Genomic DNA, 56,778 nt, shown 5'->3' with positions numbered 1-56,778 from the left:
GCACGGCGGGCCCCACGAAGCTGCCCGAAGAGGGCAGGGCGGCCTAGAAGCGCGCCTGCAGCAGCGTGTTGAAGCCCAGCGCGTGCGGCTTCTCGAAGTTCGGCTGCGCGATGCCCGTCACGTCGTCCTCGAACGTGGTCCGGTTGGTGTCGTACGTGTAGTAGACCTCACCCACGGCCGCGACCGTCTCCGACAGGTCCCACCGGAAGGTGGCCTTCGCGGACCAGATGAGCTCCGCATCGCAGGCGCTGGTGCCACCGCAGGTGCTGGGCAGGATGCTCAGCTGGTTGGCGTCACGCACCACGACCGTGCGCGTCCCGGTGAGGCTGGGGGGCGGGTTGCTGCCGCCCACGAGCGGAACCGGGCTGCGGAAGGACGCCGGCTGCTGCGCGCCGATGATGAAGCCCGGCGTCAGGTGCAGCTTCTCGATGTTGTAGTCCACGCCCAGCGCGCCGAAGACTTCAGGCTTCAGGACCGTGCCCGTGGGGAAGTCCTGGAACGGGGGGAAGCCCGGCACGTCGAACTGGATGAAGGACAGGCTGCGCACCAGCGCCAGCGCGTTGAAGCGGAACCGGTTCAGCTTCGCGCGGCCCTGGAAGGCGAGCGCCACGGCCCCCTGGGGCTTGGTGGCGCCGAACTTGTCCGGGTCCTGCAGGGTCTGCGTGAGGTAGCTGCCCTCCAGCGAGAGGGAGTAGGACAGGCCACCCGGGTACGTCTCCGGCGCGAAGAAGCGCTGGTAGATTTCCGGGTCGTTCTTGTAGAGCCGGAAGTCCACGCTCGTGCCCACCGGCACGCCCACGTGGTAGACGATCTGCCCGGACACGCCGGCCGAGTTGACGCCCGCCTCGATGGACTGGTTCGCCAGACCCGGGACGATGCCCTTCTGGAAGTAGCCGCCGCCGGCCTCCACGCGCAGCGTCTCCAGGACGTCCCAGCCCGCGCCGGCCATCACGCCGTAGAGCGTCTCCTGCTCCAGGATGAGGTCGTTGAGCACCAGCGCCGTCTTGCCGCCCACGTACGCGTACCAGCGGTCGCGCGTCACCTGGAACTTGGCGCCTGGCACACCCGCCGCGGACGCGCGGTTGGTGAAGATGGAGCTGCCGCCCCAGGAGATGCGGTACGCGTAGCCCAGACGGAAGCGGTCCGCGGACACCGGGAAGCCGGTGAGCGAGATGCCTTCCTTCTCACCCCAGCCCGGCGGCTGGTAGTTCAGGCGCACGTAGCTGGAGTTGTCGAGGATGTCGACACCACCAGACGGGCGCTCCAGCACCAGCAGCGTGAGGGCCGCCTCCGTCGTGAGGCCCTCGAAGAACGCCGGCATGCGCTTGTAGAGCACGACGTTCGACAGCGACTCGAAGCCGGAGAACCGGGTGTTGAAGTTGTCGTAGAACTGCGTGTTCTGGTTGCCCGCGCCAAAGCGCGCGTTCGGGCTGTTGGGAGTGGTCTCTCCCGCGCCCGCCAGCACGTTGTCGTCCGCGAAGACGAACGACAAACGGGTGTCCACGAAGTCCCCGGCCCAAGCGGGCGCGGAAAGGGTTGTCAGGCCCGCCAGGGCCAGCGTCTGCAACGTTTTCAAATTCCCTCCAGGAAGCGGTCCGGGGGAGACCGCTCCTCCCAGCGCCCCGGCTTACCGCCGGGGCGCGCAATGCGACTGCTCAAATCAAAGGTGAATGGCGACTACGGGCACGGCTTGATGGGCTTCGGGCACTCCATCCCGGGCCCGGGGTAGCAGCACAGGTCGTCCTGGTCTCTCGGCAGGACGTTCCAGCGCGGACGCGCCGGGCCCACGTGCTTCAGGTGACCCACGACGTCGAAGGTGGCCGCGCGCAGTTGCTTGCACTGGAGCGCCTTCGCCGCGTCGGCATCGTTCTCGTTGCAGTCCGGGTTGAGGTCCGGCACCGCGTCCTTGATCTGCAGGCTGATGCGCGAGCGCGTGTCCGGAGCGACCTTGCACGCGGCGTTGGCCGTGGCGGCGGCGTCGCGCACCAGCGCGACCGTCACCTCGGAGCCCTTCAGCGTGTACTCGAAGCGGGTGTTGGCCGCGATGAGCGTGTCCGTCTGGTCCGCCGTCACGCTCACCGCGCCGAAGCGCGCGTGCACCGGCTGGGTGCAGATGATGTTCATCCGGTAGCCCAGGGGCAGCGCCTTGTCCGGCCGCACGGGCGTGGTGCCCACGTTGACGTTCATGATGCGGTTGGGGACGGACTCGTCCATGCCCATGGACGCGGGACCGGTGGCGTTCATCTCCACCACGAACTGACCGAAGCTCGTGTACGTCGTCTTCTCCGCGCAGATGGTGCCGGCGTACTCGCCAATGCCCAACGCGCAGTCGATGACGCACTGGCGCTCCGGGAGGTCCGGATCATCCGGCGGCTCCTCGAAGCAGTTCTGCCAGGTGCGCGACGAGGTGCTGCCCACCGGGCAGAACATGGGCATGTCGTTGTTGCCGTTGGCGTCGCAGTTGCGGAACACCTTGGGGAACTTCACCCGGCGCAGCTTCACCAGCGAAGACTCCAGGCTCTCCATCTTGTAGTTCTTGTAGCTGTAGCCGCACAGGATGTCGTCCAGGTACGGCGAGCCGCTGTAGCCGCACAGCCGGCCGTTGATCTCCACGGGCGGCACCTGGTCCAGGTACTTGTTCCACTGGTCCTGCGGCAGCAGGCGCACGTTCTCCCGCAGCGTCCAGGCGGGGAAGCTCATCTGCGTGGTGTTGGTGAACTCCGCCACCGTGCCGGACAGCGTCCAGAGCAGGTCGCCGGAGTCCAGCCCTTCCGGGAAGGAGTAGTTGTAGATGTAGATGCTGTTGAAGCGGCCCGGGTTGAAGCCATCCGGCTCCGCGGTCTGGACGTTCGCGCCCGTGACGCTCTTCTCCAGCACGCGGCAGGCCGTCATGTCCGTGACGTAGAATCCGCTGGAGTCCGTGCCCGTCACCAGCAGCATCATCTGCTTGCCGTTGTTGGGGTCGGACGGGTCGCAGTTCTGCGTCAGCGGCTCGCCGGACTCCGGATTGCGGCCCACGCGCATGAACTGCTTGATGAAGACGCTCGTCTCCGAGCCGTTCTCGGGCAGGTTGATGGTGGCGAGGGAGGGCTCCTCGAACCGGATGCCCTGGGACAGGCCGGTCGCGAGGGTGCGCGTGGCCGGCTCCTGGGGCAGCTGGGACAGGTCGCCCACGACGCCGCCGTCCGCGTAGACCAGCTCCAGGTCCTGGTCCTGCACCCAGACGTGCGTCTCACCGTACAGGTGGGCCACGCGCACGGTGCCGGTGCCCTTGCCGTTGGTGAGCTGCGTCCAGCGCTGGCCATACTCACCGGTGAGGTCGCCCGGGATGACCCGGAAGGACACCGGCCCGTTGAAGGTCGTCATCTCCCCGCCGGTGCCGTCCAGCGCGGTGATGGACAGACCGATATCCACGTTCGACCGGGGCAGGGTGTAGGGGCAGTCCGTCGTGCCACGCACCTCAGGAGGCACCGCGGCCTGGTCGTTGCCATACTTCCCGGCGCAGGCGTTCACCACCGGCAGCAGCGTCGCGGCGGAGCCCCCGGTGGTGATGCTCGTCACCTCCACGCGGAAGGACGTGAGTCCGGTGGGCTCCTCGGACTCCTTCGTGTAGCAGCCGGCCGCCAGGGCCAGCGTGGACAGCAGGAAGAGTCGCTTCATTACTTCACCCTCCGCCCGATGCGGCCATCCTCGATGGCGCTCGCGATGGGCATGGCTGTGGGCTTCTCACAGAATGAACGCAGCTGGCTCGTCACGTTGCCGCAGGTGGGGTTGTTCCCCGTCAGCAGGTCCCGGCAGGTGCAGCGGCCGGTGTAGGGGCCTTGCGGCAGCGCGCACTGCTCCAGGGCCGCCTGCTTCGTCGTGTCCGCCAGGCCGCACCGGGCCATGGCCGCCGGCTGCTCCTGCGCGTTGTCGGTCACCTTGAGCAGGTCCCGGCACGAGCAGCTGCCCACGGTCTTGTCGAGCCCTTCCTCGAAGGCCTTGGACACCTTGCAGGAGTTCAGCGTCTTCTCATCCACCGTCCACTTGCCGCCGACCAGCGAGCCGCAGCGCGTGCCGTTGCTGGACGTCTCCCGCCCGTTGAGCAGGTCGTCGCAGTTGCAGAAGCCCTGCATGTAGCCGATGAGCGAGTCGCGCAGGCTGATGCCCGTCTCGATGCGCGTGGTGTTGCGCTTGAGCACCGTGAAGCCGGAGCCGCCCTTGGCGATGTAGTCGTTCACCGCGACCTTGTACGTGCCGTTGGTGTCCAGCGGCCTGCCGTTGATCTCGATGTTGATGCCCGGGTGCGCCCAGCAGCGCGAACCCGCGGTGTCCTCCAGGCACTGCCAGGGCGCGTGGCCCTCGCGGTTCTCCTGGGGGCAGGCGGTGGCCACCGTGGCCGGGGTGCACGCGACGCGCAGGTCGTTGAGCTGCACCTGGGCGCAGTCCATGGTGAAGCGGGCGCCGGAGACCTGCGCCTGGCTCACGCACCCACGCTCCGCGGAGCGCTCGGTGACGAAGTCGAACATCTCCTGCATCTCCGCGCCGGACAGGTACATGATGTTGATGGTGTTCTCGAAGGGGAACACGTTGAACATCGCCTCCTGCGTCACCACGCCCGCGTAGAGGTTGTCGCGGATGCCCAGGGAGTTGGTGAGCGCCATCTCCGCCTCCACGCGGTTGCGCTTGCGCATGGAGTCCGCGGCGATGTTGCCCAGCGGCGAGTCACCGCCGTTGGAGTTGTTGCGCCGCTGCACGTCCAGGGGGGCGTAGGAGAAGATGGAGGTGAGCTGCAGCTTCACGTCCATGCCCAGCAGGTACGGGATGAGCAGGTCCGTCACCTGCGCGTCCTCCTGACGGCCGCACTCGGCGATGGCCTCGCGCACGCCCGGCGCGTTGATGAACTCGCCCGGGTCCCAGAAGATGTTGTCGTCGAAGCGGTACTTGCGCATCGCCTCGTTGCACCAGAGCGCGTCCACCGGGAACGCGTGGTAGTCCTGGCTGACGACCTCGGCGCCCTCGCCCTCGCCCAGCTGGTTGGGCATCTTCACGACCAGCTCCAGGCGGCCCACGTACTTGGCGAACGCGCCCGAGTGCGACAGCACGACCTTGCGGCCGGCGGGGTCCGTCACCAGCTGCGGCGGGTTGAGCACCACGTGCAGGTGGCCGCCCAGGATGACGTCCATGCCGGTGACGCCCGCGATGTGCACGCGCACCACCGACTTGTCGTTGCCTTCCGGCCCGAACCACTCCAGCACCTTCCACGCGTCGTGCGCGCGGTTGATGAAGGGCTTGGCGCGGCCGTACTCATAATAGCCCTCGTAGCCCTGGATGAGATCCTGGTCCTCGGTGAGGCCCAGGTGGCTGACGATGACAATCAGGTCCGTCACCGGGCGCAGCAGCTCCACGTAGGCGCGCGCGGCTTCGTTCTGCTCCAGCGGCGTCACCTGGAGGCTGTTGCCGCCCTCCACGATGGAGTTGAGCGAGGAGATGTTCGCCATGCCGATGACGCCCACCCGCAGGCCCTTCACCGTCCGGATGCTGTAGGGGGCGGTCACCATGGAGGCGCCGTTGGTGCCGGTCGTCTTCGGGTCGTCCCAGTAGTAGTTGGCGGCCAGCAGCGGGAAGTTGGCGAAGTTGCGCGCCTTCTGGACGAAGTTGAGGGCGCCCGCGTCGAACTCGTGGTTGCCCACCACGGCGGCGTCCAGACGGGTCTCGGAGAGGAAGCGGAACTCCGCCTCGCCCGTGTTCACGTTGAAGATGGGCGCGCCCTGGAAGCAGTCTCCAGAGTCCAGGTGCAGGACGCGGTCGCCCTTCGCGCGCTCGCGCTTGAGGATGGACCCGATGCGCGTGGCACCGCCAAAGGGACCGGCCTCCGGGATGAGCTCCAGGTCCTGGTCCGTCTTCAGCGGCGTGAAGTCGTACGGGACGAGCCGCGAGTGGATGTCAGAGGTATGGAGGAGGGTAAGCCGCACCTCCTGACCTTCAAGGTGGTAATCCTGGCCTTCCAGCACAGGCATGCACGAGGCGAGGGCCAGGGCGCAGGCGCAGAAGAGGCCGAGCAGTGCGCGACACATTCGTGGCGGATCCGTGATTCGTAGAGAGTGACGACTTGAGGACGGCGCAACCTACGGGATCAAGGGTGCACGGGCAAGCAACGCCACCGTGGCACCTCCACCTACCAGGACACCAGGAGAGCAGGCAGACATGCGTCCCAGCAGTTCCAATGTAACTGACATCGAGATCATCGAGGATTTCTCCGCCACGGCGCGTTGTGACGAAGGTTTCCTCCGAGTGCGTCGGCTGCGCTGCCGCAACCGGCGCGCGGATGGCTCGTCGTCTCCGGTGTACCGGGTGGATGTGGTGGACCGGCCCCGGTTGGACGCGGTGTCGGTGCTCATCTACCGCCGTGCGTCGGATGGAAACGTGGAAGTCCTGACGCGGATGAACCTGCGCCCCGCGGCGTACTTCCGCCGCGAGCAGACCGCGTCCATGACCGTGCCTGACACGGTGAGCCATCTGCGCGTGGAGGAAATCGTCGCGGGGCTGCTGGAGCCCGCTGACAAAGGTGAGGAGGGGCTTCGCCGCCGCGCGGCGGAAGAAGTGAAGGAGGAGGCGGGCTACACGGTGCGGCCGGAGGACATCCAGCTGTTGGGCGGCGCGTTCTTCCTCGCGCCGGGCATCCTGTCGGAGAAGGTCTTCCCGGCCGCGGTGGACGTCACCGGCGTGGCGCAGGGTGAGGTGGAGGGAGACGGCTCGCCTCTAGAGGAGGGCATCCACCTGCAGTGGCGGCCGTTGAGCGCGGTGCTGGACGCGTGCCGCCGGGGTGACATCGCGGACGCGAAGACGGAGGTGTCCCTCACGCGGCTGCTCGCCCGGCTTTCCTGACGCCGCTTGCTGTTTCCGGGGTGAGGACGGACGGGGTAGGGTGCTGCCCCGTTCCGTTTCCTCCTGCAGGCGAGGTTCGTCGCATGTCGTCGCTGCCCCCGTGGCTGGCCCAGCTGCTCCCCATCGTCATCCTGCTCGGGGCCATTGGCCTGGTGCTCTCACGGCTGCCGAAGGTGGAGCTGGGGCACACCGATGCGTTCCGCCGCCGCCGCTTCTTCAACTGGTTCCCGCTGGGCCTGACGTACGCGTTCCTCTACATGGGGCGCTACAACGTCAACGTGGCCACCAGCGCCATGGGCGCGCAGACGTCCAACGCGGACTTCGCCACCATCTTCTTCTGGGGGACGCTGACCTACGGCGCGGCCTTCCTCCTCAATGGCCCGCTGACGGACAAGCTGGGCGGCCGCTTCACCATCCTGCTGTCCGCGGGTGGCAGCGCGGTGGCGAACATCGCCATGGGCGGTCTGGTGTACGCGGTGCTGAAGAACGGCTGGGCCCCTCCGGGCGGCGTGGTGGCGTGGCTCGCGTTCCTCTACAGCGTGAACATGTACTTCCAGAGCTTCGGCGCGGTCTCCATCGTCAAGGTGAACGCGTCGTGGTTCCACGTGCGCGAGCGCGGCCAGCTGGGCGGCGTGTTCGGCATCCTCATCTCGCTGGGCCTGTACTTCGCGTTCGACTGGTGCCGCTTCATCGCGGACGCGGCGCCGGTGTGGTGGGTGTTCTTCGTGCCCGCGGCGCTGCTCCTGGGCTTCCTGGTGGTGGACTTCTTCGTCATCCGCGACACGCCGTCGCAGACGGGCCACCCGGACTTCGACACGGCGGACGCGTCCAGCGGGGAGACGGGCCCGGCGCTCACCGTGCCGCAGATGTTCGGCAAGCTGCTGCGCAACCGCGTCATCCTCATCATCCTGGGCGTGGAGTTCTGCAGCGGCTTCCTGCGCAACGCGGTGATGCAGTGGTTCCCCAAGTACGCCAAGGCCATTGGGGAGTCCGGCGGCTTCGTGGCCTCCAACTGGGGCATGCTGTCGTGCGTCGCCGGCATCCTGGGCGGCATGTTCGCGGGCGTCATCAGCGACCGCATCTTCGACTCGCGCCGGGGCCCCGTGTCCGCGGTGCTCTACGGGGGCCTGCTCCTGGGCGCTGTCGGCGCGGTGTTCCTCCTGGGGACGCCGGGCGCCGGCTGGTCCGTGGTGTTCATGTCCCTGTGCGTCATCGGCGTGCACGGCATGCTGTCCGGCACGGCCACCATGGACTTCGGCGGCAAGAAGAACGCGGGCATCGTCGTGGGCATCATCGACGGCGCGGTGTACGCGGGCACGGCCATCCACGCGCTCGTCTACGGGGCCATCCTGCCCACTGGCGACGCCATGAAGGACCCCGCCAACTGGAAGCCCTGGCCCCTGGCCATGCTGCCGCTGGCGGTCGTGGGCCTGGTGCTGGCGACGCGGGTGTGGAACGCGAAGCCCCAGCCCAAGGCGGCGCCCCTTCCGGTGGGCGACGTCGTCCCGGGCGCCGTGCCGGGCGCGTCTTCTTCTCGTACGGGCACCAACGGTTGAGGCTCCAGCAGAAGGGCGTCCGGTGTGCCACCCCGGACGCTCTACTGCCCCGAAGTGAGGGTGACTCCCGTGTGACAGGCCTGTGACATAGACTGGCGTCCGTGTCCCAGGCACCTGAAGCGCTCCACAGCCGATTCGACGTCCACGACCGCAAGCAGTTCGAGATCAAGCTCGAGTACCAGCCCACGAGCGCGGACGAAACGCGCTACCTGGTGGAGGCCTACCTCTTCCTGCCGTCGAGTCTGAACATCGACGCGGAGACGTACCCTCGCGCGGACTTCTACGCGGACATCCACAACTACGTGCGCTTCAAGACGCCGGTGATGGGGCTGGGGGAGCTCCTGTCCTCGGAGGGCTCGCCGCTGGTGAAGCTGGAGGCGTGGCAGCGCATTGGCCTGGCTCCGGAGGCGGACGTCGTCTACCAGGCGAAGCTCTTCTCGTGCGTGCTGCGCGGCGCGCTGCGCAGGTTCGCCACCACGGTGGAGACGCGCTGTGAGGCCAAGACGGGCGAGGCGGGAAGGGTGGACCTGGAGGCGGTGGTGCGGCAGGCGGGCGAGTCGGTGCCCGTGGTGCTGGAGCGCTTCCGAGCGTGGCTGCGCGCCACCGGTGAGGCGAAGCTCCAGGAGAAGACGCGCGCGTCGCTGCGGCTGGTGGACGAGTACGTGAGCCTGCTGGTGGAGCAGTTCTTCCGCCGCGCGGTGGCGGACATGGACGCGCTGCCGCGCACGGGGCCGTGGCTGCCCTTGCGCAAGGGGTTGATGGAGGCGGTGCTGCGCGAGGAGTCGTATCGCAAGGAGCACCGGCTGCGCTCCGTGTTGAGCCCCACCGGGGACAACGAGGAGTACATGCAGCGGCTGGGCTTCCTGAAGAAGTTCTGCATGAACGTGCTCTTCCTGTCCTCGCGCCGCCGTCAGCGGCGGCAGGGCTGGGAGGAGGTGCTCTTCGCCATCGCGGCGGGCGTGGCCATGGCCTTCGCCACGTCGGTGGCGCTCTGGGCGCAGGTCCGCTTCACGCAGGTGAGCCTCAACTTCTTCCTGGTGGCCGTGGTCGGCTACATGATGAAGGACCGCATCAAGGAAGGGCTGCGGCGCATGTTCAGCCGCGTGGCCGCCACGCACCTGTACGACCGCACCACGGACCTGGTGGACCCCGTCACGGCGCGCGCCATTGGCATCTGCGAGGAGCGCGTGGACTACGGCGCGGCGGTGAAGGTGCCGAAGGCGGTGTCGTCGCTCCGGCTGCAGGACGACTTCCTCACCGTGTCCCAGGGCGAGCTGTCGGAAGCCGTGATCCGCTACCAGAAGCGCATCGTGCTGGACGCGCGCCTGCTGCCCCGCTCCGAGCGCGGCCTCACGGGCGTCACGGACATCCTCCGGCTGAACGTGGGGCGCTTCCTGCGCGACATGGACGAGCCGGAGTTCGCGCTGGAGTACGTGGACCTGGAGGACTTCTCCGTGGGCCACATCCGCGGCGCGAAGCGCTACCCGGTGGACCTGGTCTTCCGCTTCACGGTGATGGAGGACGGCGTGCGTCATGAATCCGCGCAGCTGGTCCGCCTGGTGTTGGATCGCAACGGCATCCAGCGCATGCAGAACTTCGCCCGGGCGCCAGAGGCTCCGGTGGAGGCCTCGGAGCCCGCGGGGTCGCTGCCCATCCGGCCGGCCGCGTTGCGGCAGGGCGCGTGATTTGATGGCCAGCCTCGCGCCGGGGGCATGTATCTTCCGGCGTCCATGGCATTTGAAGATCTCAAGCAGCGCGTGCGGCCGGACTGGCGCGACACGCTCCGAAGCATCCTGGAGAAGGCCCGCTCGCTCGGCCCCCAGGCGGTCCTGGCGTTCGACCTGGACTCCACCCTCTTCGACAACCGGCCCCGCCAGGCGCGCATCCTTCGCGAGTACGGTGACGCGCGGTCGCTGAGCCTGCTCTCCGTGTGCGAGCCTCGCCACTGGGACACCGGCTGGGACATGCGCGCCGCCATGCGCGCGTGCGGCATGGAGGACGCGGAGGTGGAGCAGCGTTATGCGGACGCGCGCGCCTTCTGGCAGGAGCGCTTCTTCACCAGCGCCTACTGCGTCTCCGACGAGGCGATTGACGGCGCGGCCGCCTTCACGCAGGCGGTGGCCGTCACGGGCGCGCAGGTCGTCTACCTGACGGGCCGCCATGAAGCGATGCGTGAAGGCACCGTGTCATGCCTCGCGCGTTGCGGAATGGTGACGCCGCCCGGCGCGGATGGGCGCGTGCATCTGGTCATGAAGCCCACGCTCGCGGAGAACGACGACGCCTTCAAGCGCGAGGCGCACGCGCGCCTGGGCCGCATGGGCACCGTGGTGGCGGCGTTCGACAATGAACCCACGCACGCCAATGACTACCGTCACCGCTTCCCGGAGGCGACGGTCATCCACCTGGCCACGGACCACTCGGGACGGGCCGTGGAATTGAAGGATGGCATCGTGTCGGTGCCACATTTCTCCATGGAGGACGTGACGCACCGCGCCTGAAAGAAAGGCACGGTGGACGACGGTTTCTGAAAGGCTTTGGAAGTCCCTTGGCCGCGCGCTAAGAGGCGCACGGCGTTCGCCGCCCTTCCCCCTCGGGTCTTCAAGGGGCGGCCCAGACGGAGGCATGCCGCGGTGGCCAGCGCGTACTCGAAGAACCTGTTGTTGACGATGTACCGGAAGATGTACCTCCTGCGCCGCTTCGAGGAGCGAGCCGGCCAGCAGTACACGCTGGGGAAGATCGCCGGCTTCTGCCACCTCTACATCGGCCAGGAGGCCGTGGCGGTGGGCTGCAACGAGGCCATCCGCCCGGACGACTACATGCTGTCCGCCTACCGCGACCACGGCCAGCCGCTGGCGCGTGGCAGCGACGCCGGGATGGTCATGGCGGAGCTGTTCGGCCGGGGCTCTGGCTACAGCAAGGGCAAGGGCGGCTCGATGCACATCTTCGACATCGAGCACCACTTCTACGGCGGCTACGGCATCGTCGGCGGGCAGATTCCGCTCGCGGCGGGCATGGCCTTCGCGGCGCGCTACCGCAACGAGGACCGCGTCACGGTGTGCTTCTTCGGCGACGCGGCCGCGAACCAGGGCGCGTTCCACGAAACCTTCAACATGGCGCAGAAGTGGAAGCTGCCGGTCATCTACATCTGCGAGAACAACCGCTACGGCATGGGCACGGCCATCGCGCGCACGTCCGCGGTGCCGGAGATCCACAAGCGCGCCTCCGCGTACGGCATGCGCGGTGAAGCGGTGGACGGCATGGACGTCCTCAAGATGTACGAGGCGGTGAAGGACGCCGCCGAGTACTGCCGCGCGGGCAAGGGCCCCGTGCTGATGGAGGCGAACACCTACCGCTTCCGCGGCCACTCGATGGCGGACCCAGCGAACTACCGCACCAAGCAGGAGGTGGAGGAAGAGCGCAAGGGCGACCCCATCCCGAAGCTGCGCGAGTTCGCGATGAAGCAGGGCTTCAACCTCACCGACGCGGACTTCGAGGCCATCGAGGAAGAGGAGAAGCGCGCGGTGGACGCGGCGGTGAAGTTCGCCGACGAGTCGCCCGAGCCCAGCGTGGAAGAGCTGTGGCGCGACACCATCGTGGATGAGGGCGAGCAGGACGTGCGCCCGCGCGAGCGCGTGCTGGGCGTGAAGGTCACCAACTGGCCGAAGTACCCGACGGGCCAGGAGCTGAAGGTGACGTGGGACCTGGAGCCCCGCGCAGAGGCCGAGCAGGCGGACAAGAAGGCGGGCCTGATCCGCTAGCGCCCACGTTCCCTCAAGCCACTACCCTTTCGAGATTCGAGTTCGGAGCCGACGATGCCCGAGTTGATGTATCGCGAAGCGTTGAACCAGGCGCTCGCCGAAGAGATGGAGCGCGACGCCAATGTGTTCCTCATTGGCGAGGAAGTGGGCCGCTACAACGGCGCTTTCAAGGTGTCCCAGGGCCTGCTGGACAAGTTCGGGAGCGCGCGCATCATCGACGCGCCCATCAGCGAGCTGGGCTTCACGGGTCTCTCCGTGGGCGCGGCGGCGGTGGGTCTGCGCCCGGTGGTGGAGATGATGACCTGGAACTTCGCCATCCTGGCGATGGACCAGATCGTCAACAACGCGGCCAAGCTGCGTCACATGAGCGGCGGCCAGCTGCGCTGCCCCATCGTGTTCCGCGGCCCGGGCGGCGCGGGCGGCCGGCTCTCCAGCCAGCACAGCCAGTCGCTGGAGGCCAACTACGCGCACTTCCCCGGCCTGAAGGTGATTGCCCCGGCGACCCCGGCGGACGCCAAGGGCATGCTCAAGAGCGCCATCCGGGACGAGAACCCGGTGGTCATGTTCGAGGGCGAGCGCCTCTACGCCATCAAGGGCGAGGTGCCGGAAGGTGAGCACATCGTCCCCCTGGGCAAGGCGGACGTGAAGCGTGAGGGCACGGACGTCACGCTGATCACCTGGAGCCGGATGTACTACTTCTGCATGGAGGCCGCGGAGGCCCTGGCGAAGGAAGGCATCAGCGTGGAGGTGCTCGACCTGCGCACCCTGCGGCCCCTGGACGAGGAGGCCATCCTCGCGAGCGTGCGCAAGACGAACCGCGTGGTCATCTGCGAGGAGGGCTGGGCGCTGGCCGGTATTGGCGCGTCCGTGGTGGACCTCATCCAGTCCCAGGCGTTCGACGACCTGGACGCGCCCGTCGTGCGCGTCACCGGGTTGGATGTGAACATGTCCTATGCGGCGAACCTGGAGAACGCGACCCAGCCGGACGCGCCCAAGATCATCGCTGCCATCAAGAAGGTCCTGTACCGCGAGGGAGCCTGAACGCGTATGGCGACGCCCATCCAGATGCCCAGCCTTTCCCCGACGATGAAGGAGGGGAAGATCGTCAAATGGCTGAAGAAGGTGGGAGACAAGATCTCCTCCGGAGACGCCATCGCCGAGGTTGAGACGGACAAGTCCAACCTCGAGGTGGAAGCCTTCGACGACGGCTACCTCATCCAAATCGCCGTGCCCGAGGGCGAGGTCGCCGCGGTGGGTTCGCCCATCGGCTTCCTCGGCGCCAAGGGTGAGAAGGCCACCAGTGGCGCGCCTTCAGCTCCGGCGCCCCAGAAGACGGAGGCCCCCAAGGCCGCCGCCCCCGCAGCCCCGAAGCCTCCCGAGCAGGCACCGGCTCCCGCCGCCAGCGGCGCGGGCGAGGGGATTGCCATCCTGATGCCCTCCCTCTCTCCGACAATGACGGAGGGGAAGATCGTCAAGTGGCTGAAGAAGGAGGGGGACAAGGTCTCCTCCGGGGACGCCATCGCCGAGGTGGAGACGGACAAGTCCAACCTCGAGGTGGAGGCGTACGACGACGGCACGCTCGCGCGCATCACCGTGCGCGATGGCGACATGGCCAAGGTCGGCGCGCCCATCGCGTTCCTCACGCCCAAGGGCGCCAAGGCCGGGGCCTCCGCTCCGGCGGCCGCGCCCCAGGCTCCGAAGGCCCCCGCCGCCGCGGCTCCGTCCGCGCCCGCCGGAGGACAGGTCGTTCCGCTGCGCCGCGAGCCCCAGGCTCAGGCAGCCGGTGGTGGCGCTGGCGGCCGGCTGCGCGCCAGCCCCCTGGCGAAGCGCATGGCCCAGGATCGCGGGCTGGACATCAGCCAGGTGCGCGGCACGGGCCCGCTGGGCCGCGTGGTGAAGCGCGACGTGGAGCAGGCGCTGGGCCAGGGCCTGGCGAAGGCTCCGGCGCCGGCGGCGAAGAAGGCCGGAGCGCAGCCGGAGGTTCGCGCCTTCGGTACGCGTCCGGAGCCGCAGGCGGTGCCCATGTCCTCCATGCGCAAGGTCATTGGCCAGCGCATGTCGGAAGTGAAGCCCGGTGTGCCGCACTTCTACCTCACGGTGGAGGTGGAGATGGACGCCGCGGTGAAGATCCGCGAAGAGGCCAAGGCACTGGACCTCAAGGTGTCCGTCAACGACATCATCGTGAAGGCGTCGGCCATCGCGCTGCGCCGTTCACCGAAGATGAACGTGTCGCTCCAGGGCGACCAGGTGCTGCACTTCGGCACCGTGGACGTGGGCATCGCCGTCGCCATCGAGGATGGGCTCATCACCCCCATCATCCGCGACGCGGACCTCAAGGGCCTGCAGGCCATCTCCGCCGAGTCCCGCGACATGGCGGAGCGCGCCCGCAAGCGCTCGCTGAAGCCCGCCGAGTACACGGGTGGTTCGCTCACGGTGAGCAACCTGGGCATGTACGGCATCGACCAGTTCATCGCCGTCATCAACCCGCCCCAGTCCGCCATCATCGCGGTGGGCGCCGTGGCGGAGAAGGCCGTGGTGCGTGACGGCCAGCTGGCGGTGCGCAAGATGATGACGGTGACGCTGTCGGGTGACCACCGCGTCATCGACGGGGCCACCGGCGCGGAGTACCTCCGCGAGCTGAAGGGGCTCCTGGAGCATCCCTCGCGGCTGTTGTTCTAGCGGTCGAGCGGTCCGCCGCCTCCGCCCCCGTGTGACACGCACGGGGGCGGGGCCTGGCCTGGACTACTCCCGCGTCGGCTCGTCCGACTCGACGTCCTTCTCCAACTTGCGCTGGGCCTCCGTGACGTCCGCCTGTTCCGCGCGGCGCGTGCCCGTCTCCAGGTCCTCCTCGTGCTCTTTGCTGCGGCCCTGGATGCCGGGCCACGGCTCCGGACGCGTGGCTTCCACGTGCTTCACCGGCTTCACGTCCTCGTTCTTCTTGTTCGCCATGGTGCGTCACTCCTCCCTGAGGTCAGGGGTGTGGATGGGACTTCCGTGGCGGTACGGTGGGATGCCCACGCTGGCGTGGCCACCCGGTGGGATGGAGGGGCAGAGCGCCTGCCTGCCTGACTCTCTTCGGACGGCGAAAAAAGGTCGGCAGGCGGGGCGGTTCGCTGCTTAACTTCTCAGTCAATGAACGACGACATGACTCGCGAGCGCCTGGGACTTGGACTGCGGGAGGTGGAGCCTTCACCGGCTCCCCTGACTCCGGCGGTGTCCCTGGCGCACTCGCTGCAGCAGGCGCTGCACGGCGCGGTGTATCCGCTCAGCGCGGAGCAGTTGGTCTGGGTGGCGCGGGAGAACGAGGCGCCGTCCCACGTGGTGTCGCTGCTGGGCACGCTGCCGCGGGGCCGTTTCCCGTCGGTGGACACGGTGGCCCTCGCGCTCGGGAACGCCTCCGTCTGAGGCGGAGTGCTGTCGCGCGGCGTTCGCTTTCGGCCTGGGTACAAGGTACCCCCAGGCGCGCTGACGGACGTGCGCGTTATCTTCGGCGCGACCAGCCTGTCTTCCGGATGAGGAAGCCATGGTCTGGAGGAGCTCCATGAACGCCTCGGACCTGCCCGCCGTGCTGTACGTGGACGACGACGCCCTCAACCTGAGGGTGTTCGACGCCAACTTCGGGCAGCGGTTTCGCATCTTCCGGTGCTCGTCCCCCAACGAGGCCCTGGCGCTTCTGGAGCAGCGACGCCTGGAGATTGGCGTGGTGCTGTCCGACCAGCGCATGCCGGGGATGACGGGCGTGGAGTTGTTGGAGCGCGCGCGCACCATCGCGCCTGACGCCAAGCGCATGCTGGTGACGGCGTACGCGGACATGCAGGCCGTCATCGACGCGGTGAACCGCGGCCAGGTGACGCGCTACTTCGTCAAGCCGTGGGACCGCGCGGAGCTGCTGGCGGCGCTCGAGGACGCGCTCAAGATTGCCCGGCTGGAGCTGCGCATCCGCGAAGTGGAAGGCCGGATGATGAAGTCCGAGCGTCTGGCCACGCTGGGACAGGTGACGGCGGGCATCGCGCACGAGCTGATGGGCCCGGTGGGCTACCTCACGCAGAACGTGTCGTCACTCCAGCGCGACATGGAGCGGGTGGTGCAGTACGTGTCGCGGCACCTGGCCACGGATCCGGACGCGGAGGTGTCCTCCACCATCGAGGACCTGCCGTCGCTCATCAAGGACCTGTCCGAGGGCGCCGGCCACCTGCGCGGGGTGGCGCTGGGCCTGCGCGCGCAGGCGCGCGGCGAGGACATGGAGGCCACCGCGGACGTGGCGGAGGTCGTCTCCTTCGCGGTGAAGCTGGCGCGAGCGGAGGTGCGGGACCGGGCGCGGCTCTCCAGCAACGGCGAGCCCCTCCGCATCGTCTTCGGGCCGGTGAAGCTGTGCCAGGTGCTGCTCAACCTCATCGTCAACGCGGCGCAGGCCATGGAGGGCACGGGCCGTCCGGGCCGCATCGACGTGCGGTGGGATGCGCGCGACGAGGAGGTGGTGCTGACCGTGTCGGACAACGGCTGCGGCATCCCCGTGGCGCTTCAGGAGAAGGTGTTCCAGCCGATGTTCACCACGAAGCCCGTGGGCATCGGCACGGGGCTGGGCCTGTCCATCTGCCGCGAGCTGGTGATGCAGTTCGGCGGTCAGCTGCGCCTGTCGTCCACGCCGGGCGAGGGCACCGAAATCGAGCTCGTCTTCAAGCGAGCCCTGCTCCCTTGAGCCCGAAGGCGTTGTGCAGGAGCCTCCACACCCGGTAGAGGGTGTCGCTCTCCTGCGCCCGCACGTCCCGCACCAACAGTGCGCGTCTGGGCGCGGTTTCCGGGCCGTACTCCACCACCAGTGCGTATCCGCCCTTCGGCGGCTGGACGATGTGCACCGCGCGCACGTCGTCGAAGGGGAACACCTCCGTGCGCGCCGCGCCCGGGGCCCACGCGAGCGTCTCCAGCCGCAGCGACTCCGTCTTGAAGTGAAGCACGAAGCGCCGCCGTTGAAGCCGCGCCTCCGTCACCAGCGCGGCGCCCACCATGGCTCCCGCCAGCACGAGCAGCAGGGTCGCGGCGCCCGGCGTCCGGGCCGAGTCCAGGACGAGCAGCAGCAACCCCACCCCGGTGCACACGGCTGCCAGGGCCACGAGGAGCGTGGGGAGGAGCCGCAGCGTCCAGGCTGGCGGCAGGGATTCCCCCACCAGGCGGCCTCCGTCGTAGAAAAGCCGGACGTCGCCCAGCCGCGGCGGCACCCGGTTCTCCCGCAGCGCGTCTTCGAAGCTCACCGGGAGAGCATAGTGGTCGCGACTGTTTCCCACCCTCGAAGTTGGACGAGAGCTGTGCGATCCTCCCAATTCATGGATCTCCCGTTCGAGACCGGCGAAGGTGAAGGGGAAGGGCGGGGGACGCTCGCCTCGAAGGTGCTGCTGGTGGATGACGAGCCAGTGGTGCTGGATATCTGCGTGCGCCTGTTGGGGCGGGAGGCGGATCTCATCGTCTCCCCCGTGGGCAGCGCGGAGGAGGCGCTCGTCCTCTTGAAGGACCAGCGCTTCGACGTGCTGGTGACGGACAAGAACCTGCCCGGCATGGGTGGGGTGGAGCTCATCGCGGAGGCTCGGCGGATGCAGCCCGCGCTGGAGGCGGTGATGATCACCGCCTACGCCAGCTCCGAGTCCGTCATCGCCGCGTTCGCCGCCGGTGCCAGCGACTACATCGTGAAGCCCTTCGATGATTTGCGCGTGCTGCGCGCCAAGGTGCGCGCCGCGCTGGAGCGCCGCTCGGAGCGCGTGCGCACGCGCGACGGTGCCCGGGAGATGGCCCGGCAGGCCGCCGCGCTGCTGGACGCCGGGCGGGACGCTCCGGAGCCCGCGCATGAAGCGCTGGAGACGGAGCTGCGCAACTACGAGCAGGCGGTGCGCCTGGGCCACACCGGCAACGTCGCGGTGGTGGGAAGCGCCGAGGCCGTGAAGGTGCTGCGCGACGCGTCCTTCGAGGTGGTGGAGCTGCCGCCGTACTCGCCCCAACTGGAGAGCGCGGACGTGGTGGTGGTGGAGACCGGGGATCCGCAGTGGCACACGCTGGCGGAAAGGCTCCAGGGCCGCTCCCCGGACGTGGTGCTCCTGGCCGGCGCGGACGCCGACCTGAGCGACCTGCTGGAGGCCATCACCCTGCGCATGGACCTGGTGGGCTACGGCCAGTCCAACGCCACCCGCGTCCTGCCGGAGAAGGTGCGGATGCTGCTGATGCGCCGGGGCATCCAGCGCGCCCAGCAGCGGCTCACCGCCGCGCTGGACACCTTCCGCCAGAGCATCGCGACCCCGAACTGAAGAGGAGCGGCGCCCGAGCCTCGGGGCCACCGGGCCGCGTCCAGGAGCCTGGACGCGGCACTGCCCGAGGTCTGTCCGGAAGGACAGGGCGGAGTGCGGTAGCCCGCAAAGCGAAACGCCCACCTTCGTTTCCGAAGGTGGGCGTCTCTGAGTGACCCTGCCGGGATTCGAACCCGAGTTTGAGCCGTGAGAGGGCTCCGTCCTAACCGCTAGACGACAGGGCCGGCTTGCTTCCCTACAACCACTGTGTTTCTGCTGCTGCTTCCTACATTCTCCGTTCTGACCAGTCAACCGGAGATTTTCAGCTGGGGAACTAGGATTCGAACCTAGATAAGCAGAGTCAGAGTCTGCTGTCCTGCCGTTAGACGATTCCCCAAGGGGCTGCTGCTGCGGTGCTGCTTGTTGCGGGCGCTTCTACTACCGACTTCTGCTGCTGACTTCAACTACTTCGTTTTCCTGACCGGCTTGCCTTCAGTCTTCTTCGCCGGCTTCGCCGCCCCCTGCAGCGGGACGACATAGATGCGAACCTCTTCGTTCGCTTCGTAAATGTTCAGCCCCTCGAAGTTCTTCCCCGAGGGGTTGGAGATGTGCACGGCCTTGACGCCCGGCTGGTTGACGATCGACCGCCTCGGGTAGCTCGAGGACGGGTAGACGTTCTTGTAGTAGTCGAGCGTCGCTTCGAAGTCTCGCGAAGCCCGGTACCTGTTCTCGCCCACCTTCTGGGCACCATCCGGAATCTGTGCGCCGTTCACCAGCTCGGCGCCGGAAGCCGTTGCCCAGAGGGCCAGCAGCACCGCCCCGAGCGGGCGCGCCTTATAGAAATGGGGTCGCAGGCTGTCAAGCGGTCGCGTCATCGCCGGCCAAGATAGGGCCCGGCGATGCCCGCGTCCACCGTCAATCTCACGTCCCGCGAGCCAGCGCCGCGTCGATGCGCCGCAGGGCTTCGTCGCGCCCCACGAGCAGCAGCGTCTCACCGATGCCGGGGCTGGTGGTGTTGCCAGTGATGGCCACGCGGATGGGCTGGGCCACCTTGCCCATGCCCACCTGGGCCGCCTCGCTCACCGTCTTCACCACGCCGTCCAGCGGCTCCACCGTCCAGGCGGGAAGGGCGGCCAGCTGCTCCCGGGCCTGGCGCAGCAGGTTGAGCGAGTCCCCGCTCAGGTGCTTGGCGGCGGCCTTCTCATCCAGGGTGACGCCGCTCTTGAAGTAGATGGACGCGGTGTTCGCCATCTCGTCCAGGGTGCGCGAGCGCTCGCGCAGCGCGAGCACCAGCGGCTCCAGGCGGGAATCGCCCTTCGCCTGGAAGCCGCGGGCCTCCAGGAAGGGGACGAGCCGCTCCGCGACCACGGCCGGGGGCAGCAGCTTGAACCACTGCTGGTTGAGCCACTGGAGCTTCTCCGGGTTCCACACGCCGGAGGTGCTGCCCACGCCGTCGAAGTCGAACCACTCCACCATCTGCTCGCGGGTGATGACCTCGTCGTTGCCGTGGCTCCAGCCCAGGCGGATGACGAAGTTGAGCAGGGCCTCCTGCATGATGCCCGTGCGCTTGTGCAGCATCACGTCCGCTTCCGGATGCTTGCGCTTGGAGAGCTTCTCCCGGTCCGGCCCCAGGATGAGCGGCAGGTGCGCGAAGTCCGGCGGCGTCCATCCCAGCGCCTTGTAGAGCATCAGCTGCGGGAAGGTGGAGTTGACGTGCTCCTGGCCGCGCGACACCAGGGTGATGTCCATCAGGTGGTCGTCGATGACGCAGCCGTAGTTGTAGAGCGGGATGCCGTCCGCGCGCATCATCACCCAGTCATCCAGGTCCGAGTGCGCCTTGGTGATGGTGCCCAGCACCTTGTCGTCGAAGGACACGGTGCCCTCGCCCGAGGGCATGCGGAAGCGGAGGACGGCGTCCTCCTGCTTCTTGCCGGGGGGCGGGCCCTTCAAATCGTGGCAGGTGCCCTCGTAGCGGTAGCTGCCCTGACCCTTCGCCTTCTCCACCGCCTCGCGGCGCTGGGAGATTTCCTCGCGGGTGCAGTAGCACCGGAAGGCCTTTCCTTCCGCGAGGAGCTGGTCCGCGTGCTTGCGGTACGTGTCCAGGCGCTGGGTCTGGAAATAGGGACCGTACTTCGGGTCCTCCTTGCCGGGGCCCTCCTCCCAGTCCAGTCCCAGCCAGTTGAGGCCATCCAGGATGGCCTGGACGGACTCGGGCGTGGAGCGCTCCTGGTCCGTATCTTCCATGCGCAGGATGAAGGTTCCGCCGTAGCGCTTCGCGTAGAGGTAGTTGAAGAGCGCGGTACGGGCGCCTCCGATGTGGAGGTATCCAGTAGGTGACGGAGCGAAGCGGACGCGGGGTTTTGACGGAGCCATGGGCAGGCGCGCGATAGCAGGACGGGTGCACGAGGGTCAACGCAAGCCGCCCGCTTGGGGTTAGGCTGCGCGGCCAAGGAGACTATCCATGTCGATTCGACACGCGGTTCGCACGGTGGTGCTGGCCACCCTGCTCGGAGGGCTGCCGGTGGGGGCCACCACGATGCTGCGGGCGGACCTGCCGCAGATGGCGCAGACGTCGGACGCGGTGGTGCAGGGCGTCGTCCGCCGCGTGCAGAGCCGCTGGAGCGGGGACAAGCGCCGCATCGTCACCGACGTGGAGATTCAAGTGACGGAGGCCCTCAAGGGGCAGCCCGGCGGCACGGTGGTCGTCACCCAGCCGGGAGGCCGGGTGGGGGACATTGGCCAGGTGGTGGGTGGCCTGGCGTCCTTCTCCGAGGGCGAGGAGGTCGTCGTCTTCCTGGAGAAGCGCGGCGCGGCCGCGTTCCAGCTGGCGGGCATGGCGCAGGGCAAGTACCAGGTGAAGCGCACCGGACCGGGCGCGATGGCGGTGCCGGCATCCACCGGGGACGCGGTGTTGATTGATCCGAAGACGCGCCAGGAGACGGCGTCCAACGCGAAGCCGGTGACGCTGGAGGAGCTGAAGGCGTCCGTGCGCGCGGCGGTCCAGGCGCAGCAGGCGGCGCCCGCGAAGAAGGGGGCGAAGTGATGGGCGCGCTCGCGTCGTGGGTGGTGCTGGCGGCGGTGATGGGACAGAGCTCAGCGCCGTACGTGCGCAGCCGCGTGTCCCCCGGGGATGAGAACACGCAGTGCCTGTATTGGACGCAGACTCGCGTCACCTATCAGCAGAGCACCGTGGGCAACCCGAAGGCGACGAACCACACGGAGTTCGACGCCATCACCCGCTCGTTCCAGAGCTGGCAGGACATCTTCGCCAGCTGCGGCAACCTGACGCTGGCGGAGGGCTCTCGCGTGAACTCCCGGACGGTGGGCTACAACCGCTCCGGCGACAACATCAACCTCATCCTCTTCCGGGGCCGCGCCTGTCGCGAGGTCGTGGACGCCAGCGACGCCTGCTTCACCCAGGACACGTGCGCGAACACGTACGACTGCTGGGATGACAGCGACGGCACCATCGCCATCACGCTCACCACGTACGACGAGCGCACGGGCATCGTCTACGACTCGGACATCTCCTTCAACGCCGCGCGCTTCAACTTCACCACCGGCAACGCCGGGCCGTGCGGCATCGTGGCCACGCCGGACTGCGTGGACACGGACGTGCAGAACACGGCCACCCATGAGGTGGGCCACTTCGTGGGCCTGGACCACACGCTGGCGACGGGCTCCACGATGAACCCCAGCGCCCCTCCGGGCGAGACGTCCAAGCGCAACATCGACCCCGGTTCGCGCAGCTTCGTCTGCGCCGCGTACCCCAAGGGAAGCGCGAGCCAGCCCTGCTTCCCGGTGACCAACTCCAACGGCAACGGGAGTGGAGATGGCGACGGGGACGGCGATGGCTGCACCGCGGCGGCCGGTGGACTGGCGGTGCTGCCGCTGCTGGCCGCGGCCTCTCTGCTGGCGCGCCGCCGGCGGGGTGGACGGTGAGTTGTCGCCTGCTGCTCCTGGGAGTGCTGCTGTGCGCGGGAGCGGCGGGCGCGCAGCAGGACTTCAAGCGCACGCTCGTGCCGGGCCGGCCGTTGTGTCTGGTCTGGCCGGGGCGTGACTACGTCTACCACCTGGACGCGGCCGGCAGCACACGCACGCCCGGAGACACGGAGGTCGTCGCCATCGAGGCGGCCTTCGACGCGTGGCGGGCGCTTTCCTCGACGTGCAGCGACTTCCGCTTCATCCGGGGCGAGGATTGGTCGCGCCCCGTCGAGATCGGCTACGACGAGGAGCACCGCTTCGACAACTACAACGTCGTCACCTTCCGCGAACGCAACTGTCAGGACGTCGCCCCGCCGGACGATGCGTGCTGGGCGGAGGAGACGTGCGGCAACGTCTACCAGTGCTGGGCGCACGGGGGCGCCACCATCGGGCTCACCACTTCGTCGTTCAGCTTCAAGGACGGCGCCGTGGTGGACTCGGACATCGAGCTCAACGCGGCGGAGACGGACTTCGGTCCCAGCTTCCTCTTCACCACCGTGAATGGGCCGCCGTGCTCGGGCACGCCGTCCACCGACTGCGTCGCCTACGACGTGCAGAACACGATGACGCATGAGATTGGCCACGTCGTCGGGCTGGACCACGTCTACTCCGCGGGCTCCACCATGGAGGCCACCGCCTCCCAGGGCGAGACGTCCAAGCGAGTCATCGACGCGGGCTCCGCGGCCGGCTTCTGCTCAGCCTATCCGCGCGGCCTGCCGCCCACGCAGTGCCGCATCCCGGAGGACCCGGGCTTGAAGCTCGTGGCGGACGGGAAGGGCACCGGCTGCGGCGCTTCCGCGGGAGGACCGGGCGTGGCCGCCGTGCTGCTCTGGGGCATGGCGCTGATGCGCAGGGGCAGGCGGTCAGCGGCCCCTCGGGCCGGCCTCTCCGGCGCTGCCCCGGGCGGACCTCGCGGTTAGACTCTGACCGTGGCCGTCGCCTTCTTCGACCTGGACAGGACGCTGCTCGCCGCCAACTCCGCGTCGCTCTGGGTGCGCCGCGAGCTGGCGCTGGGCCACATCTCCCGCTGGGAGGCCCTGCGCGCCAGCCTGCTGCTCGCGCGTTACCACCTGGGCTTCGTGGCCATGCAGGACGTGCTCCTGCGCGCCACCGCGCTGCTCATGGGCTCCGACGCCAAGGCCCTGGAGGCGCGCTCCGCGGACTTCTACGCGGAGGCCGTGCGCGGGCAGTACCGGCCCGGGGCCCTGCTCGCGCTGGAGGCCCACCGTGAGGCCGGAGACCGGCTGGTGCTGCTGACTTCGTCCTCGGGCTACCTGTCCGACCTGGTGGCGCGCGAGCTGCGCCTGGATGGCGTGCTGTGCAACCGCTTCGAGGTGGACGCAGCGGGGCTGCACACCGGGCGCCCGCTGGGGGCCGTGTGTTTCGGCGAGGGCAAGCGGTTCTACGCGGAGGCCACCGCGAAGGAGGCGGGGGTGCCGCTGTCCGCGTGCGCCTTCTACACGGACTCGTACTCGGACCTGCCGGTGCTGGAGGTGGTGGGGCGCCCGGTGGTGGTGAACCCGGACCACCGGCTGCGCCGCGAGGCTCGGAGGCGGGGCTGGCCGGTGGTGGACTGGGGCGTGCCTTCTGGAGGCGCCACCCCGTCCGTCCCTCCGTCGCCGCCGCTCGTGCCCTCCACCGGCCCCTGAAGGACGCGGTGGAGGCGCGTCGCTTCTTTCAGCGGCGCGGGGACACGAGCCGCATGGTGAACGTGTAGTCCACGTTCGCCGGGCGGCCCTGGTACTGGATGGGCTTGTAGACGCGGGACATGAGCGAGTCGAGCACCGCCTTGTCCATGTGTTGCACCATCTTCAGGATGCGGCAGTTCTCCACGCGCCCCTTGTTGGTGATGGTGCAGCGCACCGCCACGAGCCCCTCCGCCTTGATGGCGAGCGCCTCGCGCGTGTAGGCGATGTCCCGGCCCTCCTCCAGCAGCGTGGGCCGCTCCATGGCGTCGTTGAAGGGGATGACGGCGTTCGGGTTGACGGGCGCGAGCGCGCCAGTCGTGAGCGACGGCACCGCGAGGCTGCCCGCCGCGCTGACCGGTGCCGCGGCGGACACACCCACCGCGCCCGGCGCCTTGTCCGTCGTCGTGGCGGGGACGGCCGCGGGGGTGGCGGGGTTCGCCGTCATCATCACCGGCGCCGCGAGTCCACCCGGCGTCGCCGGGGCCACGTTCTCGAAGTCCTCGGGGGTGGAGGCGGTGGCCAGATCCACGCGGCTCGGGCGCTCACCGCCGCCCCGGCGCTTGGTCAGCTTCTGGGACAGCACCACCTCACCGGAGCCGCCGGTGATGATGGTCTCCGTCTGGTAGCCCTCCAGCGCGAAGGTCAGCTCCGCGGTGATGCTGCCCTCGCTGCCCAGGGGCAGCTCCATCATGAAGGGCGTCACGCCCTTCTCCTTGCCCTTGTAGTAGACGCGCGCGCCGGACGGCTGGCTCATCAGCCGGAAGCGCACCTTGCCCGGCGCGGGCGCCGCAGTGGGGACTTCCGCCACCGGGGCCGGTGCGGCGGGGGCCGTGGCCTGGGTCACCGGCTGCGCGGGCTTCTCATCCGGGCTGCCGCCGCCGCGCAGGAAGAACAGCGTGATGCCCACCAGGCCCGCGACCATCACGCCACCCAGCGCGCCCATCATGAGCGTGCGCTGGCGGGCGCGCTGCACGTCCGCCGGCACCTCCACGCTGATGTCCACCGCGAGCCCACCGTCCGCGGGCTCCGCGTTGCCCACGTTGGCGAACAGCGGGGACGCGTAGGGGCCCGTCGTCGGCGGCGAGGGGTAGGGGCCCGTCGTCGAGGAGCCGCCCAGCCGGCGGAACACGCCGCTGTTGCCGCCCGCGGCCATGTGCGCCTCGCGCAGGCCCTCCAGCAGTTCGTCCATCGTCTGGAAGCGCCGCGCCGGATCCTTCTCCATGCAGCGGCGCACCACCATCTCAATCTCTGGCGGCACCGCGAGGTCCGGGCGCACGGCCTGGAAGGTGGGGGGCGGTTCCTTGTAGTGGGCGAAGATGAGCTCGATGTGGTCGCGCGCGATGAAGGGCGGCCGGCCCATCAGCATCTGGAACAGCATGATGCCCAGCGAGTACACGTCGCTGCGCGCGTCCGCCACGTTGCGCGCCTGCTCCGGCGCCATGTACTGCGGCGAGCCCAGGAACGTGCCGTTCTGGGTGATTTCGGGGCTGACCGGCCCCTCCTGCGGTCCCACGGACTTCACGAGGCCGAAGTCCAGGACCTTCACCAGGTCCTGATCCGCCTCGTTGAGGATCATGATGTTCGCGGGCTTGAGGTCGCGGTGGATGATGCCCAGGGCGTGCGCCTCGCGCAGCGAGCGGCACACCTGCTGCGCCACCGACACCGCGCGCGCCCAGGGCAGGGGGCCGGCCTGGCCCAGCACCTGCTGGAGCGTGCGACCCTCCAGGTACTCCATCGCGATGTAGTAGATGCCGTCGTCCGTCTGCCCGTAGTCGATGACGGTGACGGTGTTAGGGTGCCGCAGCTTCGACGTCAGCGACGCCTCGCGCAGGAAGCGCTTCTGGAAGCCAGGGTCGCGGCTGCTCGGGAAGTTGGGGTTGAGCACCTTGAGCGCGACCATGCGATCCAAGGGTGCCTGGAGGGCGCGGTACACCTTGCCCATTCCACCCACGCCCAGGGGCTCTAGAATGCTGAAGCGGCCGTTCAACGTCCGGCCGATGAGCGGATCCGTTCCCGGGGCCTCAGGGCTCGGGGAATCGCTCTTGATCATTCGTGTCCCCTAGAAGCTGCGTGCAACATGGTTTCTCCGGCAAAAGCAGCAGCTCCGTATCCAAGCACAACTCGCCGGTGCGGCGCACGCCAAGGGGGTCCGGAATCCACCACGTCGGGGCAAGCGCGACCCCGGTCGCAGGGGGGGATGTGAGTCGCGACCTTCGGGTAAGCCCGCATTGCTTTGGGTGGGGCTCCCGGATTACGGTTTTTCTTCCTGCCTGCCATCCGGCGGGCCGAGTTCTTCGATGGCCGAAACCCCCAAAGTCCCCGTCCCTCCACAGGCGCGCCGGCTCTCCGTGCAACAGCGCTTGAGCGCGCTGGAGGCGGAGCAGAACCAGCTGCGTCAGGAACTCGTCACCTTGCAGGGCGAGGTCCGCCTGCCGGGCCTCTACCTGACCGTGGAGGCAGGCAACACGACCGCGCTCGTGCCCGCCAGGCAGGTGCAGGAGGTGGTGCGGCTGGTGGCGCTGGATCCGCTGCCCGGCGCGCCGGTGCACGTGTCCGGTTCGTTCGTCTACCGCGGCAGTCCGGCGGTGGTGGTGGACGTGGCGCGCCTGATGGGCGTCAAGCGCACGCCGGATCTGGACTCGCTGCTGGTGGTGGTGGACGCGGGCCGCATGGTGGCGCTGCTGGTGGACCGGGTGAAGGACCTGGTGGAGACGCCGGTGCTGGTGGACGGCTCGCAGAGCGGCGAAGAGAAGCTGCCGTGGGACGGCACCGGGCTGATGGCGGGCTTGTGCCGCACGCCGGAGGGCCTGCGCCCGCTCCTGCGCACGAGCGCGCTGCTGAACGGGACGGAGGGCCTGTGAGCGACGGGCTTCTCGACGACGCCACGCTCGCGAAGGTCGAGGAGGTGCTCCAGGGCGCCTGCGGCCTGACGCTCGCGAGCAGCCTGCGTCGCTCGTTGGAGCCCGCGCTGTCCCGCGCGGCGCTGACGCGCAACCTGTCCGAGACGGCCTTCCTGCGCCAGTTGCTCATTCGCGAGCCGACGGCGGTGGAGGCGTTCATCGAGCACGCCGTCATCGGCGAGACCTACTTCTTCCGCCACCCGGAGCACCTGCGCGCGCTGGCGTCTCGGGCGCGCCTGCACCAGGGCGGCCCGTTCAACGTCTGGAGCGCGGGCTGCGCGAGCGGCGAGGAGCCCTACAGCATCGCCATGGCGCTGATGGACGCGGGGCTGGGCAACGGCGGGCGCTTCCGCGTGCTGGCGACGGACGTGTCCGGCCGGGCCCTGCAGCGCGCGAAGGCCGGCGTGTACAGCCCGTGGTCGCTGCGGCGCATCGAGCCGGACCTGGAGAAGCGCTTCCTCGTTCCGCACCCGGGCTCGTCGGGAAATGACACGCAGCACTCCGTCACTCCGGAGGTCGTGCGCACGGTGGACTTCCGCCGCCACAACCTGGCCACGGACGCGGTGCCGTCCCTGGGCTTCCACGCCATCTTCTGCCGCAACGTCCTCATCTACTTCACGCCGGAGCTGGTGCGCGCGGTGCTGAGCCGGCTGGTGAGCGCGCTCGCGCCGGGCGGGCTGCTCTTCGTGTCGCCCGCGGAGGTGCCGCTCACCAACGAGATGGGGCTGGAGACGCTGGACGTGGACGGCACCCCCGTCCTGCGCATGCCCCTGGAGCAGCTGTGGACCGCGGGCGAGTCCGCCACCGTGTCCCCTCCGCGTCGCGACGCGCCATCGGCCTTCACCGCCGCCTCGCTCCGCCGGGAGACGCCGGTGCCGGGCAGCTTGCGGATTTCGTCCCGCCGCCCCACGCCGTCCGCTCCCATGGCGGCCTACTCGGCGCGGCCGTCCAGCCCGGCTCCGGTGGCGGACGCCCCGCGTGCCCAGTCGTCCACGCCGGCGGTTCGCGCGGCCCAGGACGCGGGCCTGCTGACGCGGGCGCTGGAGGCGGCGCACGCGGGCCACTTCGAGGAGGCGGAGGCGCTGGCGCGCGAGGCAGCGCGGGCGCTGTCTCCGGAGGCGTACCTGCTCCTGGCGATGGTGGCCGAGTCGCGCAACGATCTGGACGCGGCGGTGGAAGCAGTGCGCAAGGCGCTGTATCTGGAGCCGCAGCTGGCGCTGGGACATGCGACGCTGGTGGCGCTCTACAGCCGCCTGGATCGGCGCGAGGATGCGGAGCGCGCGAGGCAGAATGCGCTGCGCGCGCTGGATGGATTGGATGACGAGCACCCGCTGCGAGGCGTGGAGACGACGATGACGGCGGGGGGCTTGCGGCAGGCGCTGGCTCCCCGGCATTCGCAGATGGGCTGGCAGGGCGCGCGCTGAAGTCGTGGGGCGCGCCGGTACACGTGAGGTGGGGACAACGTGGAAGCGAAAGGTTTGAAGATGGCGTCGCCTCAAGGGGCGGATTCGACCAGGCTCAGCCTGCGGACGAAGATCCTCGGGGGCACGGGCATCTTCGGCGTCGTGCTGGTCGGCATCCTGACCTTCGCGTTCTGGATGCAGATGAGCGACGGCCTGCTGGATGAGCTGACCAAGCGCTCGCGCGCGGTGGGCATCGGCATGGCGTTCGCCGTGGGTGCGTCCGCCGCGGCGAACGACGCGATGATGCTCCAACTGGGCACCGACGCGGCCCTCAAGAGCGTGCCGGACATCGCGTACATCGTCATCCGCGACGCGAGCGGCAAGGTGCTGGCGCGCTCCGCGGACGAGCACTTCGCGACCGCCGCCGCCGTGGAGCCCGCGGACGGCGACGCGGTGGTGGACCGCCTGCTGACGGCGGGCACGCTGCCCGTGGTGGAGACGACGGCGCCCATCCTCTTCGGCCCGCCGGGCGGCGCGCTCAAGCGCGTGGGCACCGTGCAACTGGCGCTGGACCGCGAGGCGCTGGCGGAGTCGCTGTCCTCCAGCACCTGGCGCACCGCGGGCCTGGGCCTGCTGGTGCTGGTGCTGGGCCTGCTGGCGGCGGCCGGCATGGCCAGCCTCTTCATCCAGCCGCTGGAGCGGCTGGCCCGCGCGGCGGTGGGCATTGCCGCGGGGGACCTGCGCCAGCAGATCGACACCACCGGCACGGACGAGATTGGCGAACTGGCGGGCAGCTTCGCCACCATGGCGGACGCGCTGGTGCACCTGCTGCACGACCTGCGCGGCGCGGCCACGGACCTGGAGCACGAGGCCGCGGGCGTGCTGGCCACCTCCACGCAGCAGTCCGCGATGGCGCACCAGCAGGCGTCCGCCATCAACGAGACGAGCACCACGGTGGCGGAGATCGCCCAGACCTCCAAACAGGCCACGTCCTACGCGGACGCGGTCATCGCCCAGACGCAGAAGTCGGAGTCGCTCAGCGCTCAGGGACAGAAGGTCGTCACGGAGAGCGTGGAGGGCATGGAGAAGCTGGGCGAACAGGTGAAGGCCATTGCCCTGGCCATCACCGACCTGAACGAGCGCACGCTGCAGATCAGCGACATCATCGGACAGGTGAAGGACGTGGCGGAGCAGTCCAACCTGCTGGCCCTCAACGCCTCCATCGAGGCGGCGAAGGCGGGCGAGCACGGACGCGGCTTCGCCGTGGTGGCCACGGAGATGCGCACGCTGGCGGAGCAGTCCCGCATGGCGGCCGAGCAGGTGCGCGTGCTCCTGGGTGAAGTGCAGAAGGGCACCCGCCTGGCGGTGACCACGACGGACGAGGGCAGCCGGCGCGCCCAGGCGGCGATGGAGCTTGCGCGCGGCGCGGGCTCCACCATCCTGGGCCTGTCGGAGGTCATCCGCGAGTCGTCCGGGGCGGCGCGGCAGATCGCGGGCAACACGCGGCAGCAGACCATTGGCGTGGAGCAGATCGCCACGGCGATGGGCGAGCTGACGTCCGCCATGAGTGATTCGGTGGAGGGCACCCGGCGCATCGAGCAGGTGGCCGGCAATCTCTCCATCTTGTCGAAGCGCTTCTCTGAACTTGTAGGCAGGTACCAGCTATGAACAGCAACGTGACGGGTGGGGCACGCAAGGCAGCGAAGGTGCTGATCGTGGAGGACACGAAGACCATCACCAACCTCCTGCAGGTCTACCTGATGGGGTGGGGGCTGGACTTCGTGGACGCGCCCAACGGCGCGGTGGGACTGAAGCGGGCGCGCGAGCAGAAGCCGGACCTCATCATCTCCGACGTGCAGATGCCGGAGATGGACGGCTTCGCGCTGTGCGCGGCCATCCGGGGTGACCCGAAGCTGCACGACACGCCCTTCATGCTGCTCACGTCGCTGAAGGACGACGCGAGCCGCCAGAAGGGGAAGCTCGTCGGCGCGAGCGCGTTCCTCAACAAGCCGGTGTCCGTGGACGACCTGCGCTCCAAGGTGCGGGACATCCTCAAGCTGCCGGCCACGAAGTACTGACCGCCCGCCCATGTCTACTGACGACCGCAAGCTGCTGCCCATCGACTTCGACGAGCTGAAGGCCTCGCTCGACGCGGCCCAGATGCTGCTGGAAGGCGCCACCGTCGTGAGCGCCCACAGGCGGCGCGAGGTGCTGCACCAGCGCGCGGTGGCGCTGGCGAACTCGCGCCACGAGACGCGCCAGGAGGTCGTCACGGTGCTCGCCTTCCAGGTGGGCGGCGAGCGCTACGCGGTGAAGATCGACTACGTGGACCACGTGCTGGAGTCGCGCGGGATGTGCTCGCTTCCCGGGGCGCCGAGCCACGTGCTGGGGGCGCTCCTGTCGCGCTCGCGCATCGTGCCGGTGCTGGACCTGCGGCAGTTGCTGGGGCTGGAGGGCGGGGGCATGTCCGACCTGAGCAAGGTCGTGGTGGTGGAAGTGGACGACGAGGCGTTCGGGCTGGCGGCGGAGGTCGTGGACGGACGGCTGGAGTTGCCGCGCGCGGAGCTGTCCCAGCCGCCGCCGGGGCCGTTCCTGTTCCTGACGCCGGACCGGCTCACGGTGCTGGACCTCACACAGCTGGGCAACCCGGCGGCCGCAAGGCGCGGCTAGAGGGGACTGGGGTTTCATGGATCCGCAGTTGCTGCGCAGCATCTGGCCGGTGTTCGCCGCGGAGACGCGCGAACAGATTCAGGCCATCGGGTCGAAGGTGCTGGGGCTGGAGCAGCCGGCCAGCGCCCGCGACGCGGACCTGATGCCGTCGCTGAAGCGCGTGGTGCACAGCCTCAAGGGCTCCGCGGCGAGCCTGGGGCTGGACGACATCGAACGCATCGTCCACGCCATCGAGGACGGGCTGTCCCACGTCGACGTGGATCAGCCCATCTCCCGGGGCGCCGTGGAGGCGATGCTTCGGGGCCTCTCCGCCATCGAGAACGCCCTCAACCGGGGCGACGCGGGTGAACAGCCCGTGGTGGACGGCGTGGGCTCGCTGCTCAAGGCCCTGGGCCACGAGGAGCCGGCCGCCCCCGGGTCCGACGACGCCGCCATCAGCGGCCCGTTGGGCGAGGACGGGCTGAAGGCGCTGGTGGCGCTGGAGACGGCGCTGAGCACGCTGGTGTCCCCCAAGGTGGAAGACCGGGCGGGCGCGGTGCGCTCGGCGGTGGACCAGGCGCACGCCCTGCGTCAGATCGCGGAGGCCGTCCAGGCGGATGCGGTGGCCGCGCTGGCGGAAGCCGCGGCGCTGGGCTTCACGCGCATGGAGGAGGGCGGGGACGCGGCGGGACTGGCGGCGTCGGAGGTGGCGGGCGCGCTGGTGGACCTGCGCATGGCGCTGAGCCTGGCGGAGGAGGCTGTCGCGGTCCGCGAGCCCGAGCCCGCGAAGCCGGCTCCGGCCCCGGCGGCGAAGCCCGTGGCGCGCGCGAGCACCACGGCCCCTGAAGGCCGCGCCGGGACGGTGGACCGCGCGGTGCGCGTGTCCGTGAAGACGCTGGACTCGCTGGCGCTCCAGGTGGAGCACCTGGTGTCCGGGCGGGCGCAGCAGGGCCGGCGCACGGAGGGCTTCCGGTCGTTGACGGACCAGGCGCACGAGGTGCTGCTGCACCTGGAGCGCGCCGCGTCGCAGCTGGCCATGTCCGGCGGCGGGTCCGCGCTGGAGCCGCTGCGCACGGGCGTGGGCCTGATGCGCACGATGCAGAAGCGCCTGCTGGAGCATGCGAAGGAGGCGCACCGCGACGGTGAGCAGCAGTCGCTGGTGGCGCAGGTCATCCGCGACGACCTGCGAGACCTGCGCATGGTGCCGGCTTCCCAGGTGCTGGAGCCCCTGCGGCGCACGGTGCGCGAGACGGCTTCGCGGCTGGACAAGGAGGTGACGCTGGAGCTGGGCGGCACCGACGTGCGGCTCGACCGGCGCATCGTGGACGCGCTGAAGGATCCGCTGGTGCACCTGGTGCGCAACGCCATCGACCACGGGCTGGAGATGCCCGCGGCGCGCAAGGCGGCGGGCAAGCCGGAGACGGGCCGGCTGGTCGTGCGAGTGGAGGCGCGGGGCACGCGCATCGGCGTCATCGTGGAGGATGACGGCGCGGGCCTGGACCCGGTGCGCGTGCGCGCGACGGCGGTGCGCCGGGGCCTGATGAACCAGGAGGCGGCGGACAAGCTGTCGGACGCGCAGGCCGCGCGGCTCATCTTCCAGCCGGGCTTCTCCACGCGTGAGGAAGTGACGTCCACGTCGGGCCGTGGGGTGGGCCTGGACGTGGTGCTGGCCACCGCGCAGCGGCTGCAGGGCAGCGCGGACGTGGAGTACACGCCCGGCAAGGGCACGCGCTTCATCGTGGACCTGCCGCTGACGCTGGCGGCGGCGCTGGGCCTGCTGGTGCGCACCGGCACCACCATCACCGCGATTCCCTCCGACACCGTGAAGCGCGTGCTGCGGCTGGACGCGGACGACGTGGGCACGGTGGCTGGACGCGTGGTGGCGCGGCTGGACGGCGAGCAGCTCACGTTCCTGTCGCTCTCGGAGGCCATCGGCCTGCCGCGCATGCCGCTCGCGCTGGAGTCGGGCCGGCGGCAGACCGCGGTGCTGCTGTCGCTCGGTGAAGAGCGCGTGCTGTACGCCATCGACGAGGTGGTGGGGCAGCAGGAGCTGGTGGTCCGCGCGCTGGGCAAGCACCTGCGGGACGTCACGCACCTGGCGGGCGCGGCGGTGCTGGACGACGGCCGCGTGGTCCCGGTGCTCAACGCGCCGGAGCTGCTGCGCGCGGCCAAGCCGGACACGCGCACCTCCGGTGGTGAATCCAAGCTGCCGCGCATCCTGGTGTGCGACGACTCGCTCACCACGCGCTTCGCGATGAAGTCGCTGCTGGAGATCGCCGGCTACCCGGTGGTGACGGCGTCGGACGGTGAGGAGGCGTGGCAGGTGCTGGAGCGCGTTCACTGCCACCTGGTGGTCAGCGACTGGCAGATGCCCCGGCTGGACGGCGTGGGACTGGCGCGGCGGATCAAGGGCCACCCCATGTTCCGGCGCACGCCCATCATCCTGGTCACGTCGCTGGACAGCAACGAGGACCGCGCGGCCGGTCTGGAGGCGGGCGCGGACGGCTACCTCGTCAAGCGCGAGGTGGAGCGCGGCAAGCTCCTGGAGCTCGTGCGCCAGCTGCTGCCTGGCTGAGGCCGGGCAGGGTGGCCTGGAAACGACGACGCCCCGTCCTTCGCCTGGAGCGAGGGACAGGGCGTCTGTTCTTTCAGCGGTGAGGCGCTTCTTCAGCGCGGGCGGACCCACGCCTTGGGCCAGTCGTCGAACTCGGTGACCTCCTGGTCGTCGACGAGCAGCGTGTACATGGACTCCTCGGGGAAGTCGCCGATGCGCAGGCGCAGTTCCTTGCCCTCCGCCTTGGTGCGCAGCGGGTGGAGCGGGTCCGACGTCTTCACCCACTCCAGCTTCTGCTTCATCAGTTGATCAGCGTTCATAGCTTTGCCTGTGGCTTGGCGTAGATGTTGTCCACGGCCTGGTTGGTACGCTGCGAGCTGTTGATGATCTTGTCGTACGCCTGCGCCTCGCTCAAGCCGCTCTTCTTGGCCTCACCGACGAGCTGGTCGAAAGAGGGGCCGTCCAGCCGGCCGTACTTGAAGAAGTCGCGCGCCTTGAGCATCGCGGATTCAAACGTGCCCATGAACTCACGCGCGCCCACGCGGGCCTCGTGGCGGATGGAGTGCGCGGCCTTCGCGCGGTCCGCCAGCGACGCCCCCTGTGCCTGGAGCTTCGCGTCATTCGCGGGGATGCCGGCGATCTGCTGCTTGTACCAGGCGCGGATCTCGGTGTTCGTCGTGGGCTTCTTGGCGCCGCTCGCCTGCGCGTTGTTCACGCTCGCCGCCCCTTCCGGGTTGCGCGGGCGGGTGCGCGACGGGCTGCCGGTGGACACGTCGCTGGGCGGCCGGTTGGCCGTCGGGGGCGCTGAGTTGGACCGGGAGGGCTTCGCCGGCGTCGAGGACGGCGACGTCGTCGTGGTGGGCTTCGCATCCACGGAGTTGCTGCGACGCGGCTGCGACGTCGACAGCGCCGAGTCGGACTTCGTGGAGAGCACGCTCGAGCTTCGGTTGAGCTTCATGGGGGAGGCCTTCGGGGTCAGGAAGGAAAACCGCTTTCCCTTTTATCGCAGTTGCGAGTAGGCGAGTTGCGACCTTCGCCTACCTTTCGCGCACTGGCCCGATGTCTCCCGCCTTCTCATACCCTCAGCAGTGGGCGGGTACGGGGAAGGCGTCATCCCCCGGCAGCACCAGGGTGATTTCCAGCCGGGGCTCCACGGCCACGGCCAGCGTGCCTCCCAGCCGTTCCGTGAGCTGCTGGAGCATGGCCTGCGTCCGCGCCGTCAGGGCCGCGCCAGGGCAGGCCCGGACGCGCAGCAGCCACTGGGAGGACTCCGAGGCCGGGCCCAGGTGGACGTCCACAGCCACGGCGCCAGCTGTGCCCCGGGCCAGGGTATGGGCGAGCAGCTCCCAGTCCGCCTGGGCGCCCCTGACCGGCACGGTCCGTTCCGCGGGCAGCGTCAGCGTGGGGACGGCGCGGCCTCGTGTGGGCGCGAAGGCGCGCGTCAGCACGGGGCGCAGGTCATCCAGGCCCGGCACGGGTGGTGCGAGGCGCCGGTCGATGAGCTCCTTCTGATCCGCGGCGACCTTGGCGATCCGCTCCAGGTAGCGCTGCGCCTGCGGGCCCAGCGGTCCGCCGGTGCCCTTGAGCATCATGTCCACGTAGCCCTTGATGACCATGAGCGGCGTGCGCAGGTCGTGTGCCGCGCGCGAGCGCCGCTTGTCCTGCACCGCCACGGTGCGCTCCAGGCGCCGCTTCGCTTCGAGCAGCCGGGCCTGCCTTGCGCCCTGGGCCACCTCACGCGCGTGCGCCGCGAGCAGCGCCGGGGCGAACGTGCTGAAGCGCGCCACCACGCTCCGCTGCGATGTCGTCAGCGGCGCGGGCCATATCTCCATGACAGAGGACCGCTTCGATGCATCCGCGCGACGGGCGGGGACGTTCCCCACCTTCATCACGCAAACGCGTCCTTCATAGAGGGCCGCGCCGGTCGCTCCGGTCAGCCGCAAGGACGCCTTGAGGAGAGCCTCCAGGCCCGCGCGCGTTCCTTTGCGCAGCGCCTGCTCGGCCACCGCCGTCAGCGTCGTTTCCATCCTGGCATCGAGGTCGTCCTCGATGCGCCGCCCCATCCAAGCCCCAGCCCGCACGCGCCAAGGAATGGTCATGCCCGTCAAGAGGCGCAATGGCTCCACCGGAGAGCACTTCCGTTCCGCACCAGGCAGCAATCCTTTACCCACGCTGATCACGCCGAGCGGACATTTTTACCGCCGTTCGGGCAGCCCCCTCACGCCAAACCCTTGCTCTTGCTGGGAAAAGGTTTTGGCCAGCCGCTTGCTATCACCTGCCCACGTCAGGCTGGGCGGGAAGGGGCGGATGGGTACTCTCGATTACTACGCGACGATGGCTCGGATGGCGCCTGGGGCGCTCGCGAAGAGCGCGGTCCGCCGGGTCCAGAAGGTCGCACGGCAGGCGCTGTACCGCCGCCGGGAGCAGGTGGACGAGGCGCAGCTGCTGGAGTCCTTCGGTGCCACCCGCGCCGAGGACCTGGTGACGCTCGCGCTGGATCACCGCACCTCGCGCGTCTGGTGCGAACTGTCGCAGCGCGAGTCCGTTCGCGCCGCCATCCAGAAGCTTCCGGGCGCGAAGGTGCGCACGCTCGAGCGCGCCGAACAGGCGCTCCGTCAGGAGTGGGACGTCTTCGGCATGAAGGTGGCCTTCGGCGAAGGCAAGCCGGTGGACTGGTCCCTGGAGCCGGTGAGCGGCCGGCAGTATCCGGTGGATCCCGTGGAGCGCATGCCGCTGCACGTGACGGGCATGGATCCGAAGTACCCGTGGGTGATGGCCCGGCTGGACAGCGCGCTGTCCCTGGCCCAGGGCGCGTGGGTGGCGGACACCGAAGCCGAGCGCTCGCGTTTCGCCACGGCCTTCGTCGCGCAGACGCTGGACTTCCTGCAGGCGAACCCCGTGGGCATGGGCGTCCATTGGACGTGTCCCATGGAGATTGCCCTGCGCGCGGCCAACATCGCGCAGGCGCTGGTGATGTTCGCGGACGCGCCCCAGGTGCGCCGTCCGGAGTTCCTGGTGCCCGTGCTGGGCGCGCTCGCGGAGCACTGCGCTTGGGTGGAGGCCCACCTGGAGGACACCAGCGCGGTGCCCAACAACCACCTCGTCTCCAACTACGTGGGGTTGGCGGTGGTGGGGCTGCTCTTCCCGGAGCTGCCCGGCGCGCCCCGTCAGGTGGCGCTCGCGGCGAACGGCCTGCGCACCCAGATGGAGGCGCAGGTTCACCCCGAGGGCACGTCCTTCGAGGGCTCCATTCCCTACCACCGCCTGTCGGTGGAGTTGTTCACGCTGGCCTTCCTGGTCGCTCGCGGCGCGGGCGTGTCGATGGGCCCCGCGTATGAGTCGCGTCTGCGATTGATGTTCGTCGCGGCCCGCGCCTGGTCGTCGGAAGCCGGCCTGGCGCCCCAGATTGGCGACAACGACAGCGGCCGCGTGTTCCCGTTCCAGGAGCGCGAGGACGGGGATCACAGCTACCTCGCGGGGCTGGGCGCGGCGCTCTTCAACGACGCGGGGCTGGGCGGCGGCGTGTTCCCGGACGAGGCGGCGTGGCTCCTGGGCGACGCGGGCCTGGTGCGTTTCAACGCGCTGCCCGTGGCTCCGGCGCCCGCGTCGGTAAGCTTTTCGGAAGGTGGCTTTCACATCTTGCGCGGCGAAGGGGTCGTGCTCACCGTCTCGGCCGGAAAACAGGGGCAGCGAGGCGTCGGAGGACACAGCCACAACGACAAACTTTCCTTCGAGCTTCACCTCGCCGGCCGCCCCGTCATCGTCGATTCAGGCACGGGTTCGTACACGCGGGATCCGGCCCTGCGCAACGCGATGCGGAGCACCGCGGCGCACAACACGCTTCAGGTGGATGGGGCGGAGCAGGCCCCGTTGGATCCGGCGCGGCTGTTCGCGCTGCCGGAGGATGCCCGGGCTCGCGTCGTGGCCTTCCAGCCCGGCGCGAAGCATGACCGGTTGGTGGTGCGCCATGACGGCTACCGCCACCTGCCGGCCCCGGTAGGGATTGAGAGGACTTTCTTCCTCGACCGGCACGTGCGCGCGCTGGCCGTGGGGGACCGGCTCGTCGGAACGGGCCGTCATGAGGTGGTTGGACGTTTGCACCTGCCAGATGCGCAGGCGCGGTGGTGCCAGCCCGCGGCGGAAGTGGTGGCGCGGGCGGGGCGCGTGCAGGAGGGCCCGGAGGCCTTCGATGCACGGGCCCTGGAGATTGGACCGGCGGATGCCCCCGCGGGTTGGGTGCTCTTCGGGCGGGGGTTGGAGACCCTGCTCGTGCCGTCTCGCTACTCGCCCGCGTATGGGCGCGTGGTGCCGGCGGTGTCGGTGGAGTTCCGGAGGCAGCTGACGCCTCCGGCATGGTTGGGGTGGGTGTTCGTCTTCAGGTGATTGGTGTGGGTCGGGACGTGTGAGCCGGCGAGGCCGCACGTCAACTGCTGGGAGTAACGACAATGCGCGTGATGGTTGGCAACCCGTTGCTGGGTCGGATTCAGAATCGGGAAGCGAAGGTGGGCGTGGTGGGTCTCGGGTACGTCGGTCTTCCGCTGGGCATGGCCTTCGCGGAAGCGGGCTTCCCGGTCACGGGGCTGGACGTCGACCAGCGCAAGATCGACAAGATTGGCAAGGGTGAGAGCTACATCAAGCACATCCCCAGCGCGCCGCTGGCGGAGCTCACCAACGCCGGCAAGCTCAAGGCGACCAACGACTTCGCGAAGTCCCGCGAACTCGACTGCGTCATCATCTGCGTCCCCACGCCGCTGACCGCGTCGCGTGAGCCGGACATGACCTTCATCATCCAGACGGGCGAGGCCCTGGCGCCGTACGTGCGCCCCGGCCAGCTCTTCATCCTGGAGTCCACCACCTACCCGGGCACCACCGAGGAGATCCTCAAGCCCCTGCTGGAGAAGGGCGGCCTCAAGGCGGGCGTGGACTTCTTCCTGGCCTTCAGCCCCGAGCGCGAGGACCCGGGCAACAAGGGCTTCAACACCAAGACGATTCCGAAGGTCGTGGGCGGCTACTCGCCCGCGTGCCTGGAGGTGGCGGTCGCCCTCTACGGCAGCGCCCTGAAGGAAGTGGTGCCGGTGTCCTCCACGCGCGTCGCGGAGCTCTCCAAGCTGCTGGAGAACATCTACCGCTGCGTGAACATCGCCATGGTCAACGAGATGAAGATGCTCTGCGACCGCATGAACGTGGACGTGTGGGAGGTCATCCAGGCCGCCAGCACCAAGCCCTTCGGCTTCCAGCCGTTCTACCCGGGCCCCGGCCTGGGCGGGCACTGCATCCCCATCGACCCGTTCTACCTGACGTGGAAGGCGCGCGAGTTCGAGTTCCACACCAAGTTCATCGAGCTGGCCGGTGAGGTGAACTGGCAGATGCCCTACTACGTGGTGCAGCGCACGATGGAGGCGCTCAACCAGAACAAGAAGGTCCTCAACGGCGCGAAGGTCCTCTGCATCGGCGCGGCGTACAAGAAGGACATCGACGACTTCCGCGAGTCCCCGTCGCTGCGCGTGATGACGCTCCTCAAGGAGAAGGGCGCGGAGATTGCGTACCACGACCCGTTCGTGAAGGAGCTGCACAAGGGCCACGGCTTCAACATGGAGATGAAGTCCGTCCCGCTCGACCCGGAGACGCTCAGCCAGTACGACGCGGTGATGATCCTCACGGACCACTCGCACATCGACTACAACGAGCTGGTCCAGCGCTCGAACATCGTCGTCGACACGCGCAACGCGACCAAGGCCGTCACGCAGGGCCGCGAGAAGATCGTCAAGGCGTAAGCGAACAGGGCATGCGGGCAGGAGGGTCCTCGCTTCACGCCAGGGTGCGTGAGGGGAGGGCCCTCGCCGCGTTTGTGGCTACAGTGCGTGGCCGTGCCCGGCTCCTCCCGTCCCCTGTTCCCGATGCTCATGGCCGCGTCGCTGCTGATGGGCGCGGCGCCCGTTCCCGACCCTCGCGCTCCGTTGCTGGACGCGATGAGCGCGGAGCTTCAGCGCAACCAGCAGCAGCTCAAGGTGAACGGCCATGAAGCGCCGTACTTCCTGAGCTACGGCGTGAAGGACTACGAGTCGCGGTTGATCCTCGCGCGCTACGGAGCGCTGTTCCAGGACGACGACTACCGCGAGCGCAAGCTGGGCGTGGACGTGCGCGTGGGCAGCTACGACTACGACAGCTCCGTGGCGGACTCGCTCGACTTCGGCTTCAGCACCAGCAAGGGCTCCAGCTTCACCGCGCGCAAGGACGGGCCGCAGGACGACTCGCCGCTCGCGCTGCGCACGGCGCTGTGGCTCGTCACCGACGAGAAGTACAAGGCCGCCCTCTTCCAGTACCTGAAGAAGAAGGGCGAGGACGTCTACTCGGTGGAGGACCCCAAGCGCCCCGCGTCCTTCTCCAAGGAGACGCCGGCCACCTACGTGCAGCCGCCGGTGGCGTTCCCGTTTGATCGCCAGAAGTGGCGCAAGCTGGCGCGCGACGTGTCCGCGCGCTTCAACGCGCACCCGGAGCTGTTCGATTCAGAAGTGCGCATCACCGCGGACAAGGTCACGCGGTTGTTCGTGTCCTCGGAAGGCACGCGCCTCATCACGGAGGAGACGCTGTACGCGTTCCACGTCTCGGCTGTGACGCGCGCGCCGGACGGGCAGTTGCTCGACAACTCGCGCAGCTTCTACCTGCCCACGGAAGCGGGCATGCCCGACGACGCACGCGTGCAGGCGGCGGCGCAGAAGGTCATCGACGAGCTGCTCGCGCTGCGGCAGGCACCGGCCATCACCCCGTACGCGGGCCCGGCCATCCTGGCGCCGGAGGCCGCGGGCGTGCTCTTCCACGAGACGCTGGGCCACCGGCTGGAAGCGGACCGGCAGGACGGCGACACCGACGGCAAGACGTTCAAGGGACAGGAGGGGAAGCAGATCCTCCCGGCCTTCCTGTCGCTGCGGGATGATCCGTCCCGGCGCGAGGTGAACGGAGAGCCGCTCAACGGCTACTACCTCTACGACGAGGAGGGCGTGAAGGGTCAGCCGGTGAGCCTGGTGGAGAAGGGCGTGCTCAAGGGCTACCTGATGAGCCGTCACCCGGTGGAGGGTTTCCCCAAGTCCAACGGCCACGGGCGCGGACAGGGCACGCTCCAGCCGGTGGCGCGCATGGCGAATCTGCTGGTGGACAGCACGAAGCAGGTGAGCGACGCGGAGCTGAAGAAGATGCTCATCGCGGAGGCGAAGCGGCAGGGCAAGCCGTTCGGGCTCATCATCCGCGACATCACCGGCGGCAACACCAACACGTCCAGCTACGGCTACCAGGCCTTCAAGGGCGTGCCGCGCATGGTGTACCGCGTGGACGTGAAGACCGGCGAGGAGACGCTGGTGCGCGGGGTCGAAATCGTGGGCACGCCGCTGTCGTCCGTGAATCGCATCCTCGCCACGGGGCAGAAGCTTGGCGTGTTCAACGGCTTCTGCGGCGCGGAGAGCGGCAACGTGCCCGTGTCCACCGTGGCGCCCGCGGTGCTGCTCCAGGAGCTGGAGCTGCAGCGCACCATGGAGGGCAAGGACCGGCCGCCGCTGTTGCCCAGCCCGGCCGCCCCGCAGAAGGGGACGGCCGGACCGGAGGCGAAGAAGGACTAGCCGACCTTCTTCAGCACCACGTAGCCGGCGGCGGGGATGTTCACCGGGGTGTTCCCGCCGTTCAGCGTGGCGCCGTAGTTGCCGAAGTTGCCGCCGCCGTACACGGAGGCGTCGCTGTTCAGCACTTCCTTCCACTGCCCCGGGGGCAGCGGCAGCGAGTAGCCCTCCAGGTTCTTCTGGTTGAGGCTGCCCACCACGAGGAACTCCTCGTTGCCCGACTTGCGCGTGAAGGCCATCACGCTGTCGTCGTTGTGGGTGTAGACGCGCTTCACCTCCGCCGCCGCGCTGAAGGCGTCGCTGCTGTTCCGCAGGCCGATGGAGTCCTTGTAGAAGCTGAAGGACTGCCGGCGGGTGACGTCCAGCATCGCGTCCTTGCGCTCGGAGGCGGGCAGGGCGGCCACTTCACCGAACAGCTTCTTGTCGTCCGCGGAGAAGGCCTTGTACGCGCTGTCCTTCGCGCGCGCGTCCGGGGACAGCTCGAAGAGGCGCTCGTAGGTGGCCTTGGTGGTGTCGTTGAACGTCACCTTGCCGAAGTCCACGCCCTGGCCCACGTCCTGCCAGCTCCAGTCGCTGTCCCAGGTGGACGGGTTGCCCCACTTGAAGTCGTTCTGGGCGCCGAACTCGTCACCCTGGAAGAACATGGGGATGCCCGGGCCGGCCATGCCGATACCGGCGGCGAAGCGGGCGGCGCCGCGCGACCAGTTGTCCGGGAAGTCGGTGGCGTTCGCGCCCTCCGCGGTGTTCATGGTGCGCTCCGCGTTCCCCACCTCGTCGTGGTTGCTGATGATGGACAGCGCGTGCTTCCAGCCGTCCAGGCCGCGCGGGTTCGTCATCAGGTTCACGAACGCGTCCACGTCCGTCTTCATCCCGCGCGAGGCGGCCTGGATCAGGCCCGGCTTGCTGTTGTCGCGCACCAGCCGGTGCTGGAACTCCGTGTACCACTGGGCGTCGAAGCCGCCGCCCGTGCCGTCCGACTTCGCCGGACGCGAGATGTCCGGCTCGTAGTCGAACTGCTCCGCCACGGTCCACGCGTCCGGGTTGATGAAGTGCACCTGGCGGTTGATCTCCCGGAGCATCTCCCAGCCGTCCTTGCCGCCCGTGCCCTTGATGGGCTCCGTGAAATCGAAGCGCAGACCGTCGAACTTCAGCTCGGCGATCTGCTGCACGGCGTGGTCCACGAACAGCTGCTTCACCTGCGGCGTGTTGTACGCGGGCACGGCGCCCCACGGGGTGTCGCGCTGCTCGAACTGGCCGGGCTCCTTGGACCAGTTGAAGTAGGGGTTGCTGGGGCCGCCCACGTTCCACAGGCCGTTGTGGTCGCCGAAGACGTGGTTGTAGACGACGTCCGACACCACGTTGAGGCCCTTGCCGTGGGCCGCGTCGATGAAGCGCTTGAGGGCCTCATCGCCCTCCACCCACTGGCCCGTCTCGTCCTCGAAGCCGAAGGAGCTCTCCGTGGCCAGGCTGTTCACGCCCAGGTAGCCCCAGTTGCGCGCGCCCTCCACCTCGTTGGTGGGCAGCAGCTCCAGCGTGGTGACGCCCAGCTCCTTGAAGTAATCCAGCTTCTTGATCAGGTCCTCCATGGTGGAGCGGTTGGCGTTGCCCGCCTCGCCCAGGAAGCTGCCCGGGTGGAGCTGGTACACCACCCACTTCGACGGATCCTTCTCACGCGGGACGTCGTCGTTCTTGAACTGGAACGTCGTGGGGTCGGTGAGGATGGAGCCGCGGAAGGACACGCCGCTGCCCGTGGTGATCAGGTCGCTCCACGGGTCGTTCTCCGCCGACGCCAGGCGCTCCGTGTCGGAGAGCTTGCCGTCGTTGTTCACGTCGTCGCGCAGGTGGAGCTTGCCCTGCGCGTCCTTGTCGAACACCTGGAACTCGTAGCGCAGGCCAGCCAGCTTCTCCGGATCATTGACGAGCGCCGTCCACGCGCCGGCCTGGTTGGTCATCTTGATGCGGCCGTCGTCGGTGACGTTGCGCGACCAGAAGTCGTTGAGCTTCCCGCCGTGCAGCTTGTCGATGAGCGTGTCGTCGAACTTGCCCAGGCGCTCCTGGAGCTGCTGCTTGTTGAGCGGGTTGCCGTCGCCGTCCTTGAGGACCAGGAACGCGCTGTCCGCGTCCTCCGCGCTGTCGATGTCGAAGCGCATCAGGCCGGTGGCGCCGGTGAAGTAGCGGTCCACCTCCTTGCCGCGCGTGGGGTCCAGGTAGAGCCGGTCCAGGCCGCGCTGCTCGCCCATCATCCGGCGCGCGTAGGGGTCCGGCCGGTCGCTGACCGCGCCCGTGGAGTCCACGACTTCGTAGACGTAGGCCTTGCCCTCCATCTGGGCCCACGCGCCCTTGGCCTGCGTGGTCCAGTTGCCGCCCTCGTCGCGCGTCATGGGGATGCGCTGCTCGCGGCCCTGCTTGTCCGTCACCTTCACCTGCACGGCCCGCGCGTCCGGCGCCCAGAACTTGAAGTTCACGTCCTGGCCGGACTTCTGCGCGCCCATCGAGTGGTACGTCGTGGGCGAGTAGGACGCGGTGGACTTGGACAGGTCCAACTTGAGGTTGCCCTCGCCCATCACCGCCCACTGGTCCTTGCCGGACGGGCCGTCCACGCTGACGCCCCACTCCCAGTTGCGAGCCAGGCCGTCGTCCGCGACCTTCACCGTGGCCTCGTACTTGCCGTTGCCCAGCGACTTCATGGGGATGCCGCCGGAGGACCACTGCGCGTTGTAGCGGCCGTCCGTGTCCCAGCTGCCCTTGAGCTTCGGGTTGGTGAGCTCCGCGTGCGGGCCCGCGTCGTACGTGAAGGTGATGGTGCGGGGGGTGGGGTTCGCCACCGTCGCGCCGTTCTTCACCGCGGACGTGGGCGCGGCGCCCAACAGCGCGCTCGCGTTGGCGGAGCGGGCCAGGTTGCCGGTGCCGGCCACCGGAGCGCGCGTGCCCGTGGCCGGAGCGGACTCGAAGCCGGACTGGTTGCGCTTCACGGCGGCGGCCTTCGCGGCGGCGGCCCTCTGCCGCTCGGCCAGCGTGGCGGCATCCGTGGTGGTGTTACCCGTGGTGGGGGACGAGGTGAGTTTCGGGCGGTTGATTTTCGAATCGGTCACGGGGGAGACCTCCGGCGGCCCACGCATAGCGGGCTTGCTCAACTTGTCGGGCTTGGGGCCACCGGAGTTGTGTCCGGGGGCGTGGAAGTGGGCGAATGTGGGGCAGGTGGCGCTGGGAGCTTGGGATTCCCAGGAATTCCGCGACCTTCCGGGCGTGGAAGGACCAGGGGTGGGGTCAGCCGGCCCCCCTTGAAGCCCCGCAGGTACACGTAGCGGCGGAAGTCGCGGAGGAAGGCGTCCACGGGCAGCCCGATGGCCTCCAGGAAGCCTCCGGTGAAGTCCTGGCCCCGGCGCATGGAGGCGAGGACGCCCCGGACGCGCACCTCTCCGTAGCGATCCATGAGGAAGGTGAAGGCGTGGTGGGCGGCGCCGTAGACGGTGGCGTTCTCGGTCTCGTAGAGCGATTCGGCGCGGGCGAGTGGATCCGCCTGGGGGTACTGGTGGAGGAAGCGGGACAGGTCCTCCAGGCTGGGGACGCGGTAGCCCTGTCCGGCGGTGTACGAGGCCATGCCCTCGCTGAACCAGATGGGGATGCCCTTCTTCGTCCAGTCGGACACGGAGGCGGACGCCTGCCACATGAGGCTGTGGGTGAGCTCGTGCAGGAGCAGCTCGTCCACCTGCTTCTGGGTGGCGCCGGCGCGCGTCCAGGTGCGGGGGCTCTGGACCTCCACCTGCTCGTAGCGGGCCCAGGCTCGCAGGAAGTCGTAGCCGGAGCGGCGGGCGGCGCGCTCCAGGGCGGCGTGGTTCGGGTGGATGACCAGGGTGACGGGCTCCTGGAAGGTGCCCCAGCGGGCCAGGATGGGCCCGGCGTTCTCCACGGCGCGGCGGACCATGTCCGCGGCCTGGGTGTCCTTCGCGGAGTGCTCGAAGAGGAACTCACCGCCGGGCAGCGCCAGCGTGGCGGTGGGGCTGTCGGCCTTCTTCGGCGCGGCGGCGCACGCGGAAAGGAGGACCGTTGCCGCGAGCAGGGCGGGCAACAGGCTCCATCGTCCGGTACCGCCCACCCGCATCCTGCGTCCCTCTAGTTGGCCCCGAGCCAGCGGATCACCGAGCGGCCCACGTCCGCGACGGTGGAGAACGACGCTACCTCCGGGGCGGAGGGGCCGAAGTAGAGCATGGGCACGGCGTGCACGGTGTGTCCTCGAACCGACAGGTCTTCCACGTTGCCGTGGTCACTGCACACCAACACGCGCGCGTCGTGCGGGCGGGTGGCCGCCACGGCGCGCAGGAAGGCGTCGAAGGTGTCGAGTGCCAGGCGGGCGGCCGTGAAGTCCTGGGCGTGGCCGGCCTCGTCGGCGAGGTAGTGCTCGAAGAAGGTGAAGTCCGCCTGTCCGGCGATGCGCCAGAAGAGGGCCGCGGCTTCTCCGGGCGTGCGGTGGGGCACGTCCAATCCGTATGCGCGCGCGGCGACGCCAGTGATGTCGTGGGTGAGGCCGTCACCGGCCCGCGCGTCGTCCAGCGTGCGCAGCAATTCGCCTCCCGCGGCGAAGGCGAGCTTCGCGGCGGAGGGGCGCACCTTTCGCGCGGCGCGCTCCGACAGGGTGAACTCCGGCGGGGACGTGGACGGGCGCCGGGGAACGCCGAGCGCGTCCAGGTAGGGCGCGGGGTACGCGTTGGCGAAGGTGGCGGTGCGGCCCGCGGCCTTGAGGCGCCGTACGATGGAGCGCTCGGCGAGCAAATCCCGCAGGGCGGTGTTGGGGTAGCCCAGCACGTGGCCGCCCACGAGGACAGGGGCGGGGTCACCGGTGAGGATGGCCGTCTGGTTGGAGGCGGACTGGGGCCGGCCGGGCACGCCGAAGGTGGGGTCCACCGGGAGGCCCACGCCGCCATGGGGCAGGAGGGGGGCGGGGGCGTCCTGGAACCAGGCCAGGAGGTGGTCGCGGTCCGCGAGCGGGTTCACGGCCGGGTCTTTCCGTCCGATGCCCACCCCGTCGATGAACAGGACCGCGACGCGCACGGCCTGGGACTGTATCCTCGAATCCGACACGCATGGCCATCCACGGCGACCTCTTCAGCTACCCGCTCCCCGAGTTCCTTCAATGGCTGGACAGCTCCCGCAAGACGGGGACGCTCCAGCTGTCGTGGGAGGCAGGCGAGCGCAAGTTGTTCCTCTTGTCCGGCCAGGTGGGCGCCACCGCGAGCGAAGGCCTGCGCGGCCGGGTGGCCCGCCTGCTGTCGCTGCCGAAGCTGGCGGCGGGCACGCGCGTGCTGGCGGCGTTCGACGAGCTGGCGCGCACGCCGGACGTGGACGCGGCCTTCGACGCGCACGGTGTGCAGGCGCGGTGGGTGCGCGACCTGGGCCGCGAGGAGCTGTTCGCGGCGATGACGGACCTGACCATCGCGGGGCAGGGCACCTTCCACTGGACGGAGGACGCGGACCGCACCGGTGAGGATTGGGTGCCGTCCGACATGAGCATCCGCGAGCTGCTCTTCGAGTCCCTGCGCTGGGTGGACGAGCAGGGGGACGTGGACAGGGCGCTGCCCATCGACGCGCTGAGCGTGAAGGCGCTGGCGCCGCCCAGCCCCAGCCAGCCCCTGATGCACCGGATCATCCTGGCGCTGACGACGACGCCGCAGAACCTGGGGCGGCTGCGGCTGTCCATGGGTGTGTCGCGCTCATCGGTGACGCGCCGGGTGCACGAGCTGCTCCGCGCGAAGCTGGTGGAGGTGGACGGCGCGCCGCAGGTGGAAGCGGATCCGGTGGCGGAGATGCTGGAGAAGGGCGCGGTGCTGATGCGCGAGGGCCAGTACGACGCGGCCGGCATCGTGTGCGCGTCCCTGCTGGCCAGCGACCCCGCGGACCGGCGCGTGCGCGAGTTCGCGCGCCTGGTGCAGCGCGAGCACGTGGCCGCGCTCTACGCGGACCTGCCGCCGCTGGTGGTGCCGCAGCTCATCCAGGCCCCCCATGCGATGGTGATGCTCAAGCCGGAGGAGCGGCAGATCGCCGGGCTCGTCAGCGGGACGTGGGATGTGTCCACGGTGGTGCTGGCCAGCCCCGCGCGAGAGCTGGAGACGCTCAAGACGCTGGCGAAGCTGCACCGCATGGGCCTGTTGCAGCTCACGCTCCCGCGTTGAGTCTTTGGGGCACGGCCTGGGGGCCGTGCCCCATGCGAATCACCCGGCGGTCGGAAGCCCCACGGCGTTGAGTCGCACGAAGACCTGCATGAGGACGTAGAGCGCGAACGCCGCGTCGTCCACGCGCAGCTGTGGCAGCGTGGACAGCCCCTGCAGGCGCAGCAGGTCCGAGCCATCCACGTGCAGCAGGAAGGCCTGCTGGGCCAGGGAGCCTTCACCCGCGAACGCCATGGCGCGGCGGACGGCGTCGGTGCAGGCGGTGACGCAGGTGGTGTAGTCCCCGGCGGTGAAGGCGGCCTCCGCGGCCCGGGCGTGGTCGAAGAGGTCCCCCGGCGCCAGCGCGCTCGTGGGCCCCAGGAGCTTGCTGCCCGTGTTCGGCGTCACGGCCACGGCGGGCATGGCGGCGGGCTCCACGCGCGGCGGAGCGGGCGTCGTCAGCGTGCGGGGCACGGGCGTGGCGGCGATGGTGGCGGCGGTGGGGCTGGCAGGCGCGGGCGGCGTCCCGGCCGGGGGCTGACGGTGGTGCAGGTGCTGCGAGAGCTGCGCCTCCAGGCCCGCGGGGGCCTCGCCCGTCGGGGCGGTGCGGGGCGGCGGGACGATGCGCTTGGCGCGCAGGTCCTTGATGACCAGCCGGGTGATGGTCTTGAGCGCGTCCATCACGCCGCGGCCGTTGGCGGCGGCCGTCTCGAAGTCGGGGACGCCGCGCGGGTTGAGTTCCCGGCGCAGGTCCTCCACGGAGAGGATGTTGTCCAGGTCCCGCTTGTTCCACTGCATCACCAGTGGGAAGCGGTCCAGGCGGATGCCGTTCTCCAGGAGGTTCTCCTCCAGGTTCGCCAGGGACTCGCGGTTGGCGTCCATGGCCTCCGCCTGCGAGTCCGCCACGAACACGACGCCGTCCGCGCCCTGGAGCACCAGCTTGCGGGTGGCGTTGTAGAAGACCTGTCCGGGCACGGTGTAGAGGGCCAGGCGCACGGAGCAGTCGCCCACGCGCTCCACCTTCACTGGTAGGAAGTCGAAGAACAGCGTCCGGTCGCCTTCGGTGGCGATGGACATCATCTCGCCGCGGTGGGCCGGGCGAACGGTCTCGTAGACCTTTCGCAGGGTCGTCGTCTTCCCCGACAGGCCGGGGCCGTAGAAGACGATCTTCGCGGCCACTTCGCGGGCCATCAGGTTCACGCTGCTCACGGTGTCAGCTTACCTAGAACGACTCGGCGCCCGGCGCCAGTTGCCGGGCGAACATTCGCGGGCGTCCCGGCCCGGTGCTCGGCCGCGAGCAGGGCGAAGAGGGCCGCTTCCTTCGCCTCTTCGGGGAAGCCCAGCACGTCCAGCCGCTCCAGCGGCACCGGGGCCAGCCGCGCCCGAAGATCCGCCATGAGCACAGGATTCCGCGTCCCGCCGCCGGAGACATACACGGCCTCCAGCCGAGGAAAGCGGGGCCGCACCCAGGTGTCGAAGGCGCGCGCGGTGGCCTCCACGGTGAAGGCCCGCGCGGTGGCCATCAAGTCGTGGGGCCGCTCCGGGGCCGCCGCCCAGAGCCGATCCACCAGCGGTTCGCCGAAGCCCTCGCGGCCCGCGCTGCGCGGGGGTGGCCGCGCGAGGAACGGATGCGCGAGCAGCTCTTCCAGGAGCTCGGGGATCACCTGTCCCTGGGAGGACAGGCTCCCGTCCCGGTCGCACGCGAGTTGTCCCTTCGTCACCCGGCGCGCCAGGCCGTCCAACACCATGTTCGCGGGTCCGGTGTCGAACGCGAGCGTGTCGTCCACGTGCTCGCCCACGACGCTGATGTTGGCGATGCCGCCCAGGTTGAGGAACGCGCGCGTGACGTCCGGCCGCTCGCGGTTCCGGAAGACGGCCCAGTCCAGGTAGGGCACGAGCGGAGCGCCCTGGCCGCCCACCGCCATGTCTCGGGTGCGGAAGTCGCTGACGACGGGCAGGCCGGTGCGCTCGGCGATGACGGCCGCTTCGCCAATCTGGAGCGTGGAGGCGATGGCGGACAGGTCGGAAGGCAGGTGGGCCATCGTCTGGCCGTGCGAGCCGACGACGTGGACGTCCTCGCGCTTCACGCCCGCGCGCGCGATGACGGCCAGCACGGCTTCGGCGAAGCGCTCTCCCAGTTCGAAGTTGAGGGCGCAGAGGCTCCGGGCGTCCTGGGGGCCCAGCACCCGCGCGACCAGGTCCGGCGTGAAGGGATGGGAGACATGCGCGAGCAGCTGGATCTTCACGTCCGCGCCGGTGCCATCCACCCGGCACAGCGCCGCGTCCGCCGCGTCCACGCTGGTGCCGGACAGCACGCCCACGCACAGCCGGGGCGGCAGGGAGGGGGAGGGTGGCGTGGCGGGGTGCATGCCCCAAGTCTAAAGGCCCGCTCCCACGGCCGCCGGACCCCGGCCCGCGGGGCACCTCGTGTGTCTGGGAGTGACGCCCACCCTGTCGGATTTTGGAGGGACCGCGGGCCCTCGCCGCCTCAACGCGTGGGGCGCCGACGCGGCGCTCGGATTGCCGCCGGGCGTTCGAGCCCTCGCAGGCCCGCGTCCTTCAATCGGCGCCGGGCCTGGCCGGCCGGAAGCCCCGTGAAGTGCATGGCCAGCGCCAGCTTCACGTGGTCCCCCGCGGCCTGGAGCAGCGCCTCCGCCCGCGCGGTGGGCAGGTCCGTCAGCTCCGCGACCATCCGCACCGCTCGGGCCCGCAGCTTCGTGTTCGTGGGGCGCACGTCCACCATGCGCCCCCGGTACACGTGGCCCAGTGACACGAAGGCCGCGGTGGTGATGGCGTTGAGCACGAGCTTCGTCGCCGTGCCCGCCTTCAGCCGCGTGGAGCCCGCCACCACCTCCGGCCCCGTGCGCGCCAGCACCACCGTGTCCGCGTGCATGGCCGGCCCCGGCGGGTTGCAGCACACCAGCACCGTGCGCGTCCCACGCTCGCGGGCCTCGTCCAGCGCGCCCCGGACATAGGGCGTGGAGGCCGACGCGGAGATGCCGCACACCACGTCCCGCGCCGTCGCCCGGAACGCCCGCACCGCCCGGGCCCCCGCTGCGACGTCGTCCTCGGCGCCTTCCACGGCACGCGTCAGGGCCCGTCGGCCGCCAGCGATGGCCGCCTGGACCCGCGTCGCCGGGACACCGAAGGTGGGGGGACATTCGCTCGCGTCGAGTACGCCGAGCCGGCCGCTGGTTCCCGCGCCCACGTAGAGCAGCCGGCCGCCAGCGTGCAACGCTTCCGCCACGGCCCGGGCCGCCGTCGCGATGGACGGCAACGCCTCACGGAGCGCGCGGAGCGCGATCAGGTCTTCTTGATGCAACCGTCGGACGACCGCCTCGACAGGGAGGAGGTCCAGGTCATCCGCACGGGGATGGAGCCGTTCGGTGGGCGGAAGCGCGGACTTTCGAGCGCGCGTCATGCCCACCGGAAGGCTCCCGGACTTCAGGCGGCCTTGGTCACCTTGCCCGCCTTGATGCAGCGGGTGCAGGCCAGAACGCGCTGGATGCTGCCGTTCACGTTCGCCCGCAGCTTCTGCAGGTTCGGCAGGGTCCGCTTCTTGGTCTTGTTGTTCGCGTGGCTGACGTTGTTACCCACCAGCGGACGCTTCCCACAGAGGTCGCACTTCCACGCCATGACTGCTAACTCCTTGAAAACTGGGGCGTTCGACAGCAGCCCATAAAAGAGCGGCGGACCCTACCAGAAACAGGCCGGAAATCCAGCCGGATCCGACCCGGGACCTATCCCTTGAGCGGATCCTTCTTCTTCAACATGTCCTGTACCAGCTTCGCGGCCCGCATGCCCGCGAGCAGCTCGCCCTCCAGGCCCAGGCCGGGCAGCACCTCGCGGCCCGCCAGGATCACGTTCTTCGCGGGCGTGCGCTGCTTCAACCCCGTGACGCCCAGGAAGGCTTCCGTTTCGAAGCTGTAGAGCGGGTGGGGCATGAGCCGGCTGCCACGCACTCCGCCGGCGTCCAGGTAGGGGACCGAGCGCAGCGCGCGGTGCTGCTTCGTGAAGGGCATCAGCCGGTCCAGGTGCGCGTCGATGCGGGTCGCCAGCGCCTGGAGGTGCTCCTCGCCCTCTTCGCGCGCGGAGGCCGGGACGAAGGCGCCCGCGCACACCACGCGCACGCCCTCCACGTCCTTGGGCCCGGAGGCCGCGGCCGTGCGCGCCGGGTGCTGCTGCACGAGCAGCGGGCCCAGCTCCGGGTCCTGCGTGTCCACGAGCACCAGCTCGCCCATGCCGCGCGGGAGCGCCGCCTCCGGCACCACCCAGTTCACGCTGAAGAGCAGCGACTTGATGTTGGACTGATCCAGGTGCTCCAGCAGGCCGCGGTTGTGCTTCTTGTCCGTCACCAGCCGGCGCAGCGCCCCGGAGTCCGTGGCCGTCACCAGGCACGACGCGCGGTAGAGCGTGTCCGAGCGCACCAGCTTCACGCCGGAGAACTTGCTGCCGTCGAACGCGAGCTCCTCGACGATGAAGCCCGCCGGGTTGTCGCGGCCCAGCACGTCGCCGCCCAGCTCCGTCAGCCGCCGGGTGAGCACGTCGCGCAGGGCGTCCATTCCGCCCGGGTACGTGGACGGCGCGGTGAGCACCTGGGACAGGGCCCGCGTTTGCGCCAGGGGCGCGCCAGGCTTCTCCAGGTGCACGAGGAAGGGCAGCAGGCCACGCACCAGCGACAGCGCCGGATCCTCGCCCGCGAGCCGGGGCGTGGCGTCCAGGGCCGGGTGATCCTTGATCTGTCCCTTGAGCTTCCAGCCCTCGAAGAAGCCGTCGGGCGGCAGCTGGGGCCCGGCCTTGAAGAAGGCGTCGGTGGACTCGTGCTGCGCTGCGCTGCCCGCGAGTGCGCCCTGGATGCCCTCGCCGGCCTCGCCGAACTCGCGCGTCAGCTCCGTGCGGCGTCGGGCGGCGTCCCCGACCAGGTCCACCCGGTTCCGGGGCAGCACCAGCTGGAGCTCCGGCGCGTGGGGGCGCAGCGCGCGGCCGATGGCGGTGGAGAGGCCCAGCTCGTTGAGGGCCTCGTCCACGGCGGGCATCGCCTTGAGGGGCGGCGCGACGAAGGGGGCGTAGGGCAGCACGAAGCCGTCGTGCTCGTAGCCGGGCCCCATGCCGTCGTGCTCCACCAGCAACACGCGGTGGTTGCGCTTCGCCAGGAGCGCGGCGGCGAGCGCGCCTCCGACCTGGCTGCCCAGCACGATGACGTCGTACACGTGCCGGGACGGGCCCGAGGGGAGCTTGAGTTTGGCGGAGGACGTCGACATGGCCGCCGAACACTACACAACGTCACCGCGTCTGGCGCCCTTTTGGCGCCTTCCTGACACGCCGGGGTGGGGCGTATGTGCCCCCTCAGGCCCTGGACCTGAAGAGGCGGGCGAGCAGCTCCGGGGGCAGCGTGTCGAAGTCCGGGGCGGTGTAGTGGGCCCCCGCGTTCTTCAGCGCCTCCGCGGTCGTGGTGGTGGTGATGCCCACGGTGACCATGCCGGCGGCGCGCGCGGAGAGCACTCCGTTGATGGCGTCCTCGAAGGCGAGGCACGACTCGGGGGGCACCTGGAGGGCCTTCGCCGCCGCGAGGAAGATGTCCGGCGCGGGCTTGCCGCGCGTCACCTGTTCAGCGCCGACGACACAGGCGAAGAGCGGGCGCACGGAGAGCCCGTCCAGCACCAGCTCGCGGTTGCCGTGCGGCGCGGCGGTGGCCACGGCCAGGGGCAGGTTCGCGTCGCGCAGGCGGTGCAGGAAGCCCTCCGCGCCCCGGTGCAGCGCCAGATAGGGCCGGTAGATGGCGCGGTAGTGGGATTCCTTCTCCTCGGCGAGCGCGTCAAGCTCCGCGACGGAGAGGGTGCGGCCCAACAGCTGCGGGAGGATCTCCTCGTTCTTCTTTCCCGCGAACTCGTTCTGGAAGCGTTCCGCGGTCAGGCCATCCAGACCGAGTTTCCGGGCGAGTGTCACCCAGGCGCGGTTGTGGAAGTCCATGTTGTCGACGAGCGTGCCATCCATGTCGAAGACGGCGGCGAGCAGGGGGGCGGCTGCGGGAGTCATGTTCTCCCCAATACCGATTTCCTCCGCCATGTCACCCCTGAATCTCCCATGCGAGCCCCTTCCGGGCTGATATCCCCCACGCCATGAGCGAGGACGTGCTGCTGGAGACTCGGGGGGCCGTGGGCCTGGTCACCCTCAATCGACCGAAGGCGCTCAACGCGCTCTCGCTGGAGATGTGCCGGGCGCTGTATCCCCAATTGGATGCCTGGGCGGCGGATCCGTCCGTGAAGGCGGTGGTGATCAGCGGGGCAGGGGGTCGGGCCTTCTGTGCGGGAGGGGACGTGCGCGCGGTGGCCAGTTCGGTCGCACGGTCGGACATGTCGCTGTCGCGCGAGTTCTTCCGTGCGGAGTACGCGCTCAACCATCGGATCCACCACTTCCCCAAGCCGTTCATCGCGTGGGTGGATGGCATCTGCATGGGCGGTGGGCTGGGGCTGTCCGCGCACGGGGCCTTCCGTGTGGTGACGGAGAAGCTGGTGCTCGCGATGCCTGAGACGGCCATCGGCATCTTCCCGGACGTGGGCGGTGGCTGGTTCCTCCCGCGCTTTCCGGGCGAGGCAGGGGCGTACCTGGGGCTCACCGGCGCGCGGTGTGACGCGGCGGATGCGCTGTGGCTGGGGTACGCGACGCATCGGGTGGAGTCCTCGCGGCTGGAGGACGTGGTGGGCGCGCTGGCGGCCGCGGACTGGAGCGGACCGGGGCGCGAGGTGGCGGCGCGCGTGCTGAAGGGCTTCCATCAGGACGCCGGTGTTTCGGGGCTCGCGGCGCGCGCGGAGGTCATCGACCGGTGCTTCCAGGGGAGCCGCGTGGAGGACATCTTCGCGGCGCTGGAGCGCGAGGGGACGGCGTGGGCGGAGGAGACGCGTGCGACGCTGCTGCGCATGTCGCCCACGAGCCTGCGGGTGACACTGCGGCAGCTGCGCATCGGGCGCGGCCAGGACTACGACGCGACGGCGCGCATGGAGTACCGGTTGAGCCAGGCGCTGACGCAGCGGCCGGACTTCCAGGAGGGGATCCGCGCGGTGCTGGTGGACAAAGATCAGAAGCCGCGCTGGAGCCCGGCCACGCTCGCGGAGGTGAGCGACGCGGAGGTCGAGGCGTGCTTCGCGCCTCGGCCGGGTGACGAGCTGGATCTGCCCGCGCTGGGCTGATCAACGGCGCGCGGGGACGGTTACAGATCCTCGTCGCTTACGACGGTGCGCCCGTCCGCGCGCAGCAGCGCGGTGGTGATGCCTTCACCCGGGCGCAGCACGCCCGTCTCGTAGACGCGCTGGCTGCCACATGAGGGGCTCTTCTCCTTCAGGAGCGCCACCGTGACGTCGAACCGCCGGGCGGCCTCCAGTGCCTGCTGGGCGCCGTCCTGGAACGCGGCGGTGCGGTCCTCGCGAGTCTCGCGCGTGAGGGCCCGCGCACGGCCGGCCCAGACGTCCACGCCCGTGCCTCCCGCGAGATCCACGGGAGGCCGCGGAATGCCCAGGCCCGCGGCGGCCTCGGGGCAGATGGGGATGACGGCCTTGCCCTCCAGCGCCGCGAGCACTCGCTCCGAACGCTGCGAGCGTCCGTCGTAGCGGCACGCCTCGCCCAGCAGGCACGCGCTCACCATCACCGTGGGTGCCGCGCGCAGGGCTTCCCGTCGAGCATCGCGGGCCGACTCGCCGCAGTCATCCGAGGGGGCGTGCCCGGCCGGGCTCTGCACTTCGGGCGCGGCATAAGACGGTGCTACCGCCTTCGCCGCTTCGGACGCCGTGGCATGCGACAGCTCCACGGCCTTCGTCACTTCGGGGCACCCGGACTGCGGAGCGCCGTGCCGTCTCCCGTCACCTGTGCGGCCACCTTCGTGCGCGTCCCATCCAGCGTCACCGCGCCTGTCACCGCCAGCCGCACAGCCAGCGGATACAACCGGTGCTCCTCCGCGAGGATGCGCGCGCTCAGGCTCGCCTCGTCGTCCTCCGGCAGCACGGGCACCGCCGCCTGCGCGATGATGGGGCCCGTGTCCGTGCCCGCGTCCACGTAGTGCACCGTGCACCCGGCCACCTTCACGCCGCGCTCCAGCGCCTGCTTCTGCGCATGCAGGCCCGGGAACGCCGGCAGCAGGGAAGGGTGGATGTTGAGCACGCGCCCCGGGAAGCGCTTCAGGAAGTCCGCGCTCACCAGCCGCATGAAGCCCGCCAGGCACACCCACTCGACGCCCGCGTCCGCCAGCACGCCGAACAGCGTCGCCTCGAAGTCCGCCTTCGACCCGAAGCCCTTGTGGTCCACCACCTCCGCGCGCACGCCCGCCTTCCGGGCGCGCTCCAGCGCGAACGCCGTGGGCACGTTTGACAGCACGCACGCCACCTCGGCCGGGTAGTCCGCCTGCCCGGCCGCGTCGAGCAACGCCTGCAGGTTGCTCCCGCCGCCGCTGACGAGCACCCCCAGCCGCGCCCGCCGCGCGCTCATGGGTCGATGACCGCCGTGGCCTCGCCCTGGCCCGCTTCCACCCGGCCCACCTCGGAGGCCTCCACGCCCCGGGCGTGCAGCACCTCCAGCGCCTTCGCCACGTCCTCCTTCGCCACCACGACGATGAGGCCCAGGCCCATGTTGAACGTGCTGAACATCTCGTCGCGCGCCACGCCGCCCGTCTTCGCGATGAGGTCGAAGATGGCCGGCTTCTTCCACGTGGACTCGCTCAGCACCGCGCGTGTCCCGTCCGGCAGGCACCGGGGCAGGTTGCCCGGGATGCCGCTGCCGGTGATGTGCGCCATGCCCTTCACCTTCACCGCCTGGCACAGCGCGAGCGCGTCCTTCACGTAGATGCGCGTGGGCTCCAGGAGCGCGTCACCCAGCGGCCGGTCCAGCCCCTGCGGCGTCATGTCCAGGGGCAGCTTCGCGTCGTCCAGCAGCACCTTGCGCGCCAGCGAGTAGCCGTTGCTGTGCAGCCCCGACGACGTCAGGCCGATGAGCGCGTCCCCCGGCTTCACCGTCTTGCCGTCGATGATGGCGGACCGCTCCACCACGCCCACGCAGAAGCCCGCGACGTCGTACTCGCCCCGCGCGTAGAAGCCCGGCATCTCCGCCGTCTCCCCGCCCAGGAGCGCGCACCCCGCCTGCTCGCACCCCAGCGCGATGCCCTTGACCACCTCCGCCGCGGCGTCCACCTCCAGCTTCCCCGTGGCGAAGTAGTCCAGGAAGAAGAGCGGCTCCGCGCCACAGGTGAGGATGTCGTTCACCGACATGGCGACCAGGTCGATACCCACCGTGTCATGGCGCCCCGCCAGGAAGGCCACCTTCAGCTTGGTGCCCACCCCGTCGGTGCCCGCCACCAGCACCGGCGCCTGGTACTTGCCGGGCGGCAGTGCGAACAGGCCGCCGAACCCACCCACCC

General features: G+C 69.8%; 48 protein-coding genes and 2 tRNA genes. 25 read left to right on the top strand and 25 right to left on the bottom strand.

Annotated elements, in window-relative coordinates:
- Positions 1-43: 43 nt before the first annotated feature.
- The 3 genes from D7X99_RS11665 to D7X99_RS11655 all read right to left on the bottom strand — a co-directional run bounded on the left by D7X99_RS11665 (position 44) and on the right by D7X99_RS11655 (position 5,954).
- A complete protein-coding gene (locus tag D7X99_RS11665; protein WP_169826105.1) occupies positions 44-1,576 on the bottom strand; it encodes a hypothetical protein in 1,533 nt (510 codons plus the stop codon).
- Positions 1,577-1,677: 101 nt separating this feature from the next.
- A complete protein-coding gene (locus D7X99_RS11660; protein WP_121777839.1) occupies positions 1,678-3,660 on the bottom strand; it encodes a hypothetical protein in 1,983 nt (660 codons plus the stop codon).
- Positions 3,660-5,954, bottom strand: coding sequence for a bifunctional UDP-sugar hydrolase/5'-nucleotidase (locus D7X99_RS11655; RefSeq protein WP_233613303.1), 2,295 nt, complete (start codon positions 5,952-5,954; stop codon positions 3,660-3,662). The genes D7X99_RS11660 and D7X99_RS11655 overlap by 1 nt, the downstream gene beginning before the upstream one ends.
- A gap of 232 nt (positions 5,955-6,186) precedes the next feature.
- On the opposite strand from D7X99_RS11655, the gene D7X99_RS11650 reads away from it, so the two are divergent.
- From D7X99_RS11650 to D7X99_RS11620, 7 genes are all read left to right on the top strand, one after another.
- Positions 6,187-6,867 (top strand): NUDIX hydrolase, encoded by a 681-nt coding sequence (locus D7X99_RS11650; RefSeq protein WP_014398172.1) that lies wholly within the window; start codon positions 6,187-6,189, stop codon positions 6,865-6,867.
- Positions 6,868-6,950: 83 nt separating this feature from the next.
- On the top strand, positions 6,951-8,423 hold the full coding sequence (locus D7X99_RS11645) for an MFS transporter (protein WP_121777837.1): 1,473 nt from the start codon (positions 6,951-6,953) through the stop codon (positions 8,421-8,423).
- Between the two features lie 101 nt (positions 8,424-8,524).
- Positions 8,525-10,108: a hypothetical protein gene (locus D7X99_RS11640; RefSeq protein ID WP_121777836.1), complete on the top strand. Its 1,584-nt coding sequence runs from the start codon at positions 8,525-8,527 to the stop codon at positions 10,106-10,108.
- A gap of 45 nt (positions 10,109-10,153) precedes the next feature.
- Positions 10,154-10,921 carry a hypothetical protein gene (locus D7X99_RS11635; RefSeq protein WP_121777885.1) on the top strand — a complete coding sequence of 256 codons (768 nt, stop codon included), beginning with the start codon at positions 10,154-10,156 and terminating at the stop codon, positions 10,919-10,921.
- Between the two features lie 132 nt (positions 10,922-11,053).
- Positions 11,054-12,181 carry a pyruvate dehydrogenase (acetyl-transferring) E1 component subunit alpha gene (pdhA, locus tag D7X99_RS11630; protein ID WP_121777835.1) on the top strand — a complete coding sequence of 376 codons (1,128 nt, stop codon included), beginning with the start codon at positions 11,054-11,056 and terminating at the stop codon, positions 12,179-12,181.
- Positions 12,182-12,235: 54 nt separating this feature from the next.
- A complete protein-coding gene (locus D7X99_RS11625) occupies positions 12,236-13,222 on the top strand; it encodes a pyruvate dehydrogenase complex E1 component subunit beta (protein WP_120594201.1) in 987 nt (328 codons plus the stop codon).
- A 6-nt stretch (positions 13,223-13,228) separates the two neighbouring features.
- Positions 13,229-14,860: a pyruvate dehydrogenase complex dihydrolipoamide acetyltransferase gene (locus D7X99_RS11620; RefSeq protein ID WP_121777834.1), complete on the top strand. Its 1,632-nt coding sequence runs from the start codon at positions 13,229-13,231 to the stop codon at positions 14,858-14,860.
- Positions 14,861-14,923: 63 nt separating this feature from the next.
- Here the strand turns inward: D7X99_RS11620 and D7X99_RS11615 are convergent, their stop codons facing one another.
- Complete coding sequence (locus tag D7X99_RS11615; RefSeq protein WP_121777833.1) at positions 14,924-15,130, bottom strand: hypothetical protein; 207 nt, start codon at positions 15,128-15,130, stop codon at positions 14,924-14,926.
- A 195-nt stretch (positions 15,131-15,325) separates the two neighbouring features.
- Here D7X99_RS11615 and D7X99_RS11610 point away from each other — a divergent pair, with 195 nt between their 5' ends.
- Both D7X99_RS11610 and D7X99_RS11605 read left to right on the top strand, forming a co-directional pair.
- Entirely contained in the window at positions 15,326-15,586 is a 261-nt protein-coding gene (locus tag D7X99_RS11610; protein ID WP_233613301.1) for a DUF2795 domain-containing protein, read from the top strand.
- Between the two features lie 136 nt (positions 15,587-15,722).
- Positions 15,723-16,880: a sensor histidine kinase gene (locus D7X99_RS11605; RefSeq protein ID WP_121777831.1), complete on the top strand. Its 1,158-nt coding sequence runs from the start codon at positions 15,723-15,725 to the stop codon at positions 16,878-16,880.
- On the opposite strand, the gene D7X99_RS11600 is transcribed toward D7X99_RS11605, so the two are convergent.
- Positions 16,858-17,430, bottom strand: coding sequence for a hypothetical protein (locus tag D7X99_RS11600; protein ID WP_233613300.1), 573 nt, complete (start codon positions 17,428-17,430; stop codon positions 16,858-16,860). The genes D7X99_RS11605 and D7X99_RS11600 overlap by 23 nt on opposite strands.
- A gap of 72 nt (positions 17,431-17,502) precedes the next feature.
- Here D7X99_RS11600 and D7X99_RS11595 point away from each other — a divergent pair, with 72 nt between their 5' ends.
- Positions 17,503-18,471, top strand: coding sequence for a response regulator (locus D7X99_RS11595; RefSeq protein ID WP_167548480.1), 969 nt, complete (start codon positions 17,503-17,505; stop codon positions 18,469-18,471).
- A 152-nt stretch (positions 18,472-18,623) separates the two neighbouring features.
- Here the strand turns inward: D7X99_RS11595 and D7X99_RS11590 are convergent.
- The 4 genes from D7X99_RS11590 to gltX all read right to left on the bottom strand — a co-directional run bounded on the left by D7X99_RS11590 (position 18,624) and on the right by gltX (position 20,823).
- Positions 18,624-18,695 (bottom strand) — tRNA-Glu (locus tag D7X99_RS11590).
- Positions 18,696-18,776: 81 nt separating this feature from the next.
- Positions 18,777-18,847 (bottom strand) — tRNA-Gln (locus D7X99_RS11585).
- A 67-nt stretch (positions 18,848-18,914) separates the two neighbouring features.
- A complete protein-coding gene (locus D7X99_RS11580) occupies positions 18,915-19,325 on the bottom strand; it encodes a hypothetical protein (RefSeq protein ID WP_121777829.1) in 411 nt (136 codons plus the stop codon).
- Between the two features lie 46 nt (positions 19,326-19,371).
- On the bottom strand, positions 19,372-20,823 hold the full coding sequence (gene gltX / locus D7X99_RS11575) for a glutamate--tRNA ligase (RefSeq protein WP_121777828.1): 1,452 nt from the start codon (positions 20,821-20,823) through the stop codon (positions 19,372-19,374).
- Between the two features lie 88 nt (positions 20,824-20,911).
- Between gltX and D7X99_RS11570 the strand changes: the two genes are divergently transcribed.
- From D7X99_RS11570 to D7X99_RS11555, 4 genes are read left to right on the top strand one after another with little or no spacing between them, the layout of a single operon-like run.
- Complete coding sequence (locus D7X99_RS11570) at positions 20,912-21,493, top strand: hypothetical protein (protein ID WP_121777827.1); 582 nt, start codon at positions 20,912-20,914, stop codon at positions 21,491-21,493.
- On the top strand, positions 21,493-22,392 hold the full coding sequence (locus D7X99_RS11565; RefSeq protein ID WP_121777826.1) for a myxosortase-dependent metalloprotease, MXAN_2677/MXAN_2678 family: 900 nt from the start codon (positions 21,493-21,495) through the stop codon (positions 22,390-22,392). Before D7X99_RS11570 ends, D7X99_RS11565 begins: the two co-directional genes overlap by 1 nt.
- Complete coding sequence (locus D7X99_RS11560) at positions 22,389-23,354, top strand: myxosortase-dependent metalloprotease, MXAN_2677/MXAN_2678 family (RefSeq protein WP_121777825.1); 966 nt, start codon at positions 22,389-22,391, stop codon at positions 23,352-23,354. The genes D7X99_RS11565 and D7X99_RS11560 overlap by 4 nt, the downstream gene beginning before the upstream one ends.
- Positions 23,355-23,363: 9 nt before the next feature.
- Positions 23,364-24,083, top strand: a complete 720-nt coding sequence (locus tag D7X99_RS11555; protein ID WP_121777824.1) for an HAD family phosphatase — start codon at positions 23,364-23,366, stop codon at positions 24,081-24,083.
- 28 nt (positions 24,084-24,111) lie between these two features.
- Here the strand turns inward: D7X99_RS11555 and D7X99_RS11550 are convergent, their stop codons facing one another.
- Positions 24,112-26,172 carry a protein kinase gene (locus D7X99_RS11550; RefSeq protein WP_121777823.1) on the bottom strand — a complete coding sequence of 687 codons (2,061 nt, stop codon included), beginning with the start codon at positions 26,170-26,172 and terminating at the stop codon, positions 24,112-24,114.
- A 247-nt stretch (positions 26,173-26,419) separates the two neighbouring features.
- On the opposite strand from D7X99_RS11550, the gene D7X99_RS11545 reads away from it, so the two are divergent.
- From D7X99_RS11545 to D7X99_RS11520, 6 genes are read left to right on the top strand one after another with little or no spacing between them, the layout of a single operon-like run.
- Positions 26,420-26,983: a chemotaxis protein CheW gene (locus D7X99_RS11545; protein WP_121777822.1), complete on the top strand. Its 564-nt coding sequence runs from the start codon at positions 26,420-26,422 to the stop codon at positions 26,981-26,983.
- Positions 26,980-28,446: a CheR family methyltransferase gene (locus tag D7X99_RS11540; protein WP_121777821.1), complete on the top strand. Its 1,467-nt coding sequence runs from the start codon at positions 26,980-26,982 to the stop codon at positions 28,444-28,446. Before D7X99_RS11545 ends, D7X99_RS11540 begins: the two co-directional genes overlap by 4 nt.
- Before the next feature lie 60 nt (positions 28,447-28,506).
- The gene (locus D7X99_RS11535; protein ID WP_121777884.1) at positions 28,507-30,093 is read left to right on the top strand and encodes a methyl-accepting chemotaxis protein; all 1,587 of its coding nucleotides are present in this window, start codon (positions 28,507-28,509) and stop codon (positions 30,091-30,093) included.
- Positions 30,090-30,503 (top strand): two-component system response regulator, encoded by a 414-nt coding sequence (locus D7X99_RS11530; protein ID WP_120566495.1) that lies wholly within the window; start codon positions 30,090-30,092, stop codon positions 30,501-30,503. Before D7X99_RS11535 ends, D7X99_RS11530 begins: the two co-directional genes overlap by 4 nt.
- A 10-nt stretch (positions 30,504-30,513) precedes the next feature.
- Positions 30,514-31,095, top strand: a complete 582-nt coding sequence (locus D7X99_RS11525) for a chemotaxis protein CheW (protein ID WP_121777820.1) — start codon at positions 30,514-30,516, stop codon at positions 31,093-31,095.
- 16 nt (positions 31,096-31,111) lie between these two features.
- Positions 31,112-33,649: a response regulator gene (locus tag D7X99_RS11520; RefSeq protein ID WP_121777819.1), complete on the top strand. Its 2,538-nt coding sequence runs from the start codon at positions 31,112-31,114 to the stop codon at positions 33,647-33,649.
- A 92-nt stretch (positions 33,650-33,741) separates the two neighbouring features.
- On the opposite strand, the gene D7X99_RS11515 is transcribed toward D7X99_RS11520, so the two are convergent.
- The 3 genes from D7X99_RS11515 to D7X99_RS11500 all read right to left on the bottom strand — a co-directional run bounded on the left by D7X99_RS11515 (position 33,742) and on the right by D7X99_RS11500 (position 35,655).
- The gene (locus tag D7X99_RS11515; protein WP_120574963.1) at positions 33,742-33,948 is read right to left on the bottom strand and encodes a hypothetical protein; all 207 of its coding nucleotides are present in this window, start codon (positions 33,946-33,948) and stop codon (positions 33,742-33,744) included.
- Positions 33,945-34,586: a hypothetical protein gene (locus D7X99_RS42300; protein WP_147476131.1), complete on the bottom strand. Its 642-nt coding sequence runs from the start codon at positions 34,584-34,586 to the stop codon at positions 33,945-33,947. The genes D7X99_RS11515 and D7X99_RS42300 overlap by 4 nt, the downstream gene beginning before the upstream one ends.
- 124 nt (positions 34,587-34,710) lie before the next feature.
- A complete protein-coding gene (locus D7X99_RS11500) occupies positions 34,711-35,655 on the bottom strand; it encodes a histidine kinase dimerization/phospho-acceptor domain-containing protein (protein ID WP_233613299.1) in 945 nt (314 codons plus the stop codon).
- 280 nt (positions 35,656-35,935) lie between these two features.
- Between D7X99_RS11500 and D7X99_RS11495 the strand changes: the two genes are divergently transcribed.
- The 3 genes from D7X99_RS11495 to D7X99_RS11485 all read left to right on the top strand — a co-directional run bounded on the left by D7X99_RS11495 (position 35,936) and on the right by D7X99_RS11485 (position 41,238).
- Positions 35,936-38,011 (top strand): alginate lyase family protein, encoded by a 2,076-nt coding sequence (locus D7X99_RS11495; RefSeq protein ID WP_171805278.1) that lies wholly within the window; start codon positions 35,936-35,938, stop codon positions 38,009-38,011.
- 71 nt (positions 38,012-38,082) lie between these two features.
- Positions 38,083-39,402 (top strand): nucleotide sugar dehydrogenase, encoded by a 1,320-nt coding sequence (locus tag D7X99_RS11490; RefSeq protein WP_121777881.1) that lies wholly within the window; start codon positions 38,083-38,085, stop codon positions 39,400-39,402.
- Between the two features lie 93 nt (positions 39,403-39,495).
- Positions 39,496-41,238 carry a TldD/PmbA family protein gene (locus D7X99_RS11485; RefSeq protein WP_304997387.1) on the top strand — a complete coding sequence of 581 codons (1,743 nt, stop codon included), beginning with the start codon at positions 39,496-39,498 and terminating at the stop codon, positions 41,236-41,238.
- Here D7X99_RS11485 and D7X99_RS11480 read toward each other — a convergent pair.
- From D7X99_RS11480 to D7X99_RS11470, 3 genes are read right to left on the bottom strand one after another with little or no spacing between them, the layout of a single operon-like run.
- Entirely contained in the window at positions 41,235-44,327 is a 3,093-nt protein-coding gene (locus D7X99_RS11480; protein ID WP_121777879.1) for an alpha-amylase family glycosyl hydrolase, read from the bottom strand. The genes D7X99_RS11485 and D7X99_RS11480 overlap by 4 nt on opposite strands.
- A gap of 38 nt (positions 44,328-44,365) precedes the next feature.
- A complete protein-coding gene (locus D7X99_RS11475) occupies positions 44,366-45,337 on the bottom strand; it encodes a hypothetical protein (protein ID WP_121777816.1) in 972 nt (323 codons plus the stop codon).
- Between the two features lie 11 nt (positions 45,338-45,348).
- Positions 45,349-46,284 carry a metalloenzyme gene (locus tag D7X99_RS11470; protein WP_121777815.1) on the bottom strand — a complete coding sequence of 312 codons (936 nt, stop codon included), beginning with the start codon at positions 46,282-46,284 and terminating at the stop codon, positions 45,349-45,351.
- A 32-nt stretch (positions 46,285-46,316) separates the two neighbouring features.
- On the opposite strand from D7X99_RS11470, the gene D7X99_RS11465 reads away from it, so the two are divergent.
- The gene (locus D7X99_RS11465; RefSeq protein ID WP_121777814.1) at positions 46,317-47,402 is read left to right on the top strand and encodes a DUF4388 domain-containing protein; all 1,086 of its coding nucleotides are present in this window, start codon (positions 46,317-46,319) and stop codon (positions 47,400-47,402) included.
- Between the two features lie 39 nt (positions 47,403-47,441).
- Here D7X99_RS11465 and D7X99_RS11460 read toward each other — a convergent pair whose 3' ends face one another.
- From D7X99_RS11460 to D7X99_RS11435, 6 genes are all read right to left on the bottom strand, one after another.
- Positions 47,442-48,587, bottom strand: a complete 1,146-nt coding sequence (locus D7X99_RS11460; protein ID WP_121777813.1) for an ATP/GTP-binding protein — start codon at positions 48,585-48,587, stop codon at positions 47,442-47,444.
- Positions 48,584-49,747 carry an anhydro-N-acetylmuramic acid kinase gene (locus D7X99_RS11455; RefSeq protein WP_121777812.1) on the bottom strand — a complete coding sequence of 388 codons (1,164 nt, stop codon included), beginning with the start codon at positions 49,745-49,747 and terminating at the stop codon, positions 48,584-48,586. The genes D7X99_RS11460 and D7X99_RS11455 overlap by 4 nt, the downstream gene beginning before the upstream one ends.
- 119 nt (positions 49,748-49,866) lie before the next feature.
- On the bottom strand, positions 49,867-50,799 hold the full coding sequence (murQ, locus tag D7X99_RS11450) for an N-acetylmuramic acid 6-phosphate etherase (RefSeq protein ID WP_121777811.1): 933 nt from the start codon (positions 50,797-50,799) through the stop codon (positions 49,867-49,869).
- Positions 50,800-50,822: 23 nt separating this feature from the next.
- Positions 50,823-51,014 carry a 50S ribosomal protein L28 gene (rpmB, locus tag D7X99_RS11445; RefSeq protein ID WP_121777810.1) on the bottom strand — a complete coding sequence of 64 codons (192 nt, stop codon included), beginning with the start codon at positions 51,012-51,014 and terminating at the stop codon, positions 50,823-50,825.
- Between the two features lie 104 nt (positions 51,015-51,118).
- Entirely contained in the window at positions 51,119-52,639 is a 1,521-nt protein-coding gene (locus D7X99_RS11440; RefSeq protein ID WP_121777809.1) for an NAD(P)-binding protein, read from the bottom strand.
- Positions 52,640-52,724: 85 nt separating this feature from the next.
- Positions 52,725-53,414 (bottom strand): HAD family phosphatase, encoded by a 690-nt coding sequence (locus D7X99_RS11435; protein WP_121777878.1) that lies wholly within the window; start codon positions 53,412-53,414, stop codon positions 52,725-52,727.
- Positions 53,415-53,497: 83 nt separating this feature from the next.
- Between D7X99_RS11435 and D7X99_RS11430 the strand changes: the two genes are divergently transcribed.
- Complete coding sequence (locus D7X99_RS11430) at positions 53,498-54,565, top strand: enoyl-CoA hydratase/isomerase family protein (protein ID WP_121777808.1); 1,068 nt, start codon at positions 53,498-53,500, stop codon at positions 54,563-54,565.
- Between the two features lie 20 nt (positions 54,566-54,585).
- On the opposite strand, the gene D7X99_RS11425 is transcribed toward D7X99_RS11430, so the two are convergent.
- From D7X99_RS11425 to purM, 3 genes are all read right to left on the bottom strand, one after another.
- On the bottom strand, positions 54,586-55,191 hold the full coding sequence (locus tag D7X99_RS11425) for a DUF523 domain-containing protein (protein WP_233613298.1): 606 nt from the start codon (positions 55,189-55,191) through the stop codon (positions 54,586-54,588).
- Positions 55,188-55,853 (bottom strand): phosphoribosylglycinamide formyltransferase, encoded by a 666-nt coding sequence (gene purN, locus D7X99_RS11420; RefSeq protein WP_121777807.1) that lies wholly within the window; start codon positions 55,851-55,853, stop codon positions 55,188-55,190. Before purN ends, D7X99_RS11425 begins: the two co-directional genes overlap by 4 nt.
- Positions 55,850-56,778 (bottom strand): phosphoribosylformylglycinamidine cyclo-ligase (gene purM, locus D7X99_RS11415; protein WP_121777806.1); only part of this gene is annotated, 929 nt, incomplete at its 5' end. The genes purM and purN, both read right to left, overlap by 4 nt.

It is taken from the genome of Corallococcus sp. AB032C (assembly GCF_003668935.1).
GTDB lineage: Bacteria > Myxococcota > Myxococcia > Myxococcales > Myxococcaceae > Corallococcus > Corallococcus exiguus.
The sequence above is the reverse complement of the archived record's forward strand: the minus strand, read 5'-3'. Positions and strand labels throughout refer to the sequence as shown.

Bases quoted from the DNA above. Each gene is read 5' to 3' on its own strand.
- rpmB (WP_121777810.1), bottom strand. From the start codon at position 51,014: ATGGCGTGGAAGTGCGACCTCTGTGGGAAGCGTCCGCTGGTGGGTAAC.
- D7X99_RS11500 (WP_233613299.1), bottom strand. From the start codon at position 35,655: ATGGAAACGACGCTGACGGCGGTGGCCGAGCAGGCGCTGCGCAAAGGA.
- D7X99_RS11535 (WP_121777884.1), top strand. From the start codon at position 28,507: ATGGCGTCGCCTCAAGGGGCGGATTCGACCAGGCTCAGCCTGCGGACG.
- D7X99_RS11430 (WP_121777808.1), top strand. From the start codon at position 53,498: ATGAGCGAGGACGTGCTGCTGGAGACTCGGGGGGCCGTGGGCCTGGTC.
- D7X99_RS11465 (WP_121777814.1), top strand. From the start codon at position 46,317: ATGGCCATCCACGGCGACCTCTTCAGCTACCCGCTCCCCGAGTTCCTT.
- D7X99_RS11595 (WP_167548480.1), top strand. From the start codon at position 17,503: ATGGATCTCCCGTTCGAGACCGGCGAAGGTGAAGGGGAAGGGCGGGGG.
- D7X99_RS11565 (WP_121777826.1), top strand. From the start codon at position 21,493: ATGGGCGCGCTCGCGTCGTGGGTGGTGCTGGCGGCGGTGATGGGACAG.
- gltX (WP_121777828.1), bottom strand. From the start codon at position 20,823: ATGGCTCCGTCAAAACCCCGCGTCCGCTTCGCTCCGTCACCTACTGGA.
- D7X99_RS11570 (WP_121777827.1), top strand. From the start codon at position 20,912: ATGTCGATTCGACACGCGGTTCGCACGGTGGTGCTGGCCACCCTGCTC.
- D7X99_RS11645 (WP_121777837.1), top strand. From the start codon at position 6,951: ATGTCGTCGCTGCCCCCGTGGCTGGCCCAGCTGCTCCCCATCGTCATC.
- D7X99_RS11515 (WP_120574963.1), bottom strand. From the start codon at position 33,948: ATGAACGCTGATCAACTGATGAAGCAGAAGCTGGAGTGGGTGAAGACG.
- D7X99_RS11580 (WP_121777829.1), bottom strand. From the start codon at position 19,325: ATGACGCGACCGCTTGACAGCCTGCGACCCCATTTCTATAAGGCGCGC.
- D7X99_RS11635 (WP_121777885.1), top strand. From the start codon at position 10,154: ATGGCATTTGAAGATCTCAAGCAGCGCGTGCGGCCGGACTGGCGCGAC.
- D7X99_RS11435 (WP_121777878.1), bottom strand. From the start codon at position 53,414: ATGACTCCCGCAGCCGCCCCCCTGCTCGCCGCCGTCTTCGACATGGAT.
- D7X99_RS11625 (WP_120594201.1), top strand. From the start codon at position 12,236: ATGCCCGAGTTGATGTATCGCGAAGCGTTGAACCAGGCGCTCGCCGAA.
- D7X99_RS11620 (WP_121777834.1), top strand. From the start codon at position 13,229: ATGGCGACGCCCATCCAGATGCCCAGCCTTTCCCCGACGATGAAGGAG.
- D7X99_RS11605 (WP_121777831.1), top strand. From the start codon at position 15,723: ATGAACGCCTCGGACCTGCCCGCCGTGCTGTACGTGGACGACGACGCC.
- D7X99_RS11650 (WP_014398172.1), top strand. From the start codon at position 6,187: ATGCGTCCCAGCAGTTCCAATGTAACTGACATCGAGATCATCGAGGAT.
- D7X99_RS11615 (WP_121777833.1), bottom strand. From the start codon at position 15,130: ATGGCGAACAAGAAGAACGAGGACGTGAAGCCGGTGAAGCACGTGGAA.
- D7X99_RS11455 (WP_121777812.1), bottom strand. From the start codon at position 49,747: ATGCACCCCGCCACGCCACCCTCCCCCTCCCTGCCGCCCCGGCTGTGC.
- D7X99_RS11495 (WP_171805278.1), top strand. From the start codon at position 35,936: ATGGGTACTCTCGATTACTACGCGACGATGGCTCGGATGGCGCCTGGG.
- D7X99_RS11490 (WP_121777881.1), top strand. From the start codon at position 38,083: ATGGTTGGCAACCCGTTGCTGGGTCGGATTCAGAATCGGGAAGCGAAG.
- D7X99_RS11660 (WP_121777839.1), bottom strand. From the start codon at position 3,660: ATGAAGCGACTCTTCCTGCTGTCCACGCTGGCCCTGGCGGCCGGCTGC.
- D7X99_RS11475 (WP_121777816.1), bottom strand. From the start codon at position 45,337: ATGCGGGTGGGCGGTACCGGACGATGGAGCCTGTTGCCCGCCCTGCTC.
- D7X99_RS11525 (WP_121777820.1), top strand. From the start codon at position 30,514: ATGTCTACTGACGACCGCAAGCTGCTGCCCATCGACTTCGACGAGCTG.
- purN (WP_121777807.1), bottom strand. From the start codon at position 55,853: ATGAGCGCGCGGCGGGCGCGGCTGGGGGTGCTCGTCAGCGGCGGCGGG.
- D7X99_RS42300 (WP_147476131.1), bottom strand. From the start codon at position 34,586: ATGAAGCTCAACCGAAGCTCGAGCGTGCTCTCCACGAAGTCCGACTCG.
- murQ (WP_121777811.1), bottom strand. From the start codon at position 50,799: ATGACGCGCGCTCGAAAGTCCGCGCTTCCGCCCACCGAACGGCTCCAT.
- D7X99_RS11545 (WP_121777822.1), top strand. From the start codon at position 26,420: ATGGCCGAAACCCCCAAAGTCCCCGTCCCTCCACAGGCGCGCCGGCTC.
- D7X99_RS11530 (WP_120566495.1), top strand. From the start codon at position 30,090: ATGAACAGCAACGTGACGGGTGGGGCACGCAAGGCAGCGAAGGTGCTG.
- D7X99_RS11520 (WP_121777819.1), top strand. From the start codon at position 31,112: ATGGATCCGCAGTTGCTGCGCAGCATCTGGCCGGTGTTCGCCGCGGAG.
- D7X99_RS11440 (WP_121777809.1), bottom strand. From the start codon at position 52,639: ATGTCGACGTCCTCCGCCAAACTCAAGCTCCCCTCGGGCCCGTCCCGG.
- D7X99_RS11550 (WP_121777823.1), bottom strand. From the start codon at position 26,172: ATGATCAAGAGCGATTCCCCGAGCCCTGAGGCCCCGGGAACGGATCCG.
- D7X99_RS11610 (WP_233613301.1), top strand. From the start codon at position 15,326: ATGACTCGCGAGCGCCTGGGACTTGGACTGCGGGAGGTGGAGCCTTCA.